Raw genomic sequence first — 57,671 nt, forward strand, 5'->3', positions numbered from 1 at the left:
TCTTTTTTGAAGAAATTTTCTGAGGAAAATCAATCGCTTGGAGTTGCCTCTCGCCACCGTCTCAGGCAGCGAGGGCGCGAACTATACGGATTACTGTGCTTCTGTGCAAGACTTTTTTCAGTAATTGCACAGCCCTCTTATTTTGAGGGGAGTATTGAGGCCGCATCCGACCTCCCGACGATCACTTTCCGTGTTAGTTCGCACTCCCGCTACTCAATATTAGAGTCGGCCAGCAGAATTCCAAAAGAGATATCAATAAAGACTAGTGCTGATCTTTGTAATCCGCCTTTACCTTGTCATCCTCTACCGCATCAGTTTCCGAGCTGCGGTGGAAATGATTCCAAAGCCACATAGCCGGACCCGAAAGCGTGTATAGAACAGCCAGGGTTAAGAGCACACCTGCCGGATCAATCGCTATTAAGCTAAAGACCAATATAACCGCAAGCATCATTACGAAGGGCACGCGACCTTTAAAGTCGAGCCCTTTGAAACTGGAGTAGCGGAAATTCGATACCATCAGGAGACCCGAAACCGCAGTAACCAGTGCCGCCACTATAGCCAGGCCTGGTCCTACTTCAGCATTGTGGCCTGCCCACACCATGCTCGCGACGATCGCAGCAGCTGTTGGGCTCGCCAATCCAATAAAGACCCCTTTATCAACGGTATCTACCTGTGTATTGAAACGCGCAAGTCTCAATGCCGCACAAGCTGCATATAAAAATGCTATAGCCCAGCCAAATTTACCCAGGTTTCCCAGCGCCCAGCTGAAAACGACCAAGGCAGGAGCCAGGCCGAATGAAACCATGTCTGAAAGCGAGTCATATTGAACACCAAAGGCACTTTGGGTATCTGTCAGGCGAGCTACGCGCCCATCCAATCCATCCAGTACCATCGCGACAAAAATCGCTATCGCAGCCGATTCAAAATGCCCACTCATACCTGCGACAATGGCATAAAAGCCGCTAAACAGTGCACCTGTTGTCACAAGATTGGGCAGCAGGTAGATACCTCGTGCGCGCACTCTTTTACCACTGGAGGAAACCTCTTCCTCAACATGCTCATCGACAGGCAAACGAATTTCCTCAGTAGCCTCACTACTTGAGTCTATGGGCTGTTTTTCGCCCCCTTGACCGCTCATATACTCTCCATTGATGCATTGTGCAGTCAGCGAGTTTAACGCCAATTTACCACCCGAGCCCAGAGCAAAAAAAAACGGCAGGGTCGCCCCTGCCGTTTTTGCCAACCTTAAGTCAGCTATTACCTTCGGTGCGATCAATAATTTTATTCGCTTTGATCCATGGCATCATGGCGCGGAGTTTTGCCCCCACTTGCTCAATCTCGTGTTCGCTGCCAATGCGACGCTCAGCTTTCAGGCGCGGCTGCCCCGCCAGGGACTCGAGCATAAAGTCTTTGGCAAACTTACCGGTTTGAATATCTTTAAGAACCCGTTTCATTTCTGCCTTGGTTTCTTCCGTAACAATACGCGGGCCTGTTACGTAGTCACCATACTCTGCGGTATTGGAGATAGAGTAGCGCATATCGGCAATGCCCCCCTGGTACATCAGGTCGACAATCAGCTTCAACTCATGCAGACATTCAAAATACGCCATTTCCGGAGCATAGCCGGCTTCTACCAGAGTCTCAAAACCAGCCGTTACAAGCGCAGAAACACCCCCACACAGAACAGCCTGCTCACCGAAGAGATCTGTTTCAGTCTCTTCGCGGAAATTGGTTTCAATAATACCTGAGCGGCCACCACCATTAGCTGAGGCATAAGACAGCGCCAAGTCTTTTGCTTTACCTGTCGCATCCTGATAAACCGCAATCAAAGTAGGGACACCGCCTCCCTCAAGGTAGGTCGATCGAACGGTATGGCCGGGCCCCTTGGGAGCAACCATAATGACATCGACATCCGCTGGTGGCTCAATCAATTCAAAGTGCACATTAAAACCATGCGCGAAAGCCAGTGCTGCACCAGACTTTAAATTTGGAGCAACTTGCTCTTTGTAAATATTCGCCTGGTATTCATCCGGAGCGAGAATCATAACCACGTCGGCATCTTTCACCGCATCGACAACTTCAGCTACCTTCAAGCCCGCGCCTTCAGCCTTTTTCCAGGAAGCAGACCCCTCGCGCAACCCAACAACAACATTCGCTACACCAGAGTCTTTCAGGTTATTGGCATGGGCATGACCTTGAGATCCATAACCAATAATGGCTACTGTTTTTCCCTGAATTAAAGAAAGGTCACAATCTTTGTCGTAATAAACTTGCATCGCTCAATTCCTGCTTTTTACTCTATACACTTAATACTTTTTCACCGCGGGCAATCCCGGAAACTCCGGATCGCACCACTTCCATAATTGTGTGTTCCCCCAGCGCCTGGAGGAACGCATCGAGTTTTTCACCGGTTCCTGCCACCTGTACCGTGTACATACTGCTGGTGACATCGACGATCTGCCCGCGAAAAATATCGACACTGCGCTTCACCTCATCGCGCTGGGCACCATTGGCTCGCACTTTCACCAATAGCAGCTCCCGCTCGATGTGAGAGCCTTCAGTGAGGTCCACCAATTTCACAACATCGATAAGCTTGTTTAGGTTCTTGGTAATTTGCTCAATCTTGTGATCGTCACCAATCGTCACCAAAGTGAGACGCGATAAAGTCGCATCCTCAGTAGGCGCCACGGTGAGGCTTTCAATGTTGTAGCCACGCTGGGAAAACAAGCCAACAACACGGGACAAAGCCCCTGGTTCGTTCTCCATCAGAACCGAAATTATTCTACGCATCGCCCTACCCTTTAAGTTCTCTCAGTTTTGCTCAGCCACATGTCACGCATGGAGCCATTTGGTAGCACTTGCATGGGATAGACATGCTCAGATGGGTCGACGTATACGTCGATAAATACAGTGCGATCCTTAATTGCAAAAGCTTCTTGCAACTTGTTGTGTAGGTCTTCACGACGCTCCACTTTCACCCCGACGTGACCGTATGCCTCGGCGAGTTTCACAAAATCAGGCAGCGATTCCTCGTAAACACTATTGGAAAGCCTTCCTTCATATTGCATCTCCTGCCACTGCTTCACCATCCCGAGAGCCTGGTTGTTAAGGCAGAGGATTTTTACTGGCAGATGATATTGGGTAGCCGTAGAAAGCTCCTGAATACACATCTGGATACTTCCCTCGCCAGTTACGCACACAACCTCTTTATCCGGGTGAGCTATTTTCACCCCCAAGGCTGCCGGTAAGCCGAAACCCATAGTCCCCAACCCACCGGAGTTGATCCAGCGGCGCGGCTTATCAAACAGGTAATATTGCGCAGCAAACATCTGGTGTTGCCCTACATCGGATGTCACAAAAGCATCACCCTCAGTAATGTCATACACCGCCTTGATCACATCCTGCGGCATTATCAGAGCACCATTAGTCTGATAACGAGGAGCCGTGTAGAGTCCGTGACGCTCACGCCAATCATCAATTTGGCGCCACCAGTCAACTATCGCGGAATGATCCGGCTGCTCATCACTGGCTTTCAGCGCTTCGAGCATCTCTCGAAGGACAGCCTGGACCGTGCCAACAATCGGGATATCGGCAACAATCGTTTTAGAGATCGAAGCCGGATCGACGTCGATATGAATAATTTTGGCACCCGGGCAGAATTTGCCTGGAGTATTAGTCACCCGGTCATCAAAGCGTGCACCTACAGCCAGGATAACGTCGGCGTGATGCATAGCTGTATTTGCCTCGAAAGTGCCGTGCATACCGAGCATTCCCAAGAAACGCCTGTCACTTCCGGGAAATGCTCCGAGCCCCATCAAGGTATTAGTCACCGGGTAGTTCAACTTTCTAGCCAGCTCGGTGAGAAGCTCGGCGCCGCCACCCTGCACCACTCCCCCGCCGGCATAAATCACCGGGCGGCGAGCTGACAGCAACATAGCAATCGCTTTGCGAATCTGGCCGCTATGCCCCTTACCGGCTGGGGTATAGGAGCGCATCCGCAATTTTTCAGGGTAGTGGTAGGGGAATCTCTCCGCCGGGTTGGTTACATCCTTTGGAACATCGATCACTACGGGACCGGGACGGCCAGTATTGGCGATAAAAAATGCCTTTTTGACGATCGTAGGAATATCTTCAGCATTTTTTACCAAAAAGCTGTGCTTCACGATCGGCCGCGAGCAACCGACCATATCTGTTTCCTGAAACGCATCCTCACCGATCTTATCCCTGGGTACCTGGCCGGATATCACCACCATAGGGATAGAATCCATATAGGCCGTTGCGATGCCAGTAATCGCGTTCGTAGCACCGGGACCAGACGTCACCAGTACCACACCCGCCTTACCAGTAGACCGTGCATAGCCATCAGCAGCATGGGTCGCACCCTGCTCGTGGCGCACGAGAATATGCTTTATCGACTTCTGCCGAAAAATAGCATCATAGATATGTAACGCTGAGCCGCCCGGGTATCCAAAAATCAGATCCACCCCTTCATCCTGCAGCGCGCGAACCAACATATCGCCGCCGGAAAGTAATTCCACTTGAGTCTCCTCAATTTTCCTGTTTTATAGGATAGCCATCACCGAAAACGTATAAAACGCCTACAAGCAAGAATGCCAGGCAGCAATTATAGGGGAAAATGGTGACAAATATCAGCCTGTTGCGTGTTTAGCTGCCGATTTTTAGGATGAACTGATCGCGCATAAACACCCAACCCCAAGTAAATCTACAAAGGTTCACTACGGGGTTAGCAGGCCTCCAGGGGTGGGGAGGGCCACTCAGTGGAATTTCGATGGAGGGTGTTCCACCAGGGTTAGACTCAAAACCACGGGTGTGCGGTGAGATCTAGTCACTGAGTAAACCCCCGATTTTGCCAATTGAGTCCTAGCTGTCAATAGGTGTCTGCGAAAGTGTTAAGACAGTTACAGGAAAACCCACCAGTACCGGTACAATAAGGGGACGGAAGGAACATCAACACAAGGGGTAAGCACCATGCGCATCTTACTGGCGCTATTGATTGCAGTAACAGCTACGACCACTCAAGCCGACGGCATCTATAAATGGGTAGATGAGAATGGTGTTGTCCACTTCGGTGAGCAACCTCCAGGAGGCACTCAAGTGGACGTGATCAAAAAGCCCAAATCAGAGCGCTATAAGAAATGGGAAGCTGAACAACATGCGATAGCCGCACGTGAAGCACAGAAAAGTGCACCTCAGTTGCCTCAACAGCCAAAGGAAGAACAGCTGCCTGACGCTGAGCACCAGAGACAACAGGAGGCCAGGGCTAAAGAAGAGGCAGCAAAACGAGCAGAGCTCTGTGTCGCGTACCAAAAGAACCTTAAGAGCCTGACCACACACGCGAGAGTGCGCGAAAAAGATAAAGATGGAAACTATCGCAGGCTCGGAGAAGATGAGCGGCAAGAACGCATTACCAAAGCCCGCGAGCAAATCAAGAAAAACTGCTAGTCGCCCTTCTAGCGATACCGATTCCTAAGGCTCACGGTAGGGACTATCATTAAATTGATCCAGGCTATAGCGTTCGGTGTAATAGCCTGGTTCAAAAGCACTATCCCTGGCCATAGGTACCGTCACCCTGGCAATACTCAATTGTTTCACCAGATAGGGGCCGTCCTGCCCGGCATCGCGAATTAAGAGCCCGTAAAACTCCAGGGGAACCCAGTGCCGCCCCGCCGTTAACTCAAGAGCATTTTGCGTTGTGCCTATCGGGGATTGCTCATCGTTATAAAGGGAGCCCTGAAAATAGTAGCGCCCCTCTCTGCTGATATCGACTTCCGCCTCAATTAATAAATTGCCATCGGCGGTAACGGAATCCCGCAACGAGCCCGTATAGCTTCCCGTATCCTCAGATAGGGTGAATGCTGCCGCATCTCGGAGACCATCAATATCCGTATCCACAATTACCTTAAAAATGCCCGCTTCCAGCACCTGGCTATTAAAGGAGCCCGCCTCCATCAATACTTCGTAGACTAAGTCTCCATCCGAATCACTAAAAGCCAAGGTACCCACGACTTGTTGATCTTCGTAAACCAACAGCGCAGTCAGGTCAGCACTGACCCGATCTCCATCACTATCGGCCTGATAGGCAAAAACCCGAATAGTATCCCCACGCAAATAAAACTTTTCATCTGTCCATATAGTCAGAGAATCCCCTTCCTCACTGTGCGTGGTTCTTTCATCCACCGCAAATGTCTGAGTAATCGGGTCCTGTTCAGGAGTTTTAATTGCTCGGTTTTCTGGCGGATAGCGATGAAAGCGGGCCAGATCCGAGAGAAGGGATTCGTGTAACTCAGTCTTGTTGGGCAGGGACTGAATTCCCTTCCATAGTTTTACAGACTGATCCTCTTCCTCTTGCTCCAGTTCCGCCGGCTTAACGTTATCAGGCTTGCGGCTTCGGATAGATTGCTCTTCAGCTTTTGCTTTCGCTACAACAGCGGGCGTCGCCTCTTCACCACCAGTCAGGGCCCAGTAACCCACCAGTCCAGTAACTACGGCCAGTACACCCCAGCCTGCCAGCCGGGCCTTTGAGCGATCTTTGCTTGATGTGGACATCAATACCTCCGAAGCCTTTTATTTTTTTAGTTAATTCGTGCAGGCTGAGATTCTACCCGCGCTGTTCTTTCCTGAACCACAGTCCAGTCCATCGGGAATAGAATCATAATCGGGCGATAGAATACCACCGTTACGCTGCGCATCATGATCTGTATAGATACTGGCCAAATTGTAAGATCGAGCAGTGCCTTTACTGTCGTTATCACAAGAGAAAATCGCGCTGCCGTAAGCTACGCCAAACAGGGTTTCATATTCTTTGAGATTCGACCACAGGTTGCGCTTGGCAGATCCGGAACAGTTCATTTGCGAAGCCAAATTAATGTAACCGTCATCCTCACCATTCAGCAGCATGGAGGTAGCACTTTCCACACCTGGGAAGCCCGCATAACCGCCAATGGTGTACACCGGCGCACCGAGATTAGTCCCTACATAATTTCTCACAGTGTAAACATCATTAGTCTGCATATAGCGAACCGCCGAACACTCACGCCCAAGAAATAGTGCATTGACCAAATCGTCATACCAGCTTCCATTACATATCCGATCAACGCCTTCAGTACCGGTAATTGCACCTCCTGTGGTGAATATTGCAGCAACACCGCTGATAGCCGCATCAAAATCAACGCTCACTGCGTAGCTCTCGTTAAGCCCGGCAACTCGAACTTCTTCTTCAACTGTTTTACAGGATTTACTGCCATACCAAGTCGTGGAACATTTTTTTACTTCTTGAATTTCTGTATTGCTATCGAACTGGTTGTAGGCGCGATTGTAGTATGGGGATCCTTCAACAGCGTTACCCGCGATATACATCATTTGGGCGGCACCCTGGCTGTGGGAAATAATCCAGAAAGTGTCCTTTGCTGAGCACTGGTTTTCGTGTTCAAACCGATCTCCCTGGCCAGAGCGGATCTCTATAATTTGACGAGCAATTTCACCCGCAGTCTCATCATGCCAATAGGGAAATTCACCTTCATCAGTTGAGTTATAACCGACAACACCGTAATTGCCGCCATCAACTAACAATTGCTCAATAAAATCACTGCTAGAATATTCGTCGAAAACCGCCTCACTCCAATAGTCCAGTGCTGGCTGCACTAAACTCCCATCATTACTTTCACTTGTAGTGTGTCCTTCGACTCCGTGTCCATGAACCAGGATATAGCAGTTTTCCGCTACCGCTGATGAAGCTCCAATTATCGCCGAGAAAAAAATAGACAGGCTTGTACCCAGCCTTTTAGACAGTGCCATTGTTATTTTCCTTTATTGTTTTAGTAAGTGGTAACTCTCGTGACTGAAGAGTTTTAAAAAATCTGAATAACGCAATGTACAGCAGACGACTAAAACTTATCCTTTACCCTCTATTTGGGAATAGGATTAAAGGCGCCAGAGGGGGGTCGAATCCGCCACGCGAAGCGACCAATTCGTCATATTCCTCAATTTATACTCGTGCTTTGAGGCGCCTTTGCTATGATGCCGGCAACGCCACCCGGACGGCAGTAAGTCATGAGAGACCAAAATAAAAATATGTCCGGCCATGCCGGCGTGCCCAAGATATTTGCGCCTTACTTTGTGGTTGCCGCCGCCAGGCTCGGCATTCCCACCGAGACGCTAATTGAACGATTGCCATTCTCATTTAGCTGGAATCCAGGAGAGAGTGAATGGCTCAATTACAGTGAATTCAATGCTCTAATTGAAAGCATACTGGCGCTATCCCCTGTTACCTCACCAGGTCTCAGCTTTAGTCGCTTTCCAATTATGCTTTGGCTTGAAGAAACTATTATCGAAGCTCAGCCCTCCTTGAGACGGCCGAGGGAGATCTTTCGCCCTGCAGAAATTGTACTCTCACAAACTCTGGCCCCCCTCCTGCGGTTCCAGACTTACCAGGAAGTCGATGCGGAGGTACTCACACTCAACTGGCAGCAGGAACTCTTTAGCGCTCCGGTCAATCATTTTATTGCTGAAATGCTGATGAGTCGTGGAGTAGATCTCTTGCGCACTCTTAACCCCAGATTTCCCGAGGTCAGGGGATTAAAGTTACGCAGTGAAAAGCCAGAAGATGACTCTATCCACAAGAGGATTTTCCAGTGCCCGATTGAATTTTCCGCTGATGAAAATGCGATTATCCTGGGCTCCCAGATACTGGACTTCCCTATACCCAGTTACCATAAAATCATTCGCAGCCAAAGCCGAAATATATTAAAAGCAGTTCTACACAACACTTTGACCAGCTATAACCTGGCAGCGAGTTTGCGGGCCTGGCTCGAGAAGCACTTGCTCAGTGAAGAAATCACTATCAAACAAGCCGCAGCCCACTTCCGCACCAGTGGCCGCACTTTACAGCGCAGATTGAGAGAACAGGGAGTAACATTCCAGCAGCTTAAAGACAGTGTTACGCTATCTCTGACCAAGAAACTCCTTCTCTCAACCAGTGATTCCGTAGAAAGCATTGCGGTACAACTTCATTTTGCCGAACGCGCAGTATTTACCCGCTTCTTTAAAAAACATGAGGGAGTCACCCCTTCCGAGTTCCGTCGCAGTAATGTCGGCAGAGATATTTTCGAAGCGTAAATAAGTGTAAAGAGGCTCAGGAGGCCGCTACAGCCTCCGCCTCAAAATTCCGCCCAAGATACATATACATCGCCGGCACGACAAATAAAGTAAATAACGTTCCAATTGTCATACCGGTCGCCACTACCAAGCCCATTGCAAACCTTGCTCCTCCACCAGGCCCCGACGCTATTAACAATGGAACCATCGCCAAAACCAGAGATGCCGTAGTCATTAAAATCGGTCGCAAACGGATTGAAGTGGCCTGCTCAATCGCTGATCGCTTTTCAAGCCCTGAGAGCTGTAATTTATTGGCAAACTCCACTATCAGAATGCCGTGTTTGGAAATAACCCCAATCAGGGTAACCAGGCCCACTTGTGTGTAAATATTGAGGGTCGTCAATCCTAGACTGACGAAAATCATCGCTCCGCAAACACTCATCGGTACGGTGACCAACATAATCAAGGGATCGCGCCAGGATTCAAATTGAGCAGCCAGCACCAAATAAATCACTATCAAGGCAAAGAAAAAGGTAACCACCAAATCTGATCCTTCAGTTTTGAATTGCCTGGACTGCCCCGAGTAATCTACAGAATACTCGACCGGTAAGATTTCTTTAGCCGCATTATCCAACACCATCAATGCTTCACCCAACGTAATCCCAGGGCGTGGCACACCCGAAATAGTGACGGCATTTAATTGTTGAAATCTCTTTAGTTGCTGTGGTTCAACGGTTTCCGTGAGCCTTATCAAAGTACTCACAGGAACCAACTTGTCGTTTACCGCCCGAATATAATATTGCTCCAGCTGATCAGGGGTAAGGCGATCAACTCTCTCGACTTGAGGGATAACTTTATAACTGCGATTATCCAGGGAAAAACGGTTGACATAAGCCCCAGATAACATCGCACCTAAGTCACGACTCAGGTCCACCATTTCCACACCCATACTGGCTGCTTTATCACGATCAATTTCTATTACAATTTTTGGCTTATCAATTTTCAGATCAGAATCTAGAAAAATAAACTTTCGACTCTCCAAAGCTCGGGTCATAATATCGCTTGCCACCGATGCCAGATTCTCCATGGGCTCTGTAGAACCGATAACAAATTCAACCGGAAGCTGCCCTCCCGCAGTTGGCAGACTTGGTGGCACCACTACAGCTATTTTTAGCCCGGCTATTTGCTGCACATCACTGCTAATCAACTCCTGCATCTTTTCCGTATCGCGGTCTCTCCCTTCCCAGGGAGCCAAAACAAACCCGGCCACCGCATTATTAACACCACTACTGAAGGTGCCCGCCCCATTAAGCAGAAAAAGATTTTCAACCTCAGTAAATCTCTCAGCAATGACATTAAGTTCACCACTGTACTGTTCAACATAATCTAAAGTTGCGTAAGCATCGGCAGTAGAAATTGTAAGAACAAGCCCCCTATCCTCTGTAGGTTCAAGCTCTTGAGGGGACGTCACAAATAAGAAGTAACAACTTATCAATACAATTAAGCCGAAAACCAAAATAACTCGGCGCTCATCAAGAGAAGAATGGAGCGATTTTTCAAATCTCGTCTGAAGTCGATTAAATTGGCGTTCCAGCCAAATTTCAAACCGGGTACCTCCACCATCGCGAGGCTTTAATATTTTCGAGGCCATCATGGGAGATAAAGTAAGAGCGACCACTCCAGACAGTAATACGGCGCCAGCTAGGGAGAATGCAAACTCTATGAATAGGGTCCCGGTTAAACCACCGAGAAAACCAATAGGAATATATACTGCAATTAGCGTTGTAGTCATAGCCACTACAGGCCATGCCAACTCTCGAGCCCCTACGATCGCAGCCTCTTTTGGAGGCAAGCCCTCCTCTATATGTCGATGGACATTTTCCAGAACAATAATGGCATCATCAACAACAATTCCGATTGCCAGAACCATGCTTAGCAATGTGAGCAAGTTGATGGAAAATCCCATTAAAAACATTAAAAAGAATGCACCAACAAGAGAAAGAGGTAGTGCAATTGCTGGAATCAATACGCTGCGAACTGACCCCAGAAACAAATAAATCACCAAAATTACTATAAATACTGCTTCAACAATTGTTTTGACGACCTCTTCAATGGAGTCCTGAATATATTCAGTACTGTCGTAAGGGATCTCGCCTAGCATACCCTCTGGCAACTGTGGAAAAATTTTCTGCTCCAACTCCTCGCGTACTTTTTTAATAACATCAAGGGAGTTCGCATCGGGTGCCACCTCAATAGCAATAAAAGTGGCAGACTGCCCGTTAAAAGTCACAGAGCTGTCATAGGATTCAGCTCCTAACTCTATCTCCGCCACTTCACCTAGACGAACCAACTTATCCCCATCGGCTCTAACCACTAGCTTGCGGAAATCCAATTGACGTGCAATATCTGTATCCGCACGTATTTCCAGTGCCACACGGGTTCCCTTTGTCGAACCAACTGCCGACAGAATATTATTATCCCTAAGCGCATCAGAAATATCCGCAGGTGTGACTTCCAATGCCGCCATCTCTGTCGGTTTTAACCAGACTCTCATTGCAAAGGTGCTGTCCCCCAAAAGGCGAGCTCGCTGCACACCAGCTATAGTCGCCAATTTAGGTTGAACAACGCGTGTCAGATAATCCGTGATTTGATTATTAGCGAGAATATTTGAGGAAAAAGAAAGGTACATTGCAGCAGTGGTTTCTCCCTGCTGCATTTCCACACTGGAATCCTCTGATTCATCAGGCAATTCACTGCGCAGCTTATTTACCTTGGCAACGACCTGAGTTAACACTTCATTTGGATCGTAATCAAAACGTACATAAACGTTTATCGTCGAGAGACCTTGCACGCTGGTGGAAACCATGTAATCGATACCATCTGCAGTAGCAATCTCCTGCTCCAGCGGCGTAGTAATAAACCCCTGTACTAGATCTGAGTCGGCACCAACATAAACGGTGGTTACTGTAATAACTGCATTTTCAAGTTCCGGGTACTGCCTGACATTTAATTCCGTTAGCGACCTTAAACCCAATAGAAAAATAAATAGGCTGACTACGCAGGCCAACACTGGTTTTCGAATAAAAATCTCTGTGAAATTCACAACCTATAAATTCCAGGTTTAACTATTTTCCGGTGTGGGGTCCGCACTTTCTGGGGGTTGATTTTGATTATTGATAACCGCTTTCTCTCCATTGCGAAGTTTAAGTAATCCGCTGCTAGCCACTATATCCCCCACCAAAAGTCCTTGTGTGATTTCAACTAGATCCCCACGCTCCTCACCAGTTTTCACAAATCGTTTAACTGCGACCATATGCTCACCATCTTTATCGGGCTCCAACACAAAAACCGCCACCCCATAGGGAGCAAAAGCCAATGCGGTTCTGGGAATAACGAGCACTTTTCGCTGTGCACTTATCTTTACGGATACTTGGGCAAACATTCCAGGACGTAAATCGTGTTGGGGATTTTCCAGAGTGGCTTGAATTAGAAAGTTTCTACTTGCACTATCCACCTGAGGGTCAACAGCAGTAATTCTTCCTTCGTAAGTATTTTTAGGGAAAGCATCTGTTTTCAACTGAATAGCAAGCCCAGCCTTAACCAAGGCATATTTTTGTTCAGGGAGGGAAAAATCAACAAAAATAGGATCAAGTTGCTGTAGAGAAACAACTGACTCCCCCGGGCTTACATTCTGTCCAAGATCTATTTGTCGAATTCCCAGTACTCCACTAAAAGGCGCCACGATGACTCGCTGATCCACCCTGGCCCGCTGCACTTCTATATTGGCAACCACCTGGTCCAAAGTACTGCGAGCGCTATCCAAATCTGCTTCGGTTGTTACACCTCGCCCCAGCAGAGTCTTGATCCGCACGTAATTGCGACGGGCCAAGCGAAGCTCTGCATCCAACACCTGCAACTGCGCCTTTTCCGGTTCGGCAAAAATTTCCGCCAGTAAATCGTCCTTCCTAACATGCTGGCCCGACTTGAAGTGAATAGCGCTGATAACCCCCTGAGCTTCGGTAGTAACCTCTACGCCATTAACAGCTCGAATGGTGCCTATTCCCGTCAGGTCTTCCTTCCAATATTGAAACTGGGCAGTTGCTGAAGTCACTGTAGCCGCAGGCAGGGCTAAGTTGTCTATAAACTGATTCACCATATGCCTGCCAATAAATTTATAAGCAAAAATTCCGCCGAAGAGCAAAAGGCATCCCAGCAGCATTAGCAACATACGCTTACTGATATCAGGCCCCCGTAAGGTGTCGTCAATAAAAACTATAAACTGATACTTGCAAGGGAAACTATGCGCTACGGAGAGATATCCCTCTACGTAAATATCCGAACAAACGGATTAGCGCACCTGTGAGTATAGATATGGAGAAAGTGAGGAACCGGCGGGAGTTTAGGGGTGCACTATATGGCACCCCCAAGTGCTTTTTTATCGGAATACGGCTTTATCGCCTTCAACATCCGCGTGGATCGTTGCTCCAGGGGAAAATTTACCGGCGAGCACATCTTGCGCCAGCGGGTTTTCCAGCCATACCTGAATAGCACGCTTTAATGGACGTGCACCATAAACGGGATCGAACCCAACTTCTGCTAATTTATCCAGCAGACTTTCAGACACCTCTAATTTCAGGTCCCTCTCTGTCAGTCGACGGCAAAGTTGTTGCAACTGAATTTCGGCAATAGAGCGTACTTCTGCCTTATCCAATGGATGGAAAACAACCACTTCGTCAATACGATTTATGAACTCCGGCCTGAAATGGTTCCCCACCACTTCCATCACTGCACTTTTCATCTGTCGATAACGAATTTCAGCGTCCAGGTCATCGCCACTTTCCGCAGTGGCGTATTTTTGAATTAAATCTGAGCCAAGGTTTGAAGTCATTACGACAACGGTATTACGGAAGTCCACCGTGCGCCCCTGGCCGTCGGTCAGGCGGCCATCATCAAGAACCTGTAAAAGAATATTGAATACATCGGGGTGCGCTTTCTCCACTTCGTCTAATAGGACAACAGAGTAGGGCTTTCTCCGCACCGCTTCAGTCAGGTATCCCCCTTCTTCATAACCTACATATCCGGGGGGTGCGCCAATCAGTCGGGCCACAGAGTGCTTCTCCATAAATTCCGACATATCGATACGCACCATGGCGTCTTCTGTGTCAAACAAGAACTGAGCCAATGCCTTGCATAATTCCGTCTTACCCACACCGGTTGGGCCGAGGAACAAGAATGAGCCATTGGGTCGGTTGGGATCAGCTAGCCCCGCCCTTGAGCGGCGTACAGCATTAGCAACCGCTTCCACCGCTTCCCCCTGTCCGATGACCCGCTTATGCAACTCATCTTCCATTCGCAGTAGCTTTTCACGCTCACCTTCGAGCATCTTAGATACAGGAATACCCGTCCAGCGGGATACCACTTCAGCCACCTCTTCATCGGTAACCCGATTGCGCAGCAGGCGGGGTTCTTCAGAAGCTTCAGCGGTAGCGGCACTTTTAAGCTGTTGTTCAAGTTGCGGAATTACACCGTACTGTAATTCAGACATTCTATTGAGATCACCTGCACGCCGTGCAGACTCCATATCGAGCTTGGCCTGCTCGAGCTTTTCCTTGAGGTCGTGGCTGCCGGCAAGCTGTGCCTTCTCTGCCTTCCAAACCTCTTCAAGGTCGGAGTATTCCCGCTCCAGTTGTAGAATCTCTTCTTCCAGTTTCGACAGGCGTTTTTTAGTCGCCTCATCATCCGTATCCTTTTTAACCGCCTCTCGTTCAATCTTTAATTGAATTAAACGGCGCTCCAATTTATCCATGGATTCCGGTTTGGAATCGATCTCCATGCGTATCCGGCTGGCGGCTTCATCAATAAGATCAATCGCTTTATCTGGTAATTGACGGTCAGTGATGTAACGCTGCGATAATTTTGTCGCGGCAATAATTGCAGAGTCGGTAATATCAACACCGTGGTGTACTTCGTAGCGTTCTTTTAATCCGCGCAGAATCGCAACCGTATCCTCTTCAGTTGGTTCATCAACCAGCACTTTTTGGAAACGCCGCTCAAGCGCTGCATCTTTTTCAATATATTGCCGATACTCATCCAGAGTGGTTGCACCGACACAATGTAATTCCCCGCGGGCCAAAGCGGGCTTCAGCATATTTCCCGCATCCATGGCCCCCTCAGCTTTACCGGCACCCACCATCGTGTGGATCTCATCGATAAAGAGAATAATGCGACCTTCCTGTTTTGATAATTCGTTGAGTACCGCTTTTAATCGCTCTTCAAATTCTCCACGAAATTTTGCACCCGCCAACAATGCCCCCAAATCCAGGGAAAGAAGACGTTTGTCTTTTAGCCCTTCCGGCACTTCACCATTGACGATACGTTGAGCGAGCCCTTCAACAATGGCAGTTTTACCAACACCCGGCTCACCAATTAGTACAGGGTTATTCTTGGTACGCCGCTGTAAGACTTGAATCGTCCGCCGTATTTCATCATCTCGGCCGATCACCGGGTCAAGCTTGCCGGCCAGAGCTCTCTCGGTCAGGTCGAGAGTATATTTATCCAGCGCCTGGCGCGCTTCTTCCGCATTGGGGTCATCCACTTTTTCGTCGCCACGCACTTTTTGAATTGCCGCCTCTAATTGTTTAATGTCGCCGTTGGCATTTAAGATTTTGGAAATCTCTCCCGCCGCAGAGTCGAAAGCCGCCAGTAATACAGTTTCACTGGAAATAAAACTGTCACCATTTTGTTGGGCTCGCTTGTCCGTAAGATTCATTAAGCGCATTAATTCCTGGGACATCCCCACATCACCCGTGGGGGAAGTCACCCGCGGCAGGCTATCCAACCGCTTGGCAAGGTCATTGCGCAACCCGTTTAGGTTAAATCCCGCCTGTGACAGGAATGCGGGTGCGCTTCCGTTGTTCTGGTTAAGCAGTGCCAGAATCAAGTGCTCGGGATAAATCTGGTTGTGGTCGCGCCCTACCGCTAGGGATTGCGCATCAGCAAATGCCGCCTGTAGCGGGTTTGTCATTCGGTCAATTCGCATGAACGAAACCTCTTTTACTCGATTTTTTCAGAAGCGCTGTAATAGTGGCACTAATTTGCCTTTTACATTCGCTATGGTACTGACAAGTAAAATAGGGGCGCAGGAAGGGTTTTCAATGATTTAAATCAATAGCGGCATTTATTCTATGCAAAGTGGTTTTGCGGCAAATCTATCTCTTATAATTTTTTACAGCCCAGTCAACGCCCAGCCTTGTAATTGCCCAAGCTGCCCCAATATTATCGAATGGCTTACACAGAAAAAATAAGCCATCTAGAAATTCAGTTCAGTCTTTATCCCGCCATATCAAAGTTGCCATACGACCGGTTTCAGACTCCCTGCGGAAGGAAAAAAACTTCTCAGGTTCTGACATTGTGCAGAGCCCCCCACCGTACACCTCGCCAATCCCCAGCTCTGCCAACTCCGCGCGAGCCAGGGCGTAGATATCTGTTAAAAAGTGCAGTGGTTTCTTAGTGTGTGGGCGGAAACAGCTAGCGATTTTTTCTGTGTGTCGACTGCTAATTGCATTTTCAAAGAATGCCTCGAGGACATCGATTCCGGTTTCAAAGGCCTCCGGACCAATCGCTGGGCCCAACCAAACCATCAACTCCTCAGGATCACACTTCATCGCCCGTACGGTGTTGCGCAATATACCACCGGCCAATCCGCGCCACCCGGCATGGGCTGCTGCTACGCGGGTACCACTCTTATCGCATAGCAAAACAGGCAAACAGTCTGCGGTTAGCACGGCACAGACAACACCTCTTTTCATGCTAAAGCAGGCATCTGCGGTTCGAACTAAGGCGTCATCACTTGCCTCGACTACTTTGTCGCTATGGATCTGCTCCAGCCACTGCGGTTCTGAGGGCAACTCAAGCTCCTCCCTCAACTGTTGGCGATTGGCAGTAACAGCTGACTCCTTGTCCCCCACGTGAGCAGCCAGGTTAAAAGAGGAGAAATGGCCACAACTTTGGCCCCCAGTGCGTAGCGTCGTCGCCGCCCTCACCCCTGCGGGTGCGGGCCAATCGGGTATCAGGTAGTGGTTACTTGGCATTGAGATATCTTGCTTTGCGAAATTGTCCTTTCGAGAACCGGCGATAGGTGCCCAGGCGAATTTATAACCGGTACTTCAGGGCTCATCAGCGCGCAACTGATCGAGCAGTGCTTGCATGTCAGCAGGCATTGGCGCACACCAATGCATGTCCTGTCCACTGGTGGGATGTACTAGAGCTAGTTCAGCCGCATGCAGAGCCTGCCGAGGGAAGCTCTGGAGAGCTTCAACAAGGTCTGCCGAGGCCTCTGGAGGCAACTTTGGGCGGCCTCCGTAGAGTGGATCTCCCACGAGCGGGTGCCTGATATGGGCCATGTGTACCCGAATCTGATGAGTACGACCGGTTTCCAGCTTGCAGCGTAAGAGCGTGTAAGCACTGTAACGCTCCTGTACACGATAATGAGTGATCGCCTCTTTGCCGCCAAAGTCCAAAACAGCCATCTTGAGACGATTTTGACGATGCCGACCGATGGGCGCATCAACACGACCCGCAGTGGTGATATATCCTTGGACCAAGGCATCATACTGTCGACTCACCGTTCTCTGCTTTAATTGATCCACGAGATGGGTCTGAGCGGCCAAAGTCTTAGCCACAACCATCAGGCCACTGGTGTCCTTATCCAGCCGGTGAACAATACCGGCTCGGGGTATCAGCTCCTGTGCTGGATTGTGATGAAGCAGGCCATTGAGCAGAGTGCCGTCGGGGTTACCGGCAGCGGGGTGGACTACGAGGCCCGCGGGCTTATTGACCACCATCAGGCAGTCATCTTCGTACATAATATTGAGGTCGAGGTCCTGGGCAGCCCAGCTACCTTGGGGTTCCAGCTCTGCGCGAAGCTGGATAAGCTCGCCGCCAAAAAGCTTTTCCTTAGCCTTAGCTGGGGCGCCGTTTAAGGTGAGCTGACCGCCTTTGATCCACGATTGGAGGCGCGCGCGCGAAAAATCGGGAATTAATTCGGCTGCGGCCTGGTCTAAGCGTCGACCAGCCATATTGGCAGGAACTTGGATATCTAGTTTTAGGTGTTCAATCATCAATCAATTGCAAATACTTTGGGCAGCTCCGCGACTGTGGTTAAATGTCCGACGCGCCAGGTTAATACTGGTGGGTAGTTTAATAAGGTAGAGTGTAAGAATGATAGAGCGAGGGGCTATGCAGACCTGGAAAATGCTGTGGCTGGCCTTGGTGTCCGCAATACTGGTTGCCTGCGCCAACACAGATGATTCGGAAGTGGGCCTACCCACAGGTTCACGTACAGAACAGGCATACTACGAAATGGCCCAGCGACAGCTGCGAACCAGCCAGTGGGATCTTGCCATCAGAAACCTGCGAGCCCTGGAAGACAACTTCCCATTCGGCAACTACGCGGAACAGGCTCAGCTTGAGCTGATCTATGCCTACTACCGCAACTATGAAAACGATGCTGCTATCGCCGCTGCAGACCGCTTTATCCGCCTACACCCCCAGCATCGCAATGTCGACTACGCCTACTACATGAAGGGCCTATCCTCCTTTACTGAGGGCACAGGCCTGTTCGAGCGCTTTATGCCTACCGACTTGACCAGTCGCGATCCAGGATCGGCTCGAGAGTCATTCGCTTATTTCTCCCAGTTAATGGCCCGCTACCCTGAAAGCCGCTACGCTCCAGACGCGCAAAAGCGCATGATCCACTTGCGTAACCTGCTGGCTCGCTATGAAGTTCACGTGGCCAACTACTACTTTAAGCGCGGCGCCTACCTCGCAGCAGCCAATCGCGGTCGCTACATTGTGGAAAACTTCCAGCAGACACCCGCAGTCCCCGATGCCCTGGCAGTTATGGTTCAAGGTTATCATTTGATGGAAATGCAAGATCTCGAGGCTAATGCCCTGGATGTACTGCGCAATAACTATCCAAAGCACCCCGCTTTTAACGAAGACGGTACTTTCAACTACGACTTTTACAAAGGTCCGAGCGGCCGCAGTCTGGTGCATAGGGTCACCCTGGGCCTGTTTGAAAAATCTGACCCGCGGGGCTTTGACAGCCGGGAGCTCTATAATCCCGAATACAACCGGGACGAGACTCCCCTGCCTCCAGAGCTTCTGTAACTTATCACTTGAAAATAGAAACGGCGCCATTCGGCACCGTTTCTATTTTCAGGATAGCTAGTCACCCAGCTTCCAGCCATTGGTGATGGGATAACGGCGATCCCTTCCAAATCCGCGTTCAGAAATACGCACCCCGATGGCTGCCTGGCGCCTCTTGTACTCATTGCGTCCCACTAACCTGACCACACGCTCTACATCCTCTCTCTGGAAGCCACGCTGAATGATTTCCTCAGCGCTGTGGTCTTGATCAACATAGAGGTTGAGAATTTGATCCAGGATCTCGTAAGGCGGAAGGCTGTCAGAATCCACTTGGTCTGGGGCCAGCTCAGCACTGGGAGGGCGAGTAATGACCGTTTCAGGAATCACTTCAGAAATTGTGTTGCGGTAACGGGCCAGCTCGAATACCAATACTTTGGGAACATCCTTCAGGGCATTGAATCCGCCTACCATATCCCCGTATAAGGTCGCGTAACCAACGGCCATCTCACTCTTGTTACCGGTGGTCAGGACCATCGCGCCCTTCTTATTGGAGATAGCCATCAAAAGAACACCACGAGAGCGGGCCTGCAGGTTCTCTTCAGTGGTATCCCTCTCACTGCCAGCAAATTCTTCAGCGAGAGCGCCCATAAACGAATCAAAGATGGGCTCGATACTAATTTCCCGATAGTGAACCCCCATTCTTTCCGCCTGATCGGCCGCATCGCCTTTACTCAGATCTGAGGTATAGCGAAACGGCATCATTACCGCCTCAACACGCTCTTTACCCAGCGCATCGACCGCAACTGCCAATGTCAGAGCAGAGTCGATTCCACCCGACAACCCCAGTACAACACCATTAAAACCATTTTTATTAACGTAGTCGCGCACCCCAAGTACCAGGGCTTGGTACACAGAAGCCAAATCGCCTTGAGGAGAAGCAATTTCCCCAGGGACTAACGTCAAATTCTGTCCCTGCAGAGTTATGGAAGCTGGCAGCAACTGCTCTATAAACTCTTCAGCCCTGGCACATACCTCTCCCTCAGCGTCAACAACGATTGAGCCGCCGTCAAAAACCAGCTCGTCCTGACCACCGCACCAGTTTACATAGGCAATGGGAACCCCGGCATTCTTTGCCTGCCTGGAAACCAATTCCAGCCTCTGCTGAGCCTTGCCCCGATGGAAAGGTGATGCATTGATGTTGAGAATCAACTTGGCCCCAGCATCGACTGACTGCTTGATGGGCTCTGGAAACCAAATGTCCTCACAAACACTCAGCCCCACAGGAACTCCCTTGATATGCACTACACAGGGAGATTTACCCGGTTTGAAGTAACGCTTTTCATCAAAGACCTGATAGTTAGGCAGCTTCTGTTTGGCATATTCTGCGATTAACTCTCCCTCAACTATTACCCCCGCCATATTGAACATAAGGCCATCGAGCAACTTGGGGTAACCCACAACAATGGCACAGGGCAGATCTGCAGCTTTGAGCTGATCCAATGCCGTATCAATACGAATCTGCATACTGGGTCGCAACAACAAGTCTTCAGGAGAGTAGCCGCACAGGGTCAGCTCCGGAAAAAGTACCAAGTCAGCACCCAACTCCTGGTACGCTCGGCGCGCAATTTCTATCACCTGCTTGGTATTTCCTGGAATATCTCCCACCAGGGAATTGATTTGTGCCAGCACTAACTGCAAAGTAGACATCGTTGAACCTCGGACAAGACAGGCCGCTATTGTAACCCCATCGGGGTAACAACAGCAGCGGCTCACCACTACAAGAATACCGGGCATCTACAGTGAGCAGTTCCCAGACATCCCCCCAACAACACCATGAGCTTTTACGCATAAGCGCAATTTACCGAGTAGCAATAGCCCTAGTTCTGCTGGGAGTATTCTACTCCGACATAGGTGGAGGCTCACTTGGCACGTACTTGCCAACACTATTTATATATACAACGTCTTCCTATGCCCTTCTGAATGTGGCGTGGTTACTATTTTTGCGCCAGAAGGCTTACCAGACAAATAGCAGCCAAGTCGGGATTATTTTGGGCTGTGACATTCTGGTTTTCTTGTTGTTGATCGAGGCTAGTGGAGGGCTGAACTCTGGACTCGGTTACTTACTGCTTATCAGTTGTTCAATCGGTGCCATCCTACTTGATAAGCGCCTCAGTGCATTTTTTGCGGCCATTGCTAGCTTGGGTGTTATCGCACTCCAGCTTTACCATTTTCTAACTGAATCGGGTTCTAGCCAGGAGATTGTGTCTGCTGGCGGACTAGGTTTACTACTATTTGTAACCGTAAGTGCCATCCAGTACCTATCGGAACGTATTCGTAAAGCTAATATTCGCGCAGACAAACAAAGCCGCCAGGCTGCACACCTTCAACGCCTGGCTCAAGAAATCATTGAAAGAATGAATACCGGTGTATTAGTTTTAGGCCCTACTTACAAGCCAGAGCTGATCAATAAATCAGCAAGAAGATTGCTAGAAAACCAAATCGATACAGCACATGACTACCATGCAGAGCTGAGACAAAAGGTTAGGGAGTGGCGCAGTCATAAGAGTCAAAATAATGCCCTTATCCCCGCAAAAAATGGGGACGAGCTTCATGCAAACTTTTCAGAATTGCACCATGATGCAGGTCATAGCACATTAATTTTTGTCGAAGATAACCGTAAGCTGGCAGAAGCTGCCCAAAAGCTCAAGCTTGCATCCCTCGGCCAACTAACAGCCTCTATTGCACATGAGATACGTAATCCTTTAGCCGCTATCAAGCACGCTGCACAGCTGTTGTCGGAGTCTCCGCAATTGAAACAGGAAGACAAAGAATTAACTGACATAATATGCCGCCAAAGCCAACGCATTAATCAGATTGTTGAAAATGTTATGCAGCTTTCGCGGAGACGTGCCAGCTCAGCCCAGAAACACGATCTTAAAGCCTGGCTCAAACAGTTTTTAATAGATTTTAATACCGGTAAAACCGACAACATTGTCAAGTTAGATATCAAAGAACAAGCATTGCCAGCATACTTTGATTCTGCACAATTGGGTCAAGTAGTTACCAACTTAGCTGATAATGCTTTACAACACTCTCAAGTAACTACTGGAACAAACCATGCTACTATTTGTGCCTACTACAATAAAGCACACAGGAAAACAGTTCTGGAAGTCAAAGATTTAGGCGCAGGCGTCCCCGAAGAACTCCTCGATAAAATATTTGAACCATTCTTCACAACAGGTCAAAACGGGAGTGGACTAGGGTTGTATATCGCTCGGGAGCTTTGTGAGGTCAATAACCTTAGCCTTTATCATTGCCGTAGTAACGACGACAAGAGCTGCTTTAGAATTGAGTTTGCCCGCGATGAGGACGTTACTTGATCTACCGCAGGGACCTTTTTTGATCTACAAGCCATTATGGTTTTCTGATTTCTGACATAATTACAATTGATATACTACTTACTAATTTCAACACAACAAGAAAAGACAGAGAAATAATGCGACCTCTGGCACTGGTTGTTGACGACGAACCAGATATTTGTAACTTAATTAGCCTAACACTCAAACGAATGGATGTGGACTGCCACAGTGCAGGTACACTCTCACAAGCGAAGGAGTTGCTACACAACAATAACTATCAATTTTGCTTAACAGATTTACGCCTACCTGACGGCGATGGCTTGCAACTAGTTGAACATATTCAAGAAAGTGTCGAATCACACTTACCTATTGCTGTTATAACTGCTCATGGGAATATGGATAGTGCAATTAAAGCGTTAAAATTAGGCGCGTTTGACTTTGTCAGTAAACCCGTAGATTTGGAGCGGTTGAGAAATTTATCCCAGCTTGCTCTCCGGTTGAATCACCAGCAAATCAGTGAATTAGCCCAAAGTGACGCAGAACTACTATTGGGCGACGCTGACAACATGCAGGTTTTAAGAAGTCAACTGACAAAAGTCGCACGTAGCGATGCCCCTATATATATCAGTGGCGAATCTGGGTCCGGAAAAGAACTAGCGGCTCGATCTATTCACCAACAAGGAGCTAGAGCCGATAAACCTTTTGTTCCTATTAATTGTGGTGCTATCCCAAATGAACTGGTGGAAAGTGAACTTTTTGGACATCGAAAAGGTAGCTTTACCGGAGCCTACAAAGATAAAACTGGATTGTTACAAAGTGCTGAAGGGGGAACTTTATTCCTCGATGAAGTTGCAGATCTTCCCTTAGATATCCAAGTTAAGTTACTTAGGACTATTCAGGAGAAAACGATCCGACCAATTGGCTCAAATCAGGAGGTCTCTATTGATGTCCGAATTCTAAGTGCCACCCATAAGGACTTAGCTAAGGAGGTGGCAGAGGGACGCTTCCGAAATGACCTTTATTATCGGATCAATGTTATAGAAATTTCGATACCACCACTGCGTGATCGTATTAAGGATATTCCGATTCTAGCACATGCTATCATACAGAGGATTGTACGGAAGTCTGGTTTGCCCAAACCTAAAATCCACCCCCTAGCTATGTTAGCTCTCCAAAAATTCCATTTTCCTGGAAATGTTAGGCAGCTTGAGAATATTCTAGAAAGAGCTTTAACTCTATGTGAAAACGGAGAAATTAAAGCACTAGACCTTAAGCTTGATCAAAATACATCACCGGTCAAAGAGTTCACTGACCCTACCCAACTCCCCACGCCGCCTATTCCTTCTCAGGAACTATTTGATTCCTCTCAGCACCAAACTATTGATGAATTTTTGCAGGAGATTGAAAAAGAAGTTATCGAGAGTACGCTAAGCAAAACCAAGTGGAACAGAACCGCAGCTGCAGAGCAGCTTGGTATCAGTTTTCGCTCACTTCGTTATAGATTAAAGAAGTTAGGTCTAGAGACTTAGATATCTACCTTGAGTAGCCCTGTGTATCTTCAGAGCTACTCAAGTTTTCAACAACTAGTCCAGGAAAAGTTAGTTACAAGGACTCACCAACAATCATCACTACTCGAACCTGTCGCTCCTTTTACCCCCGCTTGAGTCAAAGTAAAGCTTGCACAGTCATTATCACCAGCTTGCACAGACCCCGACTGGGGCATGGCAGTCAAAGTATATGTAGTCGCAGTAAGTACACCTGAAATTGAATAGTAGTTATTTTCTGTTGCAAGAGTGTTCCCATTTGATATATCACTCGCTGCAGTACAACTTGCATCGTCGTAAGAGCTAAAGGCTGTAAAGCAGCGCTGTAAGCGCTGTGCTACATCGTTCATTTCAGCTTTAGCTTCTGATCGATTACTTTTGCGGACCGATTCCATATAAGAGGGGTAAGCAATAGCCGCTAGTATTCCAACTATTGCAACAACGATGATTACTTCTATTAAAGTAAACCCACAAGATTTACTAAAGCTAGATTTATTCATAAGGCCCTACCTCTTAGTATTGCCGCCAAGATAAACGAGAACGTCCCGCTGACAATTCGCCAGGCATGTTTCCATACTCTCCTGAAGTGTCTGAGTAAGGAATAAACACTTTTTTTCCGGCAGTAATAACATCGGAGTAACCGGTAGTTGCACTATCCTGCTTTGAATTGGGCTCATCCAAAATGCTCTCATTTGCAAAGCGAGGATCACCCAAAGCTATAAGCTCCATGGTCCAGCCCGTAGCACCATAGGCACAGGGATCTTCTGACGGCACTAAAGTTGGAAAAATCAATCGATCACGAATTAGCAAAGGTTTACTAATAATTCGTTCTCCAGTTGTTCCTACTTCGGATGTTGTGGCCGCATCCACTGCTCCAAAATCCAAATACCACCCTTTTTTAGTGCTCCACCAAGATGTATCACTATCTCCATTTATAGTTCTAGAATCTCCTGACTCCGAAATAGTTTTCTCAAACAGCTCAGATCTATTTGTAGATGAGATATTAGAACCACTATCAACAATACCATAAAAGCTGTGGACCACATCCCCCTCATCATCATCGGCCGTAGTTAGATAGCTACCAGTTCCAAAATATACCATTATCGCCCCACTCACTTTTGAATTGGCCCCTAATGTTGGGGCAGCAGTTATGGGCTGTGGGTTTCCATTAACATCATTTGCAGTAAATAAAGGTTCAGGTGACGAACTACTTCCATATGCGACATTCCAGCTACTCTCAGAGTCGCTGCTCAAATCAAACTTCCACATATTGCCATAAATATCGCCAGCATATGCAGTTTGCACTACTCCATATATATCAGGTAAAAGTGATGGTCCAGCTAGCCCGTTATTGGTTGAGCTACCGGCCTCTAACACTTCAATATCATTCGGGTTAGCCAAGTCAACAATTACCAGAGACGCAGTATCATCTATGGAGTTATACCCATTTCCAAAAATCAACTTCCATCCAGCCGGTGTTGGTGCAATAACAGGGCGCCCAATGACATGACCTATACTGTCATCATCTGAACTATCCAGTTCAAACAAAACCTCTGGACTAGAGGGATTAGTGACGTCCAAGACAAATAATCCCTCAGAGCCAGCGCCGTAAGTACCAACTAAAATATTCCTCCATGACTCACTAGCTCCTTTCTTAAAATAGGCATCACTTACATATAATGGCCCATCCAAAATATACTCATGCGGATTAGACTCAGTGCCATAGTCAGTAGCAGTTAAATCGGCGATTTTTTCATAAGCTCCTGTTGGAATATATGCAAACTCCTCAACACCTGTTGCAGAATTAAATGCATGTAACATTCCGTCGTTAGCACCCACATAAAGAATTTCTTTTGAGCGAACTTGCTTAGTATCTGTTAGATAAGAAGCATAGGTATCTCCCCCAAGGTTAGCAGGCAGATACGAAAAATTCATATCGCTATTATCTGCTAAAGCCGGACTACTATTCACAACATCTCCCAGTAAATAAGTACGACTACGCATCCCTGTAATAGATTTCCCCCATAACCAATCCACACGCTCCTCACCAACAGCATCATCGTCAGAACCCTTTAGCGCTGACTTTTGAGCATCCGTCAAATTGTCCCAATCAAAACTAACTGTATTAGTGCCATTGTAAGTTAGCATCGTTCTACCAGAAGTAGGTATTTTCCCTGATGACGAAGTACTCCACATAGCAGTATCACTCAAGCTCCCGTCGGTATCCATTTCGATGGCTTTGATCTCGCCACTCCAGTCATTTGAATCAAATAGGGCTTGGAAGATTAATGTGTCAGTTCCTAAACGAGTAGAGTTAGCAGCTACTGCAGATGCCGACCCAGATCGACCACCAATATCACTTAACACCGCTGATAATTGGTTAGCAAAGGTTGTAGAATCACCAGCACTATAGAAGCCTCCACGACTATTCAGGGCGGCATGAAGTAGATCGTCCAATTTATTCGAATCACTAGAACTTGGATTACCCCAGGAAATAGTTGCCCCAGTATCAATAGCCTCAAATGCCGTAGTCGAATTGACGTTACCCGTAACTCCAAGCGCTACACCAAAAGTTACCATATGTTGCCATGTAGCAGTGTCAATACTACCTTCAGCTTGGCTCACGTCATCTGATAAATGGGTATTTAAATCCGTTTCCCAGTAGTGCATGGCAATATCTGCTAATGTATTCGAATACGAGTCAGAGTATGGCGCACCATAAGATCCATCCACGTTGCCATAGCTACTAAAACTTCCGTAGTCACCGCCATACCCATCCGTCATGAGGATGGTATAACTGGATCTACATGCAATATCAGAGCTTGTGCTACCACTTTCGCCTGGAGTCGAAGACCAGGGCCCTCTGCTATCTGTCCTGCTATAGTATTCACCCGCCGCTTCTAGTGCCCCTAATAGAGGAGTACCTTGTGAAGGAATATCTGTTCCATAAAGCTCTTCAAAAAAGTCCTCTCTATCCGTCCCCTTAAAAGTTCGCACTCCCGCAAGGACCACGTCGGTACTATAGCCATCAACATAACGGGAACCGGCATTTAGTGTGCCAAAGCCTACTCGCAATCCCTCTCCTTGAGCCGAAAATGCATGACCAATGCCTGCCCGAGACATCAACACTCGAGAACGATGGTAACTATACCAATTGGCAAAATTTTGAATTTCCTCTTCATAAGTGCAGGCACTTGTATTTGCACAATCAGTTCGCGCACTTCCACCCTCGTAAGTGCTCCCATCATTCTTAATTTCAACTCGGGTATAGCTACTAGCTAAGTACACATCACCCGAACCATTGTAATTAAAATAGGTTGCAGGATAAAAAGTAAGGCTTCCATTCTCACATAGACTACTAAATGAATTACTTGAACCTATAGTGGCAGTATCCTTTATCCAGCACTTTGCACTTTGCGTATTATCTACCGTAAGATTTCGCCACCCTTTAGAAGTATCAAAGGGATTATGATACGCTCTCTCGGGATTCGCATCGTCAAACTCAGAACCATTTTCGTCCTCCTCAGCCCACGGAAGATATAGAACTGTAGGATCATAATAGGACTTATTATTATGAGAAGAACGAAAATGTGCCGCCCATTTGTTATCACTATCGAATTTTGCTATAGCCTGTCTATCACTTGAGCCATTCCAATAATCACAACCAGATGTCGAAGAACTACTATAAGGACAGGGGGTTAATTGCACATCGGAACTACCACTACCAGCTTCAGTTTGTGGAAACACATAACGTACCGGATAGCTTGTGGATCCCTTTTTCTTAGGAACATAAAAATATTCAATAATTTCTGAGGGCGTAACCTCAAATTGCATTGATCCCGAGTCATCCAGAATAAACATAATATTGGGATCAACAGAAGTACTCAAAAAAAGTGGCTGTTGAGCAAGATCTAGGGATACAGCGCTATGTGTTATCCCTAAGCTAAGAAATGCGGCCGTAAGTGTTGAGGCGCTTTTTAATCTTTTTAACAAACTAATCATAATTTATATTCCAAGCGCAATTTATTAAGGGTCAGCAGTCGAATGTAGAATCACTATGGCGCTCTCTGTTCCCCCCACACCTCGACTGGTAATTCGGTAGTACTCAGGGGCAGGAGCAGCTGCTGATGGAGTGAAGCCAATGTCTCCTCCTTCATCAGAATTCCAGACCGACCCCTCTATTTTTTCAACCACATAAGCCGGTTGGCTCGCTACATTATCTAGCCCGAGATTTGTCGATACAGATCCCCCATCCCAGTCATAAACTAACCAAAATTCGCTGGAGGAAGATCCATCCATTTGTTCAACATACCCAGTATTAGTACCATTAAATAACGTACTTATCGCAAGTTCAGATTCTGATTCCAGCTTAAATTCTGCAACTCGCAATGCCGCTTCTGCTGCTTGGAAGGCCAATTGGCGATCACGCATATTGCCAGCCATTAACTCTTGCATACCACTGCCACGAATTGCTGCCAGCCCTATGAACGTCATAAGCAATAAAATAACCAGCCCAACAAGCAGTGTTGCCCCGCTCTGCTGTTGCAGGCTTTTTACATAAAGCTTTTTTCTCATTTACCTATCTCCATTAACGGCATACGACTGCGGACAGATATGGTACTGGTGAAAACTTGCCGCAGGCGCTTATCTCCTGGGTTTTGATCCTCTTGCCCATTGAAAGTGTATAGCTGTACATCTTGAAGAACATTGTCGTCATCGGAGGACACTAGTAATTCAACCCTAATACCTGTTAGCTGTCCCCAATCAGCAACATCCTTAGCCTCCCTATAATCACCTCCATTCAGTGCATAGGTGACTTGCATTTGTTCAACTCCAGCTAGGAGTTCTTGTGATTCCCCATTAATCTCTCTAAATAAGCTAGGCCGGCCCGAGGTACCGTCATCAATGTAATAGAAAGTACTGGTCGCCACAAAGACTTGGGCATCACTGAAAAAATAATTTTCTTTCTCCGTTGCGTCATCACCGGAGTCGGCAATGTTATTTCCTGGCGTGAAGCCGTCGTCATCAGAATGAAATAGCGTAACTGTATCTGAGGTACTACTTCCTTCAATTTCGGTAACCTGGAAAACTCGCCCTTTAGTACAATCTGCTATTACTAAAATATCTTCCTTACAAATACCACTGTACTTATCTTCATCCTCATCACAGCCATCTTCTTCGAAATCAGTGTTTTCTATATAAATTCGATCTTTTGCGGTATTTCCCGTTACTCCCACTGCCGCACCATTAGCACTTCTTAACAATAAAACATCTGAATTGGAGGAGTGGTCGGGATAGCTCACATCAATTTGATCTTCATCGATTCCCTCGGCAGGAACTGCAAAATTGTAAAGAGTGGTTTCACCGTTATTTAAATAGTTAACAAATTGATCTGATGAATTGGCAGTATTCAAACAGCCAACGTAACCGGCCATACGAATATCTTCACTGATGAAATCAATAGCAAGACGCCCTGTTTCCTGAACCCTTGCTATAGCCTGTTGAGTAGTAAATGTGACTTTGCTTGACAAGAAAAGCTGTACCACTCCAGCCATCAATACCAAGCCGACGGTAATAGACACCATCAGCTCTACAAGAGAAATTCCCTGCTGCTTATACATTGCCACTCCCATTAAATTCTTGTCATATATTGAAAGCTACTGGTGCCCGAATCATCGCCAGTACCGATGGAGTCCTCCTCTCCCCACTGGACAGTAACCGTGCATAAGTTATCTGCATTACAGGTTACCCCTCCAGTTCCAGCCGCAAGTCGATCTGCCAACAATCCGCGCCACTCACCTAAGTCAATGTCAGCACGATTTGAATTCGCAGTAGGCGTGGCATCATCAATAGCTAGCTCATAGTCAGATAAATTGTCACTATTAGCTCTTAATCGCTCTAACATATCTTGAGCCAGAATATTTGCCTGCGAGCGCATGTAAGCACTGTGATTATATTGTAGGGCTTTATTCTGCAAGGCAGCTAAGCCGAGTAGAGAAGTCGAAAGGATTAATACCGTTACCATGACTTCAATTAATCCAACTCCACGCTGGGAATTTAGCAATTGCATTTCGCCCCCTTAACACTCTGTTTTCGCCACGGTTATCAAACCTGCCGCGCCAACTGTTATAGTTCTTTCATTGAAGCCAGTACAATTAGAGTTTTTAGCAATTACTGACGTATCAGTGAAACGTCCCAATGTGCCTATACTTGTATAACGGATAAAGTTTGTAGCTACTCCTTGCACAACTTGAATAGTGGAATCTTCATCCTCTATATCCCATACTCTTATCAGCTCACTGACAACTGGTGCCTCTGCATCATCGGTAACTGCACCATCAACAAATACTATCCATCCCTGATCCCAGGTATCAGCTGCAGTACAATTTGCCCCATCTGTGCTCGCACAAATAGAAACTCTTCCACCGCTTCTTACAGCTTCTGAGCGAGCGTAATTTAGGGCACCTGCAATATCTTCAGCCAATGTTACAGAACGACTATTGTTGATCATGTCAGTGAAGCTCGGAACCGCAACACCTACAAGAACAGCCAGAATCACAAGAGTGATCATCATTTCTATCAGGGTAAATCCATATTGTCGACGAGTAGAAGTACCCAATCTTCTATTCCTAATTTGCATCTATTTCTTACGCCTGTACCAATAATTCAGTGTTCACTTTACCGCCAAACACCTAGAAAGAGAAAAAGACTGTAGATATATTCTCGAAAGTAGCATTTCACCGAACTTACGCACCAGATCAAACCGACTAGTGGCCATTTCAGCAGATTCAATGGTCAACAAAATGAGACCTGCGTCTAAAAACCCCAGGAGGGGAACCATGACTCAACGGGGCTTTACACTACTCGAGTTGCTAATCAGCCTATGTATTTTATCGATTCTCTTATTAATTGGTCTGCCAAGCTTTACGCAAATCATTGAAAAGACACAGCTGGAACTTGTGGGGGATGATTTCTTTAGCGCTATACAGCTAACAAGAAATACAGCTGTCGGGAAAAATCAGCGTGTCACTATGCGTAACTTTGGAAGCTGGGATCTAGGATGGGAAATTTTTATCGATACCGATCATGACGGTATACGCGATGACAATGACTCTTTAATAATGTCCGGATCTAGAGTAGAGAAAGTACAGATTCTATCCAACTCTCCAGTTAAAGATTACATATCTTTTATTGGAACTGGTGAGAGTCGTAAGACAGGTTCTCCCCAAGGCGCATTACAAATGGGGAGCCTCTATGTTTGTACCCTTGATGGATCACAGGGCCTGGCCCTGATATTGTTTCACAGCGGTCGTTTAAGGGTCGAAGAGGCGGACCAAAACCAGTGTTCTTAGCCCCCAAAACCAAGGCTCAAGGGGCACAAAAGAATCTAATTGATTACCTCAACTCTTTAGGCAGGGAGAAACGTATATTCTCAGCCCTTCCATCCATTTCTTCAGGAAGGCTTGCACCAAGTTGTTGCAGTCGATTAATCACTCCTTGTACCAGGACTTCCGGTGCTGACGCTCCCGCTGTGATCCCTATGGCCGTCTTATCCTGAAGCCAATTCGCATCGATATCATCCGCACCATCGATCAATTTGGCAGCAGCACCACAGCGTTCAGCGAGTTCACGCAGGCGATTAGAGTTAGAACTATTCGGGCTACCAACAACAAGGACCAGGTCACTTTCCAGAGCCAGCTGCTTTACAGCATCCTGGCGATTCTGGGTCGCGTAACAGATATCATCTTTTCGAGGCCCACGGATTTCAGGGAAACGCTCTCTTAGTGCGTCAATGACTCGAGCGGTATCATCCATGGATAGTGTTGTTTGGGTAACATAGGCGAGATTACTCTCGTCTTTAACGGTTAACTTACTAACATCCTCTTCGTCTTCAACCAGGTAGATGGCACCACCAGCAGAGTTGTCATACTGCCCCATTGTGCCCTCCACTTCCGGGTGCCCGGCGTGGCCGATAAGTATGCACTCAGCACCGTCGGTACTGAACTTACTCACTTCAATATGCACCTTGGTAACCAGCGGGCAAGTAGCATCGAATACACGCAGGCCGCGCTCTTCAGCTTCGCGCTGCACAGCTTTTGAAACACCGTGAGCACTGAAGATAACGATAACATCATCGGGCACTTCATCGAGTTCATCGACAAAGACCGCACCTCGCTCTTTCAGACTTTCCACCACAAATTTATTGTGCACCACCTCATGGCGGACATAGATCGGCGCACCAAATACATCCAGGGCACGATTCACAATATCAATTGCCCGATCAACACCGGCACAAAAGCCCCGGGGGTTAGCCATTCGGATTTGCATGTCTACTTCAGCACCCTACTTGCGACAAAGGGGGACCCCGACCCTATTGGATCGAATCCACCGCAATAATTTTTACATGGAAATTTAACGTTTGGCCGGCCAATGGATGGTTAAAGTCGACAGTAACATCGTCCTCACCAATCTCACTGATTACTCCGGGGAGTTCGCCGCTGCCGTTGTCAAAAGAGACTACCAACCCGCGCTCCAGCTCCATATCGGGAGAAAAGGTATCCCGGCGCACCTTTTGCAGGTTTTCCGGGTTGCGCTGACCAAATCCTATCTCCGGCGGTATCTCGATCTCGGCTTCATCCCCCGCTTTTAAACCAAAAAGCGCTTTTTCAAAGCCCGGCAGCAAACTGCCATCGCCAACACTGAAAGAGGCTGGGTCACCTTTGAAGGTTGAATCCACCTCAGTGCCATCATCCAATTTCAGGCTAAAGTGCAGTGTCACCCGGCAGTGTTCACCGATAACGGCATTACTCATAGTTCGTTAGACTTCCACGTTATTTTTTGCTTTGCCACTTTCTTTTTCTGCAAAAAAAAGTAGCTCAATAACCAGCATTGCAGCGCCGATACTAATTCCCATATCCGCAACATTGAATACCGGGAAGTGCCAGTTGCCGTAATAGACCGAAATAAAATCCCTTACGTAACCCAGCAGCACTCGATCCCAAAGGTTGCCCAAGGCCCCCCCCAGAATTAGCGCCAGGGCACAGGGTTCCCAGCGCTTTGTTGCCGGCAAGCGCCATAGCCAAACACTGACAACAACGCTAAATACAAAGGCAATAATTCCGAAAAACCACCGCTGCCACCCCCCAGCATCAGACAGGAAGCTAAAGGCGGCACCGTAGTTTTCCGCATAAGTAAATTGCAGCAAGCCGGGAATAATTTGCATTGATGGGCCGTGCATAAACATATCCACGGCCCAGACTTTGCTGGCGATATCGAGGACAACCACCACCAGCGCCAGCCAGTACCAGCGCCATGGATGCCCCCAAACAGGGTTGGAACTAGGCATAGTGCCTCACTTCTCCTTCACCAGAAACGTTTTCCACGCAGCGCTCACAAATGTCTGGATACTCTGCTGATACACCCACATCGGCACGGTAATGCCAACAGCGCGCACACTTGGGGTGATCCACTTTGCTTACGCTGACTTTCAATCCTTCCAGCTCTGTGGACTCTGCACCGGCAGCATCGCTGAGTGGCTGTACAGAAGTGGAGGAGCAAATCAAAACAAAGCGCAACTCGTCTTCGAGCTCCAAGAGCTTTTCACGCAGGTCATCCTCGGCGAACAGAGTCACCGCCGCTTGCAGGGAGCCGCCAATAGCACCAGCTCCACGCTGCTCTTCAAGCACCTTGTTTACCGCAGTTTTTACTTCGGCGATGGCGGCCCAATAGTCCGCACCTTTAACCGAGTCTGCGGGCAGCTTCGGCAGCGAATACCATTCTTCAATAAAGATGCTGTCCGCTTTGGCTCCGGGAATAAACTGCCACAGTTCTTCTGCGGTAAAGCTCAGGATAGGCGCAATCCAGCGAACAAATGCCTGAACAATATGATAGAGGGCAGTTTGCGCAGAGCGGCGTGCAGTACTGTCCTCTTTAGTGGTGTACTGGCGATCTTTGATGATATCCAGGTAGAAGCCACCCATTTCCACGACACAGAAGTTATGTAACTTCTGGTAGATTTGGTGGAACTGGTAGTTATCGTAAGCCACGATAATTTCATCCTGTAGACGCGCAGCCTTATCCAGCGCCCAGCGATCCAGCGCCAGAAGTTCACTCTCCGGCAACAAATCTTTTTCCGGGTCAAACCCAGCCAGGTTGGACAGGAAGAAACGAGCCGTATTGCGCAAGCGACGGTAAGAGTCCGCTGTGCGTTTCAGGATCTCATCGGAAACCGCCATTTCACCACTGAAGTCTGTGGCGGAAACCCAAAGGCGCAATACATCTGCACCCAACTTGTTGATTACATCCAGTGGTGCAACGGTATTGCCGATGGACTTGGACATTTTCCGTCCCTGTGCATCTACCGTGAAACCGTGGGTCAACACTTGCTTATAAGGGGCACAATCGTTGATGGCGATGGAGGTCTTCAGTGAAGACTGGAACCAGCCTCGATGCTGATCAGAGCCCTCAAGGTACAGATCTGCCGGGAAACGCAGGCCGTTGCGGCGCTCCAGTACGGCGTAATGAGTCACACCTGAATCGAACCAGACATCCAGGGTGTCGGTCACCTTTTGATATTGGTCTGCCTCATCTCCCAAGAGCTCCTGCGGGTCCAGGTCAAACCAAACATCCATACCCTCGGCATCGACCTTTTCAGCCACTTTGTCCATCAAAGCGGGAGTGTCCGGGTGGATTTCATGGGTCTCTTTGTGAACAAACAAAGCGATGGGCACGCCCCAGGTGCGCTGGCGGGAAATACACCAATCCGGACTGCCATCGAGCATGGCATCGATACGAGCCTTGCCCCAACCGGGGATCCACTGAACTTCATCCGCTGCCTTCTGTGCATTCTCCAGAAGGTCATTCTGCTCCATGCTCACAAACCACTGCGGAGTTGCGCGGTAAATAAGCGGCGTCTTGGTGCGCCAGCAGTGAGGGTAGCTGTGCTCCATCTTACCCTGGTGCAGAAGTACTCCGCGCTCCTGTAACAGGGCCACGATTTTGTCGTCCACCTTGTAGACGTGCTCACCGGCAAACAGCGGTACCATATCGCGGTACACGCCATTGTCATCGATATAGTTCAGGGTATCGATGCCGTAGCGCTTGCCCACCTGGAAGTCATCGGGACCATGGTCCGGCGCAGTGTGTACACAGCCTGTACCTGCATCAGTGGTGACATGGTCGCCGAGGATCATCGGCAATTGCTTCTCGTAGAAAGGATGGTTTAGCTTCAGGTGCTCCAAGGCAGCACCGCGAATACGGCCTACCACTTCACCTTCGAGCCCCGCCTTCTCCAATACGGCGTCCTTGAGTGCTTCGGCAACGAGCAATCGGCGCTCGGCCGTTTGCACCACAACATATTCCAGCTCAGCATTGACAGAAACCGCTTGGCTGGAAGGAAGCGTCCAGGGGGTTGTGGTCCAGATAACAACGGATAGGGGGCCTTCACCCGCGTGTCCACCTGCCGCATCGGCGATAGCCAGGGATGTCTCTTCCGTCGCCGGATAGCAAACGTAAATGGAGTAGGAGGTTTTATCCTGATACTCCACTTCCGCTTCCGCCAGAGCTGATCCGCCCACAACGCTCCAGTACACGGGCTTGAAACCCCGTGCCAAATGGCCATTTTTGACCACTCGCCCAAGCGCTCGGATGATATCGCCTTCAAATTGGAAATCCATGGTGCGGTAGGGGTTGTCCCACTCACCGAACACCCCCAGGCGAATAAAGTCTTTCTTCTGTCCGTCCACCTGCTTGGCTGCGTATTCGCGGCACTTCTGGCGGAAAGTTTTGTGATCCACCTTTGCGCCCGCCTTGCCAATCTTTTTCTCGACGCGGTGCTCAATCGGCAGGCCGTGGCAGTCCCAGCCAGGCACATAGGGAGCGTCAAAACCGCTCAGGGTTTTCGACTTGATAATAATATCTTTGAGAATCTTGTTGACCGAATGACCTATGTGAATATCCCCGTTGGCGTAGGGGGGGCCGTCGTGCAGGATAAACTGCTCGCGCCCCGCCCGCGCTTCGCGGATTTTTTCGTAGAGCTTGGTTTCCTGCCACTTCTTTAAAATAGCCGGCTCGCGCTGGGGCAGATTGCCGCGCATAGGAAAGTCGGTCTCAGGCAGGTTTAAGGTCACTTTATAATCAGTCATTGGATGTCTACTTCAGCTCTAGTAGAGAATAATTCATCGTCTATACACCGGTTAGTGCCCCTTGGGGTTTTGCACAAACCAGTCTTTAGCATCGTCAATATCCTGAGCGATGCGGGCTTTGAGGATTTCCAGGGAGGCAAACTTCTCTTCATTGCGAAGTTTGTGGCAAAACTCTACCGCTAGTTCTTTCCCGTAGAGGTTGCCATCAAAATCAAACAAGTTGACTTCCAGTAGTGGCCGGGCGCCCTCTCCCTCAACTGTCGGGCGAAACCCCACATTGGCCACACCGTCAATTTCCGGCCGTCCAGCTGCGAGTTCGCTTCCATTCGCGGCTTTGGTGCGAACGGTGTAAACGCCAACCAGCGGGGAGCGGTAGCGGTGCAAACGCACATTGGCTGTGGGAGCACCCAGTTGCCGGCCCAAGGCGCGGCCGGGGGCAACCCGTCCGGTAATACTGTAAGGGCGCCCGAGTAAGGCCTCGGCCAACTCAAATTCGCCCCGCTGCAAGGCTTCGCGGATGCGGGTGCTGCTCACCCGGGCTCCGCGAACCTCAAGCGTAGCCGTGTCTTCCACCGTGAATCCATTTTCGGCTCCGGCGCCCTGGAGAAGTCGATAATCGCCACTGCGATCACAGCCGAAGCGGAAATCGTCTCCCACCACCAAATGGCGGATTCCAAGGCCGTCCACAAGAATACGGCGCACAAAAGCATCGGCACTCAGGTTGCGCAGTTTCTCGTTAAACTGCAGGCACAGCACCCGGTCAGCACCAGCATCAAATAGCGCCAACACCTTCTCTTTAAAGCGCATCAGACGCGCGGGCGCCCTTTCCCCAGAGAAGAACTCATGTGGCTGGGGCTCAAAGATAATCGCCACCGAGGGCAGATCATGTTCCTGCGCGCGTTGCTTGAGCTGCGCAATAATCGCCTGGTGACCGAGGTGTACACCGTCGAACGAGCCGATAGTCGCCACGCTTCCCCGGTGGCGGGGGCGCAGGTTGTGCAACCCGCGAATTAGTTCGCGCTCCTGGGCCAAAGCGATTTTCCCATCCTCATAAAATCGAGCCGCACAGTATAGCGGATTCCCACTGGGCGGCCAGAGGCCATATTTATCCAGATATGCCCACTTAATAAACTAACTTGTGGCGCGGAAGTGGCGGGGGCGCAATCCTGAAACCAGTAAAACGGACAGATAGGTCGCTCCCCCAGCAGCTACGATTAGCCCCATACGCCAGGCGCGGTCATACCAGGCCCATTCACTCCACTGTGACCACAAGTGCAGGGCCCCGAGCAAAATCGCAACCATCGCCAAATTCGCCAGAAGCAACCTTACCAGGTAAGTGCCCCAACCAGCCTCAGGTTTATAGACATCATCTCGACGCAAGCCTTTATAGAGGAGCCAGGCGTTAATAGCGGCCTGACAAGCCGTAGCCAGCGCCAGGCCCATATGGCCGAGTTTGAAGTAGTAGTTAAGCGGTATCACAAACAGCAGGCTCAACACCATTTTGGCCGAGATAGCGATTAAACCAAAGCGCACTGGGGTATAGGTATCCTGGCGGGCAAAATAGCCCGGCGCCAGCACTTTAATCAGCATAAACGCCAACAGCCCCATGGCATAAGCGCGCAGGGACCAGGCGGCCATTTGCATATCGCGCGGCTGCATCTGCCCATACTGAAAAAGGGTTGTCAGGAGCGGCTCAGCCAGTACCACCAAGGCTACAGAAGCGGGCAGGGAAATTAGCGTGACACTGCGCAAAGCCCAGTCGAGGGTATGACGGAACCGACGGGGGTCTCCGTCGGTGTGCTGACGCGACAAGCTCGGCAGAATCACCGTTGCCACTGCAACCCCAAACACCCCCAAGGGCAGCTCGGTGAGGCGGTCGGAAAAATAGAGCCAGGAAACACTGCCGCTGGGCAGGAATGAAGCCAGCAGAGTGTCCATCACCAGGCTGATCTGGGTCACTGACACCCCAAAAATCGCCGGCGCCATCAGGCGTAAAATTTTACGCACTCCTTTGTGCTGCCAATCCCACTTAGGGCTAGGCAGCAAACCTTCACGAGCGAGAAAAGGCAGTTGAAACAGCAGCTGCACCACCCCCGCAACAAAAACGCCCCAGGCCAGCGCCATAATTTGCGGATCAAACCAGCTGGTAGCAACAGTCGCCGCAGCAATCAAAACCAGGTTGAGCATCACCGGGGTTAGCGCCGGAATCGCAAAACGATCGAAAGTATTGAGTATTGCCCCGGTAAATCCCGCCAGGGAAATCAGCATTAAATAGGGAAAGGTGATCTGCAACATATCGGTAGCGAGATCGAACTTCTCACGCTCACTGCCGTCCCACCACCAACCAAAAGCAAAAATACCCGTAACTAGTGGAGCGCAGAGAACACCAAACAGAGTAACCAACAAAAGTACGCCGCCAAGGGCGCCAGCAACCCGGTCATTTAACTCTCGCGCAGCCGCCTTACCGCCCTTTTGGCGGTATTCGGCCAGTACCGGCACAAAGGCCTGGGCAAATGCACCTTCGGCAAATAAGCGGCGGAAAAAGTTGGGAATCTTGAATGCGACAAAAAAGGCATCGGCAGCATCGCCCGCACCGGCAAAGCGGGCCAGTGCCACGTCGCGAACCAGCCCGGCCACTCGCGACAGCATAGTGGCAGCACCGACAACGGAACTGCCCCGCAGCAATCTGGAAGCACCAGATTTTTCGACTGCCTGTTCCTGAGCTGGGGATGACTGCGACAAAACTCGGACTCCTGGCGAAAGTTGAAACTTGTTGGCCGGCAAGTCTACCCCAAAACCTGGGGATATATGGGCTCCTCTACAGAGCTGAGGCCCTGCGACTGCAGGACCGCGAGCCTATACTAAGAGCGAGCTAGTCGCGCCACCCATGGAGCTGGTGGTGCGGGGAGAGAAGGGATGACCATTAGTGCTTTGATTATTGCCCTGGTTCTGGCAATTGTGCGGTACATAGCAGCTGTTGATGGCCCCAGCCCCGTCTGTCCATCCACCCCCTGCTATAACTGCGGTCGCCCAGCCCCTTCCAGCTTCTGAGCTGGGTTTCGGAGCGATCGCCATATTTCGCCACAATTGAGCCGCAGTTGGTCATAGCTGCGCCACGCCAGCGCCTCCTTGGAGCTTTTTAATAACACTCAAACGGGCCACAACAGAACAGGCCCACACGAGTAAGAAAAGCCGCTAAGGAGCAGAACAATGAAAAAAGTAGTGATGGCCGTCGCCCTGGGTTCTCTGATTGCCACCGGAGCCCACGCTAAGGAACAAAACGAATCCAATTTGACTCCGGCCAAGCAGGCCTCAGTCTTTACCGGCTCTGCAATTGCCGGTGCAGCATTGGGTGGGCCCGTTGGCTTTATCGCCGGAGCACTCGGCGGAGCCTGGCTCGGAGAGCAGATCAAGCAAGCAGACGAGGCAGATATGCTGGCAACACAACTGACAGAGAGCCGTGCAGAGCTCAGCAACCTGGCACAGCAATTGGATGCGGCTCAACTGTCCGCGAACGACGCCAGCCAACTGGCCCTGGATTCACTGCAATTCCAAATGCTGTTTACCACTGGGGAGGACGAGCTTCAGGAGGGCCAAATGCATCAGCTGAGTGCCATGGCTGACTTTCTCAAGCGCCACCCCCACCTGCAAATTCACCTGGAGGGACACGCAGATCCTCGCGGCAGCGACGGCTACAACAATGTACTGTCCGATCAACGCGCCCTGAGTGTGGAAGAGGCTTTGGTATCGCTGGGAGTTGATGCCTCAAGAATCAGCCGCAGCGCACTCGGCTCCACCTATTCCCAGGCAGCCCGAGGCGATGTAGACGCCTACGCCATGGAGCGCCGCGTCGACATCCGCTTCTCCCTTCCGGAGTCCATGGCGGGAAACTTCTGAGTCAAAGGGGCACGGCGGACAACAAATCCGCACATCCCTTCGCCTTCAAGCCGCACTACATAAGCGTGAGTGGATCGCAAATCCACTCACGCAACTCCAAGCTGATAGAAACCCTGTTGTATTTGCGGGCGCCTTGCGCCCGCCTTTTTGCCTAACCCCTGCAACTTCGTGCATGATTCTCCGCCAGAAAGGAATTAAGTCGGGATTTGTCATGAGTGCAACCATCGCCATTGTCGAAGATGAACGCGCTATCGCAGAAAACTACCGCGATGCTCTGCGCCGCCACGGTTACCGGGTCGATTTATACAGCGCCAGAATTGAGGCCATGGATGCTTTTCGCCAGCGGCTGCCGGACCTGGCCGTGATCGATGTTGGCCTGGGCAGCGAGGTGGAGGGCGGTTTTGAGCTCTGCCGGGAATTGCGCGCTATGGCGCCGAGCCTGCCAATATTATTTCTCACCGCCAGGGACTCAGAGCTGGATATTATTTCCGGACTGCGCCTGGGGGCTGATGATTACCTCACCAAGGATATCTCCCTACCCCATATGCAGGCGCGAATTAACGCCCTACTGCGCCGCGTTAGCGTGCTGCGAGATCAAAACGATGAAGGCGAGAGCTTAACTCAGGGAAAGCTATGGCTGGATATTTCCAGGCTCCATTGCCACTGGGATGAGCAACCCGTGGACTTAACCGTGACCGAATTCTGGATTGTCCACGCCCTGGCAAAAAGGCCCGGCCACGTTAAATCCCGCAGCCAACTAATGGAAGCAGCCCGCGTAGTGCTGGATGACAACACCATCACCTCTCACGTCAAAAGAATCAGGCGCAAATTCCAGGCGCTGGACACCGAGTTTAATGCCATAGGAACCGCCTACGGCATGGGGTATCGCTGGCAGCTGTAAACCGCCATCGGGCGAACAATTTCAAAAATTTAAGTATGAACCTACGCCGCCAACTCTTGCTCGTCAGCCTTGTCGCACTCACCCTGCCCTGGGCCGGCTGCCAGTACCTCCGCCAGGTGGACGACGCCCTAGCACAAGGCCAGATCCAGGCAATTGAAGCAACTGCGGCGGCAATTGCCGCACGCTTGGCCAGTGCCCCCCAGCTTATCGCCCCGGACCCTCAGCGCCTTTCACGCCCACCAGGGGCTCAGCTCTACCTGAATCCCCTATCTCAAGCTCCGAGAGTCGACGGCTATGGCGATGAATGGCGAGCGCAGCAACTGGAGCCCAGAGCCCTTGAGGACGGGCAGCTATCCCCTATGGCCCAGGTGACGCTGGGGCAACTGGATAAGCAAGTCTACCTGCTTCTCACTGTTTCGGACTCAACTCCCGCCTACCGGGACCCCCGCACAGGCCTGATCGCTGGTGGTGACACTGTAGAGCTGTTTACCGCTGACCGGCACTACATCCTGCCCGTCGCCAGCCAGGGGACCGCCAGCGCCTTGTGGCACAACCCGAGAGAGGGCCGCTACGAGCGTGAGCTGCGCTTAAGGGGCCGCTGGACAACTTCTGGTGCCGGTTACCAATTGGAACTGGCTCTACCACAAACCCTAACCGGTGGAGCCCTCGCTATCCGTATTCACGACAGGGCAAACAGCAGTGGCTCCTCACCGACTCGAAGCGCCAGCACACTTCCGGCAGATGGTCACCCAGGGCGCTTGGTAAGCCCTCTGCCAGACCTTCAAAGAGAACTCGACCACTTTGCGCGCCCTGGACTGCGCCTCGCAGTAGTGGACAGCGAGGGGTTTCTTCTTGCCAGCAACGGACAACTACAGCTGGCAGATTCCGAGAGCAATTCGTGGCTGAGAGACTGGGCTTATCGCAAATTGCTTTCCAGAGAGGATTTGCCACAGCTGCCGGAAAATAGCTTGCCTCTTCCGACGCCTGACAGCCGTGGCACCCGGGAGCAATGGTATTCAGGACCGCTGCAATCCCGAGTTGGTGCGGTGAGTGTGCCCGTTATCACCCGGGTCGACGAAGTGGTTGAGCGGCCACTTCTGGGGCAAGTCGTCGTCCTGCAATCTGGCGAAGCGATGCAATCAGTCACCGAGGGAGCAGCCCACCGGTTGTGGTTGATCAGCTGCGCCGCGGCCGCTATCGCCCTGCTCTTCCTTTTGGGCTACGCCAGCTGGCTTTCCTGGCGCGTGCGCAAGCTACACCAGGCCGCCCGCAACGCAGTAGATTCCAGCGGCAAACTGCGCGGCAACTTTCCCCACTCAAAGGCAAGCGATGAACTGGGAGACCTAAACCGGGCCTTCGCCAGCCTGCTCGCAGAACTGGACCAATATCACCAGTACCTGCGCACTCTCGCCAGTAAGTTGTCACACGAGCTACGCACACCGCTGGCAGTGGTTCGCTCATCCCTGGATAACCTCGCCGCCGGAGAACTCGACGACCACAGCCGCCGCTATGCAGGGCGGGCTATGGATGGCAGTGCAAGGCTGTCGGGGATTCTCAACAGTCTCTCCGCAGCCAGCAATCTTGAAACCAGCATCCACCAAGCGGAGCGGGAGCCTTTCGACCTGGCAGACCTGCTTGAAGTCATGACACAGTGCTATGGCGATGCTCACAGCGAACACCGATTTACTCTAAACAAACCCACTGGGGAGCTAGCCTGCCACGGCGCACCGGAGTTATTGGCTCAACTGCTGGACAAGCTGGTGGATAACGCATGTAGCTTCGCTCCCGAAGGCAGTGAAATTTGCCTGTCAGTGGCAACAAACAGAGATACCTACTTGATCACAGTGGGCAATGACGGCCCTCTGCTCCCGGAAGGTTACGCTCACAAGCTGTTCGACTCTCTCGTTTCTGTGCGCAACCAGGGCGATAATGCCGGCCACCTGGGGCTGGGACTGCATATCGCAAAACTGATCGCAGACTTCCACGGTGGCTCCTTAAAAGCCCGAAACCGCAGCGACGGCAGCGGTGTAGAGTTCAGCCTGGAGTTGCCGACCGGGTAACCGCCGTTGTGGATTGACAACATATCTGCACCGAGACGCCCGCTATGGTTGACAAACAACCAACTGTGGGGATAATGTCGCGTCCCGATCGGGCCCCAGGGCCTGTTAGTTACAGATTTATAGATTCCAGACAGGAGCAACCGGTGGCCAACTCACCTCAAGCGAAGAAACGCGCGCGCCAGAACGACAAGCGCCGCATGCACAACGCCAGTCTGCGCTCCATGGTGCGCACCTACATCAAGAAGGTAGTTGCGGCCATCGATGCCGGCGATGCGGAAAAAGCAAAAACTGCGTACGCAGAAGCAGTTCCCGTTATTGACCGTATGGCAGACAAAGGCATTATTCACAAGAATAAAGCCGCTCGTCATAAGAGCCGTCTGAACGCTCAGATCAAAGCTCTGGCCGCCTAATCCCTTAGGCAGCAGACACAAAAAAGCCCCGCATTGCGGGGCTTTTTTGTATTCGAAACTTGCCAATTCAGAGCAGGATTAGGTTATCGCGGTGAATCAATTCATCGTCATCCCGATACCCTAAAAGGTCGGCAAACTTCTCCGATGACTGCCCCAGAATCCGACCACTCTCACTACTGTCATAATTGACCAGGCCCCGCGCTATCTCGCGACCTTCAGCATTCCTGCAAGACACCAGATCTCCGCGCCTGAAATGCCCTTCAACAGCGGTAACCCCCACCGGCAACAAACTGCTACCACTCCCAGTCATAGCTGCCTCGGCACCGGCATCCACTAACAGGGTTCCACGCACCTGTAACTGTCCAGCGAGCCAGCGCTTACGCGCCGCCAGGGGGTCCGCCTCTGGCAGCAACAGGGTACCCAACTGCTCGCCGGCACAGACTTTATCTATCACCGCCTCCAGGGCGCCGCCAGCGATCACTGTGCGAGCTCCTGAGCGCGCTGCCAGCTGCGCTGCGCGCACCTTGGTGGTCATACCACCACGACCCAAACCGCTGCGGGAATCCCCCGCCATCTCCAGCAGCTTGGGATCAAGCGCAGATGCCTCACAAATTAATTCTGCTTCAGGGTTATCGCGGGGATCTTCAGTAAACAGCCCATCCGCATCGGTCAAAATCAGCAGCGCATCTGCCTCAACCAGATTTGCAACCAGGGCCGCCAGGGTATCGTTGTCGCCGAAACGTATTTCGTCAGTCACTACCGTGTCATTTTCATTCACGATAGGCACAGCCCCCAGTGACAGGAGCGTGCGCAAGGTGCTGCGAGCATTCAGGTAGCGAGTGCGATTGGAAAGGTCATCGTGATCCAACAGGATCTGAGCGCTGCGAATATCAAAACGGCTAAAAGCCTGCTCATAGACCTGCACAAGGTGGCTCTGCCCTACAGCAGCAGCCGCCTGTAACTGGTGGATAGACTCGGGCCGGCGACACCAGCCCAACCGATCCATTCCGGCCGCAACAGCACCGGATGAAACCAGAACTACTTCGATTCCTTGACGGCGCAAATCAGCCATCTGTGCAACCCAGGCAGAAATGGCAGCGGTATTCACACCTCGACCATTATCTGTCAGAAGGGCGCTACCAATTTTTACCACCCACCGCTGGGCTTTGGTCAACGCCTGCCGGGACACTGTTGCGGAGTCCATGCTTCCCCCTCAGGACAAGATAACTATTGAGCGAGCCAAGCTACTTCAGCAACTGCTCGCTCCATGCCATTTAAGAGCGATACTCGACATCCACATCGTGGTCGTCGTCATCATCCCAATCCTCGTCGTCATCCACCTGCCCCTTGGCAGCTTTGCGTTTGGCGCGATGACTCTCTCTCAACTCTTCGATTCGCTCGCGAGCTTCGCGCTGCATTTGGCGCTGCGCTTCCAGCTCCACCACAGCCAAGTCGGGATCTCGCTCCTCAATTTCCTGACGCTCTTCCAGGTAGTCCATCAAGCGTCCACCGAGGGCATCGGTACCCTCTTTGCGAATAGCTGCCACACGGAACACAGGCCCTTCCCAGCCCAGAGCATCCACTACCGCCTGGCAGCGCTCTTCCAGCTCCGCAGCGGGAACCAAGTCCGTCTTGTTCAATACCAACCAGCGCTCACGCCCGGCCAGGGTAGGGCTAAAGGTGGACAGCTCGTGCTCAATGGCTCGGGCATTCTCCACCGGATCAGAGCCATCAAAGGGAGCCAGGTCAACCAGGTGCAACAAAACACGACAGCGAGTTAAGTGCTTGAGGAAGCGAATCCCCAGGCCCGCCCCTTCGGCTGCACCTTCAATCAGGCCGGGAATATCTGCAATCACAAAGCTGCGATGCTTCTGAACCTGTACCACCCCCAAATTTGGCACCAGGGTAGTAAAGGGGTAGTTGGCCACTTTCGGCTTGGCCGCAGAGACGGCGCGAATAAACGTGGACTTACCCGCATTGGGCAGTCCCAACATGCCTACATCTGCCAGAACTTTTAGCTCGAGCTTGAGGCTGCGCATCTCACCCTCAGTGCCGTGCGTGGTCTGACGCGGCGCACGGTTAGTACTGGATTTGAATCGGGTATTACCCAGGCCGTGGAAGCCCCCCTGGGCCACCAGCTGGCGCTCACCGGCTTCGGTCATATCGCCGAGTGTCTCGCCGGTATCCACATCAATGATCGTGGTGCCCACCGGCACCTTAAGGACCAGGTCCTCACCCTTGGCGCCAGTACAGTTGCGCCCTCGACCCGGCTGACCACTCTCAGCGGCGTAGCGGGGCTGGTAGCGATAATCCACCAGGGTATTCAGGGAATCATCAGCTTCCAGGTACACGGAGCCGCCATCGCCGCCGTCACCGCCATCCGGGCCACCCTTCTCAACAAATTTTTCCCGGCGAAAGCTCAGGCAGCCATTGCCGCCCTTGCCTGCCTGCACAGAGATGGGCGCCTCATCGACAAACTTCATAATCACTCCACCGCCACAGCGGTTGTCTCATCCGGTGCGCAGATGCGCGCACTATCATCATACCAGCCGACAAGCCGCCTCCTGTGGGCAACTGCCACCCTAACTTCCCGTCGCGGCCTTTTTGCGACTTTCCCAACAAAAAAGCCCCGCAATAGCGGGGCTTTTTATGAAGCTTGGGCTAATGACCGCTTAAGCAGTTTCGATAGAAACGAACTTGCGGTTGTTGGGGCCCTTAACTTCAAACTTCACAACGCCGTCCGCAGTGGCGAACAGGGTGTGGTCTTTGCCCATACCAACGTTAACACCGGCGTGGAACTTGGTGCCACGCTGACGAACGATGATGTTGCCTGCTGCTACAGACTGGCCGCCAAAGCGCTTCACGCCCAGGCGTTTACTCTCGGAATCGCGACCATTTCGCGTACTACCGCCAGCTTTCTTATGTGCCATGAGTCGTTACTCCTCTCTTATGCCTTGATGCCAGTGATTTTAACTTCGGTGTACCACTGACGGTGGCCCTGGCGCTTCATGGAGTGCTTACGACGACGGAACTTGATGATTTTCACCTTCTCGCCGCGGCCGTGGCTTACCACTTCAGCAGTTACTTTAGCGCCATCTACAACAGGAGCGCCAATGTTGATCTTGTCGCCATCGACAACCATGAACACTTTATCAAAATCGATGGATTCGCCAGTTGCTACTTCCAGCTTCTCCAGGCGAAGTACTTCGCCTTCTTCTACACGGTGTTGCTTGCCACCGCTCTCAAAAACAGCGTACATATTTCTATGCTCCGGTAAGGACGACACGAAGCAGCGGGAGGACCAGTAAGTCACTGCTCCGCATTTCGGGAGCTTGCGCCGTGTGTTTAACATCTATTCGCCAAAAGGCCCGCAGACGACCCAATAGCCGCAAAGAGCCCGCAATTGGCGGGGCGCAGATTCTAATCAATTCGCCGGGTTGATACAATAGCGCCCCTTCGCCTTCCGGCCCCCGGGAGGCCTCTGTCTAGTCGTATAAGGAACTCTCACATGCTGCCTTTTCACCGGGTCGCCGCCGAAGACTTTGCTGCGGTTAACCAGCGCATTCTCGATCAACTGCACTCGGACGTTCCCCTGGTGGAAAATATAGGTCACTACTTGGTCGAAGCCGGGGGCAAGCGCCTGCGCCCACTACTGGTACTGCTTTGCGCCAAAGCTTGCGGCTATCAGGGTGAGAACCATATCGATCTCGCCACAATTATCGAGTTTATTCACACTGCTACCTTACTGCACGACGATGTTGTAGACACCTCTGACATGCGCCGCGGCCGCCTTACCGCCAATGCCAAGTGGGGCAATGCGCCCAGCGTACTCGTGGGAGATTTCCTCTATTCCCGCGCCTTCCAAATGATGGTTGCTCTGGAAGACATGAGCATCATGGCAATACTCTCAGAGACCACCAACACCATCGCAGAAGGTGAAGTACAGCAGTTGGTCAACGCCGGTGATCCCGCAGTAAGCGAAGAGAATTACTTCACCGTCATCCACAAAAAGACCGGCGCACTGTTTGAAGCCGCCTGTGAAACTGCGGCCGTATTAGCCAACTGCTCAAGTGAAGAACAAACTGCACTAAAACTCTACGGCCGACACCTGGGACTCGCCTTCCAGCTGGTTGATGACGCTCTCGATTATCGCGGTAATTCGGAAGAACTGGGTAAAAATGTTGGGGATGACTTGGCGGAGGGCAAGCCGACCCTGCCCTTAATCTACACCATGGCCAACGGCAGCAAGGACCAGGCACTGCTGGTAAAAACTGCAATTGAACAGCGCAGCGCGGAAAAGCTCAGTGAAATAGTTGAGGCCATTGAAGCCTGCGGTGCTCTGGACTACACCATGGATCGTGCCCGGGCCGCTGTAGAAGACGCCAAAAAGCAATTGGCCTTTATGCCCGAGAGCGAACAAAAAACCGCCCTGCAGCAATTGGCGAGTTTTGCTATAGAGAGAAACGTCTAAAAGTAAATGCTGCTCGGGCTATATCGATAGCACGGGCAGCGCCGTTACCTTAAGCACAATGCGAAGCAACGCAGTTCCCTCCCCCCTCGAATAGCTACCAACCCTGACCGGACTCCAAAATTTATTCGTATCTATTTTCCTCTGCCCCTTCAACATTGGGTACGATTGTTTCTCTTGTTATTTCAAGCGCCAACACCAATTCCTCAGGAGCAAAAATAACGAGAAAAATATAATTGGTATAGAGAGATCGGCTCATGAGAAGCTCTACCGCGCTTTATCAGCTTAGAAATTACCCGGAAATGTTCTTAAAAAATAACCTGGTGAGAATTACCGGCACAAAAGATACTGGAGTCATGGATTATCAATTCGGGACCTACACCATGGGCATGGGCGCACCTGGTATCGATAGCCCCAATGAAATTTTTGCTTTCCACCGCCAAGGGGTCTTTATCGAAGATCCACAAACAATCAAAGTCCACCATATTCGCATGATCGATTGGGATGAAGACCTTGCCCTAGATCGCCTTGAGCCCTACCAAATGCGCAGCGGTGCCGACATTATGATTACCGGGCAACTCAGTGACTGCTGTTTCTGTATTGGCGGGCGCAATGCGAATATGCCGGCCGTTGCTCATGTTCGCCCAAGGAAAAAGCACGGACTCAATGGCAAGGCCACACACAATGAAATTATCAACCGGGGAAAGTTCAGGTTTTTAGGTGACGTCACAAAATCCCTTGGGCGCTCAACTCTAAAGCCCCACCACCACATCTACACAGACTACGCCTATGTTATTGGAGTACGGGTTAAGAATCAGTGGCAAATCTTCGCTCAACACGTAAAGACCCCCAAAGGCCCCATCCAAGCTATCACCCGACTCTTATAATTTCTTCCATAAAACCAGATAAATAACTATTAGCACCCCCAAACCAAAAAGCCCCGCAGTTGCGGGGCTTTTTAATATTAAAAAACGAGTATTAACCGATAAGCTTAAGCAGCTCCTCTGTTTTCTCCCGCATTAACTCCTCACTTCCTCGGGATTCAACATTCAAGCGAACAACCGGTTCAGTATTTGACATACGCAAATTAAAACGCCACTCGGGGTAAGCGATACTCAACCCATCCACGTGCTCAACGCTGTCAGCTGCAGGTCCATACTTTTCCTCTGCCGCCTTTAACAGTGCTGCAGCATCCCGAACCTTAGAGTTAATCTCTCCCGAACAGGGGAAAGCAGCCATGCGCTCACCAACAAGCTGTGACAGCGATTTACCACTGCGACTTACCAACTCAGCAACCAATAACCATGGAATCATACCGCTATCGCAGTAGGCAAAATCCCGGAAATAATGATGCGCACTCATTTCACCGCCATAAATGGCATCTTCCTTGCGCATGCGCTCTTTAATAAAGGCATGACCGGTTTTACTCTGTACCGGCTCTCCACCAGCAGCGCGGACAATATCCTCGGTATTCCAGAGCAGGCGTGGATCATGAACAACTTTGGCACCGTTGTTTTTTGCCAGGAAAGCTTCTGCCAGCAAGCCAACAACATAGTAACCTTCAATAAAATCACCACTTTCATCGAAGAAAAAGCAGCGATCAAAATCACCATCCCAGGCTATACCAAAATCAGCACCGCTTGCCCGCACTGCCTCGGCAGTAGAATTGCGGTTTTCTGGCAAAATTGGGTTGGGAATACCGTTGGGAAAGTTGCCGTCGGGCTCGTGGTGAACTCGCACAAACTCAAACGGCAGGTGTGGAGCCAGCGCATCAACAACCGCCCCCGCACCACCATTACCCGCATTAACCACCAATTTTAATGGTTTCAATGCAGTATTATCGATATACCCCAATAAGTGCTGCACAAAATCAGCGCGGTGTTCAAAGCGCTGCAAAGTGCCTCTTTGCTCAACCGGAGCAAAGTCGTTTTCTTCTGCCAGGCGCTTGATATCCAGTAGACCGGTATCACCACTGATTGGACTACTGCCTGCACGGACAAACTTCATGCCGTTGTAGTCCATAGGATTGTGACTAGCAGTAACACAAATACCGCCGTCAAAGTCCCCATGGAAATTGGCAAAGTAGACCTCTTCTGTACCGCACTCGCCGATATGGAAAACATCGGCACCCGCATCTCGCAATCCATTCACCAGTGCATCAGTCAGCTCACCACTGGTAAGCCGAATATCATGCCCAACAACTACTCGACGAGCATTCAGGAACTGGGCAAAGGCACGCCCCACTCGATATGCAACATCGGTATTAAGTTCATCGGGTACACGGCCGCGAAGGTCATAAGCCTTAAAGCAAGTCAGCTCACTCACTTGCTTTTCTCCTCAGCAGCCTGCTCTGGCAAATACACATTTTCGTAAACGTGGTTAGTAGCATCAATAAAGCCTTCTACAGAACCACAGTCAAAGCGGCGACCTTTGAAGGCATAGGCTAATACACAGCCCTGCTGGGCTTGCGCCATCAGCGCATCGGTAATTTGAACCTCACCATTTTTGCCTGGAGGAGTATCTCGGATCAGATCAAAGATATCCGGTGTCAGGATATAACGACCAATAATCGCCATATTACTGGGGGCATCTTCCGCTGCAGGCTTCTCGACCATGTCAGTGACTTGATACAGACCAGGCTTAATTTCATTACCACCGATCACACCAAATTTATGGATCTGCTCCTTCGGCACTTCCTCTACCGCAACAATACTGCAGCGGAATTGCTTATAAAGCTGAACCATTTGCCCCAAAACGCCCATATCTTCATTTAGACATAGGTCATCAGCCAACACGACGGCAAACGGCTCATCGCCAACCAGGCGATGTCCTTGCAAAATAGCGTCACCCAGGCCTCTCATTTCGCCCTGACGTGTATAAGAAAAGCTCGCCCTATCGATCACTTTACGCACTGAGTCCAGGTAACGTTCTTTGCCGGTACCCGCGATCTGGTGTTCCAGCTCAAAGTTGGTATCAAAGTGATCCTCAATTGCGCGCTTGCCTCGCCCTGTGACAAAACCGATCTCGGTCAGCCCCGCTTCTATAGCCTCTTCAACGCCATACTGAACCAATGGCTTATTCACCAGCGGCAACATTTCTTTCGGCATCGCCTTAGTGGCAGGAAGAAAACGAGTGCCATAACCGGCAACAGGAAATAGGCATTTCTTGAGCATTCTGCTCCCCCAATCAATTTAAAACAGCGCACCCCCGCGCAGGGCTGGCAACTTATCATAGCGTCGCTGTGCAAGCACTTACACTCGATAACGTTAAGCTTGGCCCAAAATGTGAATTGCCCCGAGGATAAACGCCAAAACTATACGAATAAGATGAGGAATTAATACGCTAAATAGGGGGTATTTGTGAAGACAATTCTCACGCCAGTCACAAAAACCACCTTGACCGACTGGACAAGCGACACAGACCCCTTAGAATGCCCGCTCTTGCAAAAGTGTCCAATCTCAATTGCATAACCACCCACTAACGGGGAAATGATGAGTAATTTTGTACAAAAAAGTGAGTATACCAGAGAGGAGCTCCTGACCTGCTCCCGTGGCGAGATGTTCGGCCCAGGCAACGCCCAGTTGCCGGCTCCCAATATGTTGATGCTCGATCGTATCACCCATATATCCAAGGAAGGTGGTGCTTTCGGCAAGGGAGAGCTGATCGCTGAGCTCGACATTCACCCCGACCTATGGTTCTTCGACTGCCATTTTCCCGGCGATCCCGTAATGCCCGGCTGCCTCGGCCTGGATGCTATGTGGCAATTATTGGGTTATTTCCTGGCCTGGAAAGGCAACCCCGGCCGCGGTCGAGCACTGGGCTGTGGTGAAGTTAAATTTACAGGCCAAATTCTCCCCACCAGCAAGAAGGTGACTTACCATATTCAGATGAGCCGGATTGTTGAGCGCAGGCTTGTTATGGGTATTGGCGACGGCAGTGTCTCTGTGGATGGAAGAGAAATTTACACAGCAAAGGATCTTCGCGTAGGCTTATTTACCCGTACGGACAATTTTTAAACTCGTTTAAGACTAATACCGGTAGAAACCATCAGTCCTCTGCCGACAAGCTATGCTGGAGATCACTATGCGTCGGGTCGTCATTACCGGAATGGGTATCACTTCCTGTATCGGTACCAACACTAAAGAAGTCACCGAGTCACTGAAAACTGGTCGAAGCGGCATCCGCTTCCAAGAAGAGTATAAGGAGCTCGGCCTGCGCAGCCATGTGGCTGGGCCTGTGGACATCGATTTCAAAGAGCATATCGATCGCAAGCAACTTCGCTTTATGGGCGACGCTGCAGCCTATGCGTACATTGCCATGCGTGAAGCAATCGAGATGTCGGGCCTGCAGGAGGGGCAGATATCTAATCCGCGCACGGGTATCGTGATGGGCTCTGGCGGCACATCCACTCAGCAGATTATTGACGCTGCACATACTCTGAAGGAAAAAGGTGTTCGCCGTGTAGGCGCCTACCGCGTGCCCCAGGTAATGAACAGTACCGTTTCCGCATGCTTAGCCACTCCATTCAAAATCAAAGGGGTGAACTACAGTATTTCTTCCGCTTGTGCTACCAGTGCCCACTGTATAGGAAACGGAGCTGAGCTTATCCAGATGGGTAAGCAGGATGTAGTGTTTGCTGGCGGTGGTGAGGAACTAGCCTGGAGTTTGACTCACTTGTTTGACGCTATGGGCGCCCTCTCAAGCAAATATAACGATACTCCGACAAAAGCATCACGCCCCTACGATGCCGATCGCGATGGCTTTGTGATCGCCGGTGGTGGTGGCTGTCTGGTACTCGAAGAGATGGAGCACGCCGTGGCTCGCGGTGCGACCATCTATGCGGAGCTGACCGGTTACGGCGCAACTTCCGATGGTTACGATATGGTTGCCCCAAGCGGTGAAGGCGCCACCCGCTGTATGCAGCAGGCTCTGGCCGGTATGGACGGCAAAGGCCTGCAGGGTAGCGTGGACTATATCAACACCCACGGCACCTCTACACCCGTAGGCGATGTCGCCGAATTGAAAGCCATGCGCGAAGTCTTCGGGGATACAGTTCCGGCATTCGCCTCTACCAAATCTCTGACAGGCCACTCTCTGGGAGCTGCAGGGGTTCAGGAGGCCATTTACAGCCTGCTGATGATGCAGAATAACTTTATTGCTGCATCAGCTAATGTAGAGAACCTCGACCCCGCTGCGGAAGGCATGGACCTTGTCCGCCAGCTGCGTGAGACAGAAGTCAAACGGGCTATGTCCAATAGCTTTGGCTTTGGCGGAACTAATGCTTGCCTGATATTCGATAAAATCTAATCGAAATAAAAAGGGCGCCGCGAGGCGCCCTTTTTATTGACTGCACAACAGAAACCAAACTATTCAGGAGTTGCGTGCAAGCGCTCCAACCACAGCTCAACCTGGCGTGTCAGTCCCTGTCTCCAGCTCCGCTGCTGAACACCAAAGACATCCCGCAGCTTGCCACATGAAAGTACTATGCTGCGATCCCGCTTCTCAGCCTCATCCCCTAATGAAGTAAATTGCGCAAAGCGCTCTTCATCGTAAAAAGCCTGGGCGCGCTCGACCACCTCCAGGGCAAACTCCATCGCTGTGCAGCTATCAGAACTACCGTAGTGATAAAAGCCTCCTGCCTTGGCCCCGCTAGCGAGCTGCTGGGCAACCGCCACTGCGACACGAGCCATATCCACCACTGTTACTGGGTTGCCGCTGTTCCTTCCATCCAGAGCTAAAGGCTCCCCAGACACAAAGTTGCGTAAAATACGCCCTAACAAGGCATCCTGACCACTATCCACCATCCAACCAAAACGCAAAATCGTCAGGTTTTGCAGCCCATTAAAAGCATCTTCGCAGGCCAGCCATTCGCGTCCACTCGGGGACTGTGGTTCTGCGGGCTCATCTTCGTCATAGCGGCGGCGCTCACCGCCAGAAAAAACTTGGTAGGATGAGAGATGAATAATATGTTCACAGGGTGCAGCACAAAGCCGCTTACTCACCAGCAGTGACTCCGGCATGCCTCGATTGTCTGCACAGGCGGAGGCATTAATCACAATTGAGCCCGGTCTCAATTGATCGATTTCCCCGGGGGTCAACTGCTGTATGCGAAAGCCTGCGCGCTGCAGTCTTTTTTGCAGCGCACCATCAATCTCATTACCTGCTGTGATAATGGCGACGGTATCCGGCATATAACCTGTATTCAATTCAGACACTGGTAAATCCAGTTCTTAGAACGGGATATCGTCATCAAAGCTATTATCGAAACCACCGGCAGGACCCTGGTTCGGCTGTTGCTGGGGCTGCTGGTTAGCTGGTGCCATCGGTGAGGGAGCGGTACGCCCCTGCCCGTATGCCTCCTGGCCGCCCTGCTGCTGGTAGCCACCCTGGAAACCGCCGCCCTGTTGGTCAAAACCGCCGGAACCACCCATCGGCTGGCCGCCACCCATTTGACCACCTGCGGCTGCGCCCATTCCAGCGCCACCCATACCCTGACCAAAACCGCCCTGCTCACCGCGACCGTCCAGCATCTGCATTTCGCTGGCAACGATTTCAGTGGTGTAGCGGTCCTGGCCGGAATTCTTATCCTGCCACTTACGGGTGCGTAGAGAGCCCTCTACATAAACTTTGGCCCCCTTGCGCAGGTACTCACCGGCGATCTCAGCCAGGCGGTTAAAAAATACTACGCGATGCCACTCAGTGCGCTCCTGCTGCTGGCCAGTCTGCTTGTCTTTCCAGCTCTCACTGGTAGCCAGGCTGATGTTGGTAACAGCACCGCCACTCGGCATATATTTGGTTTCCGGGTCATTCCCCAGATTACCGATCAGAATTACTTTATTAATACCCCTGGCCATGGCCCTCTCCTCTCGTCAACCCGGGCTCCACCCGGGGCAATAAACTATTTAAACAATCAATTAATCTATCAAGTGTTATGAAATACCGTCAGTGCTGCATTGCACCATCGGTAAATATTGTATTTTTATCCAGTAGGATACAATAGCGGCTCAGTGTTAGTAAGCGCTACCTTCACGCTCTCTCGCGCAAACCCCACCACAGCAACATCCATAGCAGCAGCACCGCCAAACCCAGAGCAGCAACTGCGGAAGCGCCCCCCAGACCGAACAGCAGGCCACCCAGGCTACCGCCGACAAAAGTGCCAAAGAACTGTAAAGTCGCATAGAGCCCCGTAGCTGCACCTCTCGCTTCCGCCGGAGCCTTCCTGGTTAGCTGCGCCGGCAGCAGGGCTTCAAGCAGGTTGAAACCGGTGAAGAACACTGCCAGCAAGACTACCAGCATCCAGGTGCTTACAGACAACAAGGCCGCACTGCCACCGATCAAAGCTAAACAAGCAAAATTAAGCGCAAAAGGCACCCGATCACTTTTCTCTGCCGTCCTCATCATTGGCAACATCAGCAGGAAGGTGCCGAGCATGAGTGGTCCATACAATTTCCAGTGCTCGCTCGCCGGCCAATCCAATCTATCGACTAGCACCAATGGCAGGGCGACGAACAATGCAGTGAGCAACAAGTGGGAGAAAAAGGCCCCAGAAACCAAGCGCCAAACAAGACCGCTTTTAACTACCGTACGAAAACCACTACCATAAACTGCCGGCCGCTTAGCCGCCTCCGGAGTTGGCACCAAGCGCCAAACCAATAATCCACCCAGCAGTGCTAATCCAGCAGTGACCCAGAAAATTGCCGGCAAGCCGCCCACACCGGCCAGCGCCGGCCCCAGGATCACCGCCAGCATAAATGCGACGCCAATAGACGCTCCGATAATCGCCATCGCAATACCGCGCTTTTCATCGCGGGTTAAGTCGGCAACCAGCGCCATCACCGCAGCGGCAATAGCACCACAACCTTGCAGTACCCGCCCCACAATAAGGCCGTAAACCGAATCTGTCAGCGCAGCGATGACACTGCCCAGGGCAAACAGTGCAAGGCCGGTATAAATAACCGGCTTGCGCCCCCAACGATCGGACAGGAGCCCCAGAGGAATTTGGAGTATCGCCTGACTCAGGCCATAGGCACCCATTGCCAGCCCCAGCAGCATGGGCGTGCTATCGCGATAGCCCTCGCCGTACACAGTGAGAACCGGCAAGACCATAAACAGGCCCAGCATACGAAAGACATACAGGGAAGCCAGCCCACCCAGGGCGCGGCGCTCAATGGAATTCATGCAAATCCCGGAACAGCATCAAATAGGGCGCGCATTGTACAGTGAGCCGCCTCCCGGCTGTAGGGGAAACAGCACAACTTTTATCCACAACTAGTTACGACCGTACTCATCATCGAGGCGGACAATGTCATCCTCTCCGAGATAACTGCCGGATTGCACCTCGATCAGCTCCAAGGGAATCGTACCGGGGTTCTCCAAACGGTGGACCACCCCCAGGGGGATATAAGTCGATTGGTTCTCGGTGATCAGGACCTCTTCTTCACCCCGGGTAACCTTCGCAGTTCCCTGCACCACAACCCAGTGTTCAGCGCGGTGGTGATGCATCTGCAGGGATAGCTGCTGACCCGGCTTCACCACAATACGCTTCACTTGAAAGCGTGGACCCGCATCAATCGAGTCGTAGTAGCCCCAGGGCCTATATACCTTGCGGTGCCTTTGGGCCTCACTGCGGCCAGTGCTCTTGAGGTTACTGACCAGTTTTTTGACTTCCTGGACCCGTTGCCGGTCAGCGATCAGAAGCGCATCGTCAGTATCGACAACAACCAGGTCGGATACACCGAGAAGGCTGACCAAGCGGCTCTCACCACGCACCAGGCAGCGCTGGGAGTCTTCTAGCAACACATCACCCTGAAGCAAATTGTCATTGGCATCACGTTTTGCTAACTCCCATAGCCCCTGCCAGGAGCCCACATCGCTCCAACCCGCATCCATAGGTACAACTGCCGCGGATTCCGTCGGCTCCATTACTGCATAATCCACAGACTCATCTGCGCAGGCTGCAAAAGCCTCTCTATCCACCCGGGTAAAATCCAGATCCCTCGCGGCACTCTTATAGGCACTGCGGCAGGCTGTGAGAATATCTGCACGGTACCGCTCCAACTCCTCCAGATAGCGGGAGGCGCGGAACAGGAACATGCCACTGTTCCAGGAGTAATCCCCGGAGGCCAGGTAAGCTTCAGCGGTTTCAGTGTCCGGCTTTTCGACGAACTCCGCCACTTTCCAAGCAGTTTCCGCCAATTTATCCCCGCGCCGAATGTAGCCGTAGCCGGTCTCCGCCCGGGTCGGCACAATGCCAAAAGTGACCAGATGCCCCTGCTCAGCCAGGGCTCGGGCCGACTCTACAGACTCCTGAAAATTTGCCTCGTCGGAAACGGCGTGGTCTGCCGGTAATACCAGCAGTAAAGGGTCAGCTCCTGACTCCAGTGCTGCCAGGGCAGCCAGGGCAATAGCCGGTGCAGTATTGCGCGCGCAGGGCTCCAGTAAAATGGACTGGGCTCCGTGGCCGATTTCCTGCAATTGCTCGGCGGCGGCAAAACGATGCTCTTCGTTGCATACCAGGATCGGCGCCTGTAATGGCTCAATGCCCTCCAGGCGCCTTACGGTTGCCTGTAACATCGTTTCACCACCGATAAGGGGTAGGAACTGTTTAGGGTAGGCCTCGCGAGAGA

The 57,671-nt window shown here is 50.7% G+C and carries 49 protein-coding genes (1 of these 49 only partly in view); 14 read left to right on the forward strand and 35 right to left on the reverse strand.

The window, feature by feature from the left end:
- Positions 1 to 262: 262 nt before the first annotated feature.
- The 4 genes from pssA to ACJJI3_RS13860 all read right to left on the reverse strand — a co-directional run bounded on the left by pssA (position 263) and on the right by ACJJI3_RS13860 (position 4,538).
- Positions 263 to 1,138: a CDP-diacylglycerol--serine O-phosphatidyltransferase gene (gene pssA, locus ACJJI3_RS13845; protein WP_282934338.1), complete on the reverse strand. Its 876-nt coding sequence runs from the start codon at positions 1,136 to 1,138 to the stop codon at positions 263 to 265.
- Between the two features lie 112 nt (positions 1,139 to 1,250).
- Positions 1,251 to 2,276, reverse strand: a complete 1,026-nt coding sequence (gene ilvC, locus ACJJI3_RS13850) for a ketol-acid reductoisomerase (RefSeq protein ID WP_282934339.1) — start codon at positions 2,274 to 2,276, stop codon at positions 1,251 to 1,253.
- Between the two features lie 22 nt (positions 2,277 to 2,298).
- On the reverse strand, positions 2,299 to 2,790 hold the full coding sequence (gene ilvN, locus ACJJI3_RS13855; protein WP_282934340.1) for an acetolactate synthase small subunit: 492 nt from the start codon (positions 2,788 to 2,790) through the stop codon (positions 2,299 to 2,301).
- An 11-nt stretch (positions 2,791 to 2,801) separates the two neighbouring features.
- On the reverse strand, positions 2,802 to 4,538 hold the full coding sequence (locus tag ACJJI3_RS13860) for an acetolactate synthase 3 large subunit (protein ID WP_444940062.1): 1,737 nt from the start codon (positions 4,536 to 4,538) through the stop codon (positions 2,802 to 2,804).
- A gap of 451 nt (positions 4,539 to 4,989) precedes the next feature.
- On the opposite strand from ACJJI3_RS13860, the gene ACJJI3_RS13865 reads away from it, so the two are divergent.
- Positions 4,990 to 5,463, forward strand: a complete 474-nt coding sequence (locus ACJJI3_RS13865; RefSeq protein ID WP_444914796.1) for a DUF4124 domain-containing protein — start codon at positions 4,990 to 4,992, stop codon at positions 5,461 to 5,463.
- 24 nt (positions 5,464 to 5,487) lie between these two features.
- Here ACJJI3_RS13865 and ACJJI3_RS13870 read toward each other — a convergent pair whose 3' ends face one another.
- Positions 5,488 to 6,567, reverse strand: coding sequence for a DUF4785 family immunoglobulin-like domain-containing protein (locus ACJJI3_RS13870; RefSeq protein WP_444940063.1), 1,080 nt, complete (start codon positions 6,565 to 6,567; stop codon positions 5,488 to 5,490).
- 30 nt (positions 6,568 to 6,597) lie between these two features.
- On the reverse strand, positions 6,598 to 7,815 hold the full coding sequence (locus ACJJI3_RS13875; protein WP_444940064.1) for a hypothetical protein: 1,218 nt from the start codon (positions 7,813 to 7,815) through the stop codon (positions 6,598 to 6,600).
- A gap of 255 nt (positions 7,816 to 8,070) precedes the next feature.
- Here ACJJI3_RS13875 and ACJJI3_RS13880 point away from each other — a divergent pair, with 255 nt between their 5' ends.
- Positions 8,071 to 9,135 carry a helix-turn-helix domain-containing protein gene (locus ACJJI3_RS13880; protein ID WP_413664322.1) on the forward strand — a complete coding sequence of 355 codons (1,065 nt, stop codon included), beginning with the start codon at positions 8,071 to 8,073 and terminating at the stop codon, positions 9,133 to 9,135.
- A gap of 16 nt (positions 9,136 to 9,151) precedes the next feature.
- On the opposite strand, the gene ACJJI3_RS13885 is transcribed toward ACJJI3_RS13880, so the two are convergent.
- The 5 genes from ACJJI3_RS13885 to rluD form a co-directional block, all read right to left on the reverse strand.
- Complete coding sequence (locus ACJJI3_RS13885) at positions 9,152 to 12,217, reverse strand: efflux RND transporter permease subunit (protein WP_413664321.1); 3,066 nt, start codon at positions 12,215 to 12,217, stop codon at positions 9,152 to 9,154.
- 18 nt (positions 12,218 to 12,235) lie between these two features.
- Complete coding sequence (locus tag ACJJI3_RS13890; protein ID WP_444940065.1) at positions 12,236 to 13,342, reverse strand: efflux RND transporter periplasmic adaptor subunit; 1,107 nt, start codon at positions 13,340 to 13,342, stop codon at positions 12,236 to 12,238.
- Between the two features lie 207 nt (positions 13,343 to 13,549).
- On the reverse strand, positions 13,550 to 16,153 hold the full coding sequence (clpB, locus tag ACJJI3_RS13895; RefSeq protein WP_444940066.1) for an ATP-dependent chaperone ClpB: 2,604 nt from the start codon (positions 16,151 to 16,153) through the stop codon (positions 13,550 to 13,552).
- A gap of 283 nt (positions 16,154 to 16,436) precedes the next feature.
- Positions 16,437 to 17,204 (reverse strand): peptidoglycan editing factor PgeF, encoded by a 768-nt coding sequence (pgeF, locus tag ACJJI3_RS13900; RefSeq protein WP_444940067.1) that lies wholly within the window; start codon positions 17,202 to 17,204, stop codon positions 16,437 to 16,439.
- Positions 17,205 to 17,279: 75 nt separating this feature from the next.
- Entirely contained in the window at positions 17,280 to 18,233 is a 954-nt protein-coding gene (rluD, locus tag ACJJI3_RS13905; RefSeq protein ID WP_413664317.1) for a 23S rRNA pseudouridine(1911/1915/1917) synthase RluD, read from the reverse strand.
- 100 nt (positions 18,234 to 18,333) lie between these two features.
- Between rluD and ACJJI3_RS13910 the strand changes: the two genes are divergently transcribed.
- A complete protein-coding gene (locus ACJJI3_RS13910; protein ID WP_444940068.1) occupies positions 18,334 to 19,284 on the forward strand; it encodes an outer membrane protein assembly factor BamD in 951 nt (316 codons plus the stop codon).
- 57 nt (positions 19,285 to 19,341) lie between these two features.
- Here ACJJI3_RS13910 and ACJJI3_RS13915 read toward each other — a convergent pair whose 3' ends face one another.
- Complete coding sequence (locus ACJJI3_RS13915) at positions 19,342 to 20,970, reverse strand: NAD+ synthase (RefSeq protein ID WP_444940069.1); 1,629 nt, start codon at positions 20,968 to 20,970, stop codon at positions 19,342 to 19,344.
- Positions 20,971 to 21,062: 92 nt separating this feature from the next.
- Here ACJJI3_RS13915 and ACJJI3_RS13920 point away from each other — a divergent pair, with 92 nt between their 5' ends.
- On the forward strand, positions 21,063 to 22,643 hold the full coding sequence (locus ACJJI3_RS13920) for a sensor histidine kinase (protein ID WP_444940070.1): 1,581 nt from the start codon (positions 21,063 to 21,065) through the stop codon (positions 22,641 to 22,643).
- Positions 22,644 to 22,759: 116 nt separating this feature from the next.
- Positions 22,760 to 24,151 carry a sigma-54-dependent transcriptional regulator gene (locus tag ACJJI3_RS13925; protein WP_444940071.1) on the forward strand — a complete coding sequence of 464 codons (1,392 nt, stop codon included), beginning with the start codon at positions 22,760 to 22,762 and terminating at the stop codon, positions 24,149 to 24,151.
- A gap of 83 nt (positions 24,152 to 24,234) precedes the next feature.
- Here ACJJI3_RS13925 and ACJJI3_RS13930 read toward each other — a convergent pair whose 3' ends face one another.
- From ACJJI3_RS13930 to ACJJI3_RS13955, 6 genes are read right to left on the reverse strand one after another with little or no spacing between them, the layout of a single operon-like run.
- Entirely contained in the window at positions 24,235 to 24,666 is a 432-nt protein-coding gene (locus tag ACJJI3_RS13930; protein ID WP_444940072.1) for a type IV pilin protein, read from the reverse strand.
- Between the two features lie 13 nt (positions 24,667 to 24,679).
- Positions 24,680 to 28,168 carry a pilus assembly protein gene (locus ACJJI3_RS13935; RefSeq protein ID WP_444940073.1) on the reverse strand — a complete coding sequence of 1,163 codons (3,489 nt, stop codon included), beginning with the start codon at positions 28,166 to 28,168 and terminating at the stop codon, positions 24,680 to 24,682.
- Positions 28,169 to 28,192: 24 nt separating this feature from the next.
- Positions 28,193 to 28,741: a pilus assembly PilX family protein gene (locus ACJJI3_RS13940; RefSeq protein WP_444940074.1), complete on the reverse strand. Its 549-nt coding sequence runs from the start codon at positions 28,739 to 28,741 to the stop codon at positions 28,193 to 28,195.
- Entirely contained in the window at positions 28,738 to 29,787 is a 1,050-nt protein-coding gene (locus ACJJI3_RS13945) for a PilW family protein (RefSeq protein WP_444940075.1), read from the reverse strand. Before ACJJI3_RS13945 ends, ACJJI3_RS13940 begins: the two co-directional genes overlap by 4 nt.
- A gap of 11 nt (positions 29,788 to 29,798) precedes the next feature.
- Positions 29,799 to 30,236 carry a type IV pilus modification protein PilV gene (gene pilV, locus ACJJI3_RS13950; RefSeq protein WP_444940076.1) on the reverse strand — a complete coding sequence of 146 codons (438 nt, stop codon included), beginning with the start codon at positions 30,234 to 30,236 and terminating at the stop codon, positions 29,799 to 29,801.
- 9 nt (positions 30,237 to 30,245) lie between these two features.
- Positions 30,246 to 30,785: a GspH/FimT family pseudopilin gene (locus ACJJI3_RS13955; RefSeq protein ID WP_444940077.1), complete on the reverse strand. Its 540-nt coding sequence runs from the start codon at positions 30,783 to 30,785 to the stop codon at positions 30,246 to 30,248.
- A 220-nt stretch (positions 30,786 to 31,005) separates the two neighbouring features.
- Here ACJJI3_RS13955 and ACJJI3_RS13960 point away from each other — a divergent pair, with 220 nt between their 5' ends.
- Entirely contained in the window at positions 31,006 to 31,518 is a 513-nt protein-coding gene (locus ACJJI3_RS13960; RefSeq protein WP_444940078.1) for a GspH/FimT family pseudopilin, read from the forward strand.
- 43 nt (positions 31,519 to 31,561) lie between these two features.
- Here ACJJI3_RS13960 and ispH read toward each other — a convergent pair whose 3' ends face one another.
- The 6 genes from ispH to murJ all read right to left on the reverse strand — a co-directional run bounded on the left by ispH (position 31,562) and on the right by murJ (position 39,051).
- Complete coding sequence (gene ispH / locus ACJJI3_RS13965) at positions 31,562 to 32,494, reverse strand: 4-hydroxy-3-methylbut-2-enyl diphosphate reductase (protein WP_444940079.1); 933 nt, start codon at positions 32,492 to 32,494, stop codon at positions 31,562 to 31,564.
- Positions 32,495 to 32,537: 43 nt separating this feature from the next.
- On the reverse strand, positions 32,538 to 32,978 hold the full coding sequence (locus ACJJI3_RS13970) for an FKBP-type peptidyl-prolyl cis-trans isomerase (RefSeq protein ID WP_282934364.1): 441 nt from the start codon (positions 32,976 to 32,978) through the stop codon (positions 32,538 to 32,540).
- Between the two features lie 6 nt (positions 32,979 to 32,984).
- Positions 32,985 to 33,512: a signal peptidase II gene (lspA, locus tag ACJJI3_RS13975; protein WP_444895261.1), complete on the reverse strand. Its 528-nt coding sequence runs from the start codon at positions 33,510 to 33,512 to the stop codon at positions 32,985 to 32,987.
- Positions 33,505 to 36,309 carry an isoleucine--tRNA ligase gene (gene ileS / locus ACJJI3_RS13980; RefSeq protein ID WP_444940080.1) on the reverse strand — a complete coding sequence of 935 codons (2,805 nt, stop codon included), beginning with the start codon at positions 36,307 to 36,309 and terminating at the stop codon, positions 33,505 to 33,507. Before ileS ends, lspA begins: the two co-directional genes overlap by 8 nt.
- Positions 36,310 to 36,360: 51 nt before the next feature.
- Positions 36,361 to 37,341, reverse strand: a complete 981-nt coding sequence (gene ribF / locus ACJJI3_RS13985; RefSeq protein ID WP_413664303.1) for a bifunctional riboflavin kinase/FAD synthetase — start codon at positions 37,339 to 37,341, stop codon at positions 36,361 to 36,363.
- Between the two features lie 99 nt (positions 37,342 to 37,440).
- Positions 37,441 to 39,051 (reverse strand): murein biosynthesis integral membrane protein MurJ, encoded by a 1,611-nt coding sequence (gene murJ, locus ACJJI3_RS13990; RefSeq protein ID WP_108731696.1) that lies wholly within the window; start codon positions 39,049 to 39,051, stop codon positions 37,441 to 37,443.
- Positions 39,052 to 39,519: 468 nt separating this feature from the next.
- Between murJ and ACJJI3_RS13995 the strand changes: the two genes are divergently transcribed.
- From ACJJI3_RS13995 to rpsT, 4 genes are all read left to right on the forward strand, one after another.
- Positions 39,520 to 40,206: an OmpA family protein gene (locus tag ACJJI3_RS13995; RefSeq protein ID WP_108731695.1), complete on the forward strand. Its 687-nt coding sequence runs from the start codon at positions 39,520 to 39,522 to the stop codon at positions 40,204 to 40,206.
- A gap of 211 nt (positions 40,207 to 40,417) precedes the next feature.
- Positions 40,418 to 41,107: a proteobacterial dedicated sortase system response regulator gene (gene pdsR, locus ACJJI3_RS14000; RefSeq protein WP_108735148.1), complete on the forward strand. Its 690-nt coding sequence runs from the start codon at positions 40,418 to 40,420 to the stop codon at positions 41,105 to 41,107.
- Positions 41,108 to 41,142: 35 nt separating this feature from the next.
- A complete protein-coding gene (locus ACJJI3_RS14005; protein ID WP_444940081.1) occupies positions 41,143 to 43,167 on the forward strand; it encodes an ATP-binding protein in 2,025 nt (674 codons plus the stop codon).
- 143 nt (positions 43,168 to 43,310) lie between these two features.
- Positions 43,311 to 43,577, forward strand: coding sequence for a 30S ribosomal protein S20 (gene rpsT / locus ACJJI3_RS14010; protein WP_108731693.1), 267 nt, complete (start codon positions 43,311 to 43,313; stop codon positions 43,575 to 43,577).
- A 67-nt stretch (positions 43,578 to 43,644) separates the two neighbouring features.
- On the opposite strand, the gene proB is transcribed toward rpsT, so the two are convergent.
- From proB to rplU, 4 genes are all read right to left on the reverse strand, one after another.
- On the reverse strand, positions 43,645 to 44,781 hold the full coding sequence (gene proB / locus ACJJI3_RS14015) for a glutamate 5-kinase (protein ID WP_444940082.1): 1,137 nt from the start codon (positions 44,779 to 44,781) through the stop codon (positions 43,645 to 43,647).
- Positions 44,782 to 44,851: 70 nt separating this feature from the next.
- Positions 44,852 to 46,060 carry an Obg family GTPase CgtA gene (gene cgtA / locus ACJJI3_RS14020; protein ID WP_444940083.1) on the reverse strand — a complete coding sequence of 403 codons (1,209 nt, stop codon included), beginning with the start codon at positions 46,058 to 46,060 and terminating at the stop codon, positions 44,852 to 44,854.
- A 189-nt stretch (positions 46,061 to 46,249) separates the two neighbouring features.
- On the reverse strand, positions 46,250 to 46,507 hold the full coding sequence (gene rpmA, locus ACJJI3_RS14025) for a 50S ribosomal protein L27 (RefSeq protein ID WP_073277572.1): 258 nt from the start codon (positions 46,505 to 46,507) through the stop codon (positions 46,250 to 46,252).
- 17 nt (positions 46,508 to 46,524) lie between these two features.
- On the reverse strand, positions 46,525 to 46,836 hold the full coding sequence (gene rplU / locus ACJJI3_RS14030) for a 50S ribosomal protein L21 (RefSeq protein WP_108731690.1): 312 nt from the start codon (positions 46,834 to 46,836) through the stop codon (positions 46,525 to 46,527).
- 249 nt (positions 46,837 to 47,085) lie between these two features.
- Here rplU and ispB point away from each other — a divergent pair, with 249 nt between their 5' ends.
- Positions 47,086 to 48,048, forward strand: coding sequence for an octaprenyl diphosphate synthase (gene ispB / locus ACJJI3_RS14035; RefSeq protein WP_444895268.1), 963 nt, complete (start codon positions 47,086 to 47,088; stop codon positions 48,046 to 48,048).
- Positions 48,049 to 48,169: 121 nt separating this feature from the next.
- On the opposite strand, the gene ACJJI3_RS14040 is transcribed toward ispB, so the two are convergent.
- Positions 48,170 to 48,304: a hypothetical protein gene (locus tag ACJJI3_RS14040; RefSeq protein WP_444940084.1), complete on the reverse strand. Its 135-nt coding sequence runs from the start codon at positions 48,302 to 48,304 to the stop codon at positions 48,170 to 48,172.
- On the opposite strand from ACJJI3_RS14040, the gene ACJJI3_RS14045 reads away from it, so the two are divergent.
- Complete coding sequence (locus ACJJI3_RS14045; protein ID WP_444940085.1) at positions 48,303 to 48,932, forward strand: hypothetical protein; 630 nt, start codon at positions 48,303 to 48,305, stop codon at positions 48,930 to 48,932. The two genes, ACJJI3_RS14040 and ACJJI3_RS14045, sit on opposite strands and share 2 nt — an antisense overlap.
- A 91-nt stretch (positions 48,933 to 49,023) precedes the next feature.
- Here the strand turns inward: ACJJI3_RS14045 and ACJJI3_RS14050 are convergent, their stop codons facing one another.
- Together ACJJI3_RS14050 and galU are read right to left on the reverse strand one after the other, a co-directional pair.
- On the reverse strand, positions 49,024 to 50,370 hold the full coding sequence (locus ACJJI3_RS14050; protein WP_444940086.1) for a phosphohexomutase domain-containing protein: 1,347 nt from the start codon (positions 50,368 to 50,370) through the stop codon (positions 49,024 to 49,026).
- Positions 50,367 to 51,218 (reverse strand): UTP--glucose-1-phosphate uridylyltransferase GalU, encoded by an 852-nt coding sequence (gene galU, locus ACJJI3_RS14055; RefSeq protein WP_413664295.1) that lies wholly within the window; start codon positions 51,216 to 51,218, stop codon positions 50,367 to 50,369. The genes ACJJI3_RS14050 and galU overlap by 4 nt, the downstream gene beginning before the upstream one ends.
- Positions 51,219 to 51,536: 318 nt before the next feature.
- Between galU and fabA the strand changes: the two genes are divergently transcribed.
- Both fabA and fabB read left to right on the forward strand, forming a co-directional pair.
- A complete protein-coding gene (fabA, locus tag ACJJI3_RS14060; protein WP_108731685.1) occupies positions 51,537 to 52,061 on the forward strand; it encodes a 3-hydroxyacyl-[acyl-carrier-protein] dehydratase FabA in 525 nt (174 codons plus the stop codon).
- 67 nt (positions 52,062 to 52,128) lie between these two features.
- Positions 52,129 to 53,352 (forward strand): beta-ketoacyl-ACP synthase I, encoded by a 1,224-nt coding sequence (gene fabB, locus ACJJI3_RS14065; RefSeq protein ID WP_444940087.1) that lies wholly within the window; start codon positions 52,129 to 52,131, stop codon positions 53,350 to 53,352.
- Positions 53,353 to 53,411: 59 nt separating this feature from the next.
- Here the strand turns inward: fabB and ACJJI3_RS14070 are convergent, their stop codons facing one another.
- The 4 genes from ACJJI3_RS14070 to ACJJI3_RS14085 all read right to left on the reverse strand — a co-directional run.
- Entirely contained in the window at positions 53,412 to 54,260 is an 849-nt protein-coding gene (locus ACJJI3_RS14070) for a sugar nucleotide-binding protein (RefSeq protein ID WP_444906479.1), read from the reverse strand.
- A gap of 15 nt (positions 54,261 to 54,275) precedes the next feature.
- The gene (gene ssb, locus ACJJI3_RS14075) at positions 54,276 to 54,899 is read right to left on the reverse strand and encodes a single-stranded DNA-binding protein (protein WP_444906480.1); all 624 of its coding nucleotides are present in this window, start codon (positions 54,897 to 54,899) and stop codon (positions 54,276 to 54,278) included.
- A gap of 172 nt (positions 54,900 to 55,071) precedes the next feature.
- The gene (locus ACJJI3_RS14080; RefSeq protein WP_444940088.1) at positions 55,072 to 56,223 is read right to left on the reverse strand and encodes an MFS transporter; all 1,152 of its coding nucleotides are present in this window, start codon (positions 56,221 to 56,223) and stop codon (positions 55,072 to 55,074) included.
- A 90-nt stretch (positions 56,224 to 56,313) separates the two neighbouring features.
- Positions 56,314 to 57,671 carry the 3' portion of a mannose-1-phosphate guanylyltransferase/mannose-6-phosphate isomerase gene (locus ACJJI3_RS14085; protein WP_282934378.1) on the reverse strand. Its footprint extends 49 nt past the window's final position, so 1,358 of the gene's 1,407 nt are visible here — the last part of the coding sequence; its start codon lies beyond the right edge, outside the window; the stop codon is at positions 56,314 to 56,316.

It is taken from the genome of Microbulbifer maximicatervae (SeqCode) (assembly GCF_052466985.1).

Bases quoted from the DNA above. Each gene is read 5' to 3' on its own strand.
- proB (WP_444940082.1), bottom strand. From the start codon at position 44,781: ATGGACTCCGCAACAGTGTCCCGGCAGGCGTTGACCAAAGCCCAGCGG.
- fabB (WP_444940087.1), top strand. From the start codon at position 52,129: ATGCGTCGGGTCGTCATTACCGGAATGGGTATCACTTCCTGTATCGGT.
- ACJJI3_RS13930 (WP_444940072.1), bottom strand. From the start codon at position 24,666: ATGAATAAATCTAGCTTTAGTAAATCTTGTGGGTTTACTTTAATAGAA.
- ACJJI3_RS13945 (WP_444940075.1), bottom strand. From the start codon at position 29,787: ATGTATAAGCAGCAGGGAATTTCTCTTGTAGAGCTGATGGTGTCTATT.
- ACJJI3_RS13870 (WP_444940063.1), bottom strand. From the start codon at position 6,567: ATGTCCACATCAAGCAAAGATCGCTCAAAGGCCCGGCTGGCAGGCTGG.
- ACJJI3_RS13890 (WP_444940065.1), bottom strand. From the start codon at position 13,342: ATGTTGCTAATGCTGCTGGGATGCCTTTTGCTCTTCGGCGGAATTTTT.
- ACJJI3_RS13880 (WP_413664322.1), top strand. From the start codon at position 8,071: ATGAGAGACCAAAATAAAAATATGTCCGGCCATGCCGGCGTGCCCAAG.
- ACJJI3_RS13960 (WP_444940078.1), top strand. From the start codon at position 31,006: ATGACTCAACGGGGCTTTACACTACTCGAGTTGCTAATCAGCCTATGT.
- cgtA (WP_444940083.1), bottom strand. From the start codon at position 46,060: ATGAAGTTTGTCGATGAGGCGCCCATCTCTGTGCAGGCAGGCAAGGGC.
- pgeF (WP_444940067.1), bottom strand. From the start codon at position 17,204: ATGCCAAGTAACCACTACCTGATACCCGATTGGCCCGCACCCGCAGGG.
- ilvN (WP_282934340.1), bottom strand. From the start codon at position 2,790: ATGCGTAGAATAATTTCGGTTCTGATGGAGAACGAACCAGGGGCTTTG.
- ispH (WP_444940079.1), bottom strand. From the start codon at position 32,494: ATGCAAATCCGAATGGCTAACCCCCGGGGCTTTTGTGCCGGTGTTGAT.
- ACJJI3_RS13970 (WP_282934364.1), bottom strand. From the start codon at position 32,978: ATGAGTAATGCCGTTATCGGTGAACACTGCCGGGTGACACTGCACTTT.
- rluD (WP_413664317.1), bottom strand. From the start codon at position 18,233: ATGATTGAACACCTAAAACTAGATATCCAAGTTCCTGCCAATATGGCT.
- ACJJI3_RS13940 (WP_444940074.1), bottom strand. From the start codon at position 28,741: ATGAGAAAAAAGCTTTATGTAAAAAGCCTGCAACAGCAGAGCGGGGCA.
- ACJJI3_RS14040 (WP_444940084.1), bottom strand. From the start codon at position 48,304: ATGAGCCGATCTCTCTATACCAATTATATTTTTCTCGTTATTTTTGCT.
- pilV (WP_444940076.1), bottom strand. From the start codon at position 30,236: ATGCAATTGCTAAATTCCCAGCGTGGAGTTGGATTAATTGAAGTCATG.
- pdsR (WP_108735148.1), top strand. From the start codon at position 40,418: ATGAGTGCAACCATCGCCATTGTCGAAGATGAACGCGCTATCGCAGAA.
- rpmA (WP_073277572.1), bottom strand. From the start codon at position 46,507: ATGGCACATAAGAAAGCTGGCGGTAGTACGCGAAATGGTCGCGATTCC.
- ileS (WP_444940080.1), bottom strand. From the start codon at position 36,309: ATGACTGATTATAAAGTGACCTTAAACCTGCCTGAGACCGACTTTCCT.
- fabA (WP_108731685.1), top strand. From the start codon at position 51,537: ATGAGTAATTTTGTACAAAAAAGTGAGTATACCAGAGAGGAGCTCCTG.
- ssb (WP_444906480.1), bottom strand. From the start codon at position 54,899: ATGGCCAGGGGTATTAATAAAGTAATTCTGATCGGTAATCTGGGGAAT.
- ACJJI3_RS14080 (WP_444940088.1), bottom strand. From the start codon at position 56,223: ATGAATTCCATTGAGCGCCGCGCCCTGGGTGGGCTGGCTTCCCTGTAT.
- ACJJI3_RS13910 (WP_444940068.1), top strand. From the start codon at position 18,334: ATGATAGAGCGAGGGGCTATGCAGACCTGGAAAATGCTGTGGCTGGCC.
- galU (WP_413664295.1), bottom strand. From the start codon at position 51,218: ATGCTCAAGAAATGCCTATTTCCTGTTGCCGGTTATGGCACTCGTTTT.
- pssA (WP_282934338.1), bottom strand. From the start codon at position 1,138: ATGAGCGGTCAAGGGGGCGAAAAACAGCCCATAGACTCAAGTAGTGAG.
- ilvC (WP_282934339.1), bottom strand. From the start codon at position 2,276: ATGCAAGTTTATTACGACAAAGATTGTGACCTTTCTTTAATTCAGGGA.
- ACJJI3_RS14005 (WP_444940081.1), top strand. From the start codon at position 41,143: ATGAACCTACGCCGCCAACTCTTGCTCGTCAGCCTTGTCGCACTCACC.
- ACJJI3_RS13865 (WP_444914796.1), top strand. From the start codon at position 4,990: ATGCGCATCTTACTGGCGCTATTGATTGCAGTAACAGCTACGACCACT.
- ACJJI3_RS13915 (WP_444940069.1), bottom strand. From the start codon at position 20,970: ATGTCTACTTTGCAGTTAGTGCTGGCACAAATCAATTCCCTGGTGGGA.
- ACJJI3_RS14045 (WP_444940085.1), top strand. From the start codon at position 48,303: ATGAGAAGCTCTACCGCGCTTTATCAGCTTAGAAATTACCCGGAAATG.
- clpB (WP_444940066.1), bottom strand. From the start codon at position 16,153: ATGCGAATTGACCGAATGACAAACCCGCTACAGGCGGCATTTGCTGAT.
- rplU (WP_108731690.1), bottom strand. From the start codon at position 46,836: ATGTACGCTGTTTTTGAGAGCGGTGGCAAGCAACACCGTGTAGAAGAA.
- ACJJI3_RS13995 (WP_108731695.1), top strand. From the start codon at position 39,520: ATGAAAAAAGTAGTGATGGCCGTCGCCCTGGGTTCTCTGATTGCCACC.
- ACJJI3_RS13935 (WP_444940073.1), bottom strand. From the start codon at position 28,168: ATGATTAGTTTGTTAAAAAGATTAAAAAGCGCCTCAACACTTACGGCC.
- ACJJI3_RS13925 (WP_444940071.1), top strand. From the start codon at position 22,760: ATGCGACCTCTGGCACTGGTTGTTGACGACGAACCAGATATTTGTAAC.
- lspA (WP_444895261.1), bottom strand. From the start codon at position 33,512: ATGCCTAGTTCCAACCCTGTTTGGGGGCATCCATGGCGCTGGTACTGG.
- ispB (WP_444895268.1), top strand. From the start codon at position 47,086: ATGCTGCCTTTTCACCGGGTCGCCGCCGAAGACTTTGCTGCGGTTAAC.
- ACJJI3_RS13875 (WP_444940064.1), bottom strand. From the start codon at position 7,815: ATGGCACTGTCTAAAAGGCTGGGTACAAGCCTGTCTATTTTTTTCTCG.